The sequence below is a fragment of the Limnohabitans sp. TEGF004 genome, from assembly GCF_027924965.1.
Lineage (GTDB): Bacteria > Pseudomonadota > Gammaproteobacteria > Burkholderiales > Burkholderiaceae_C > Limnohabitans.
Genome location: NZ_AP027056.1, coordinates 2312273 through 2368504, shown reverse-complemented (window position 1 = coordinate 2368504; position 56232 = coordinate 2312273). Strand labels below are relative to the sequence as shown.

The following is a 56232-nucleotide window of genomic DNA, read 5'->3' as shown; positions in this document are numbered from 1 at the left end:
ACCAGCCACATGCAGTGTGAGTGTGTGCGTCACCTGTGCATACGCATCTTCGGTCATGCCTGAAGATGACACGCCCAAGCAAAAAAAGCAGGCATCAATACCTTGCAGCTCGTGTGCGTGTGTGTCCAGTTGCATCAGATCGGCAAGGATCAGTTGCTGAAGTTTTGGGTGTGTTTGCGCCAGTGGTGTGCGTCCAGCGGTCACGACTTGGTGTACATCCTGGGCTGTCAGGCATTCACGCAAAACACCTTGTCCCACCATCCCGCTGGCGCCAAAAATCAATACTTTCATCACAGTTCCTTTTGATAGTTGCCCAAAATTAGGCTTTGTGCCGGAACGCTTCAGGCGCTTGCCCTGTCCACGTTTTGAATGCGCGAATGAAGCTCTTTTCATTCGAGAACCCCACCTCGTTGGCAATTTGCTTGAGCGGCTTGCGGGTGCGCAGCAGCAGTGTGCGTGCGCGTTGTTCACGCACGCTGTCTTTGAGTTCTTGCAAGCTCGCGCCTTCTTCCTGCAGTTGGCGGTGCAGGGTGCGGGCCGACATGTTCAGCCATGCCGCCAAGTCATCCGCGTTGCGGCTGTGCTCGGGGTGTTGGGCCAAGGCTTGGCGGACTTTCTCCACCAACAAACGGTCACGTCGATAAGGGCGAACGGTCAGCAGCAAGGCGCGTTCCAACATCTGTTGCAGGGCGGCTTCGTCGCGGCGCACGGGCAGTGCCAAGTAGCCCGCATCAAACTGCAAACAGTTGGCCGTCGCATGGAAGTGCGTAGGGCCATCAAACAACACGCGGTAGCTGTCGGCATGTGCGGGTGGTGCAAAGCCCAAGTGCGTGGCGGTGAGCGGGATGCGTGAATCGGTCAGCCAACAGGCCACACCCAGCGCATTGCGCAGCACCGAGACCACGCAAAACTCACGGAACACACCGAGGTCCCGCACCTCATCCAGTTGCAAAGTGGCCACGCCGTTGCGCTCGGTCAAGCTCAGGCGAATGTCGTCGGTCAACAGTCCGTGGTGCCTGCACCAACGATTCAATGCCACGCCTAACGTGGGCGAGGTGAGCGAGGCGCGCACCAACATGCCATAGCTGCCCCACGGCAAGCGGCGGCTGAACCAACCTAGGCCTTCGTCATCCAGCTCTTGCATGGCGATGCCCGACATCAACTCCATCTGCATGGCGGTCACGCGGGCACTGTTTTTCTTGAGAAGTTTTGGCTCGATTTGTGCCTTCTTCAGTGCGTCGTCCACGCGCAAGTCGCGCTGTGCGTAAGCAGCGGTAATGGCTTGAATAAATGCGATCGGCGTTTCCGCGCGGCCCAGTGCAGGCGCAGTTTCGGAGGTGGGGTTAGGACTAACCATAAGAAGCCTCATTGTGGCAGGATTTGCAACCCATCTGACGCATGGCGTGGCCGCAAACGGCCTAAGCTTGGCCACAACGCCTTTCAAGGAAAAACACGATGACTGTTTTGCATTCCCAGCTCAACCCACGCTCCGCCGACTTTGCGGCCAATGCCGCTGCCATGCGCACCGTGGTAGACGACCTCAAAGCCCATCTCGAAAAAATTGCCGTCGGTGGCGGCGAGGCTGCACGTGCCAAACACACCGCACGCGGCAAGCTGCTGCCCCGCGACCGCGTGCAAATGCTGCTTGATCCCGGCACACCATTTTTAGAAGTGGCCCCACTCGCTGCGCTCAACATGTACAACAACGACGCACCGTGCGCTGGCTTGATCGTGGGCATCGGCCGCGTCAGCGGTGTGGACTGCATGATTGTGTGCAACGACGCCACCGTCAAAGGCGGCACGTATTACCCGCTCACGGTGAAGAAGCATTTGCGTGCGCAAGAAATTGCGCAGCAAAACAACTTGCCATGCATTTACTTGGTGGACTCGGGGGGCGCCAATTTGCCCAACCAAGACGAGGTGTTTCCTGACCGCGACCACTTTGGTCGCATCTTCTTTAACCAGGCCAATATGAGCGCCCAAGGGTTGGCGCAAATCGCGGTGGTGATGGGCAGCTGCACCGCAGGTGGCGCGTATGTGCCGGCCATGAGCGATGAAACCATCATTGTGAAAAACCAAGGCACCATCTTTTTGGGCGGGCCGCCTTTGGTGAAGGCAGCCACTGGTGAAGTGGTGACGGCCGAAGACCTAGGCGGTGGCGATGTGCACACCCGTCTGTCAGGTGTGGCCGATCACCTCGCGCAAAACGATGTGCATGCGCTGGCGCTGGCACGCCAATGCGTGAAAAGCCTCAACGCGCAAAAGCACCCCAACATTGCCACGCACGCGCCTGTGCCACCGAAGTACGACGCGCAAGAGTTGTATGGTGTCATCCCCACCGACACACGCAAGCCCTTTGACGTGCGCGAAATCATTGCGCGCATCGTGGACGCGTCAGAGTTTGACGAATTCAAAGCGCGTTTTGGAACGACATTGGTGTGCGGCTTTGCCCGCATCGAAGGCATGCCGGTGGGCATCATCGCCAACAACGGCATCTTGTTCAGCGAGTCGGCTTTGAAAGGCACGCACTTCATCGAGCTGTGTTGCCAGCGCAAAATCCCGCTCGTGTTCTTGCAAAACATCACCGGCTTCATGGTGGGCCGTAAGTACGAGAACGAGGGCATTGCACGCAACGGCGCGAAGATGGTCACGGCCGTGGCCACTGCGGCGGTCCCGAAATTCACCGTCATCATCGGTGGCAGTTTTGGCGCAGGCAACTACGGCATGTGTGGTCGTGCGTTCAGCCCGCGCTTTTTGTGGATGTGGCCAAACGCACGTATCTCCGTCATGGGCGGCGAGCAAGCGGCCAGCGTGTTGGCCACGGTCAAGCGTGATGGCATTGAAGGCAAAGGCGGCCAATGGAGCGCCGAAGAAGAGCAAGCCTTCAAAGACCCGATTCGCCAACAATACGAAGAGCAAGGCCACCCTTACTTCGCCACGGCACGCTTGTGGGACGACGGCGTGATTGACCCCGCAGACACCCGTCGCGTGTTGGCTTTGGGCTTGAGCGCGTCGTTGAATGCGCCCATCCCTGAGACCAAGTTTGGTTTGTTCCGCATGTGATGGGGGATTGATATGAGCGCGCTCACCATTACCAATCAAGGTGCGATTCGCACCATCACCCTCAGTCGCCCCGACGTACGCAACGCCTTCAACGACGAAGTGATTGCGGAGTTGAAAGCCGCATTCATCGACGCAGGTCATGCCGCCGATGTGCGCTGCGTAGTGCTAGCTGCAGAAGGTCCCGCGTTTTGCGCAGGTGCTGACCTGAACTGGATGCGCCGCATGGCCGACTACACGCGCGACGAAAACCTCGCCGACGCAGGCCAGCTCGCTGCCATGCTGCGTGCGATTTACGAATGCCCCAAGCCCACCATCGCCCGCGTGCAAGGCGATGTGTTTGCGGGTGGCGTGGGCTTGGTCGCTGCGTGCGACATGGCGGTGAGTGTGGACACTGCGACTTACTGCTTGAGCGAAGTGAAGCTAGGTCTCATTCCTGCCACCATCAGCCCATACGTGATTCGCGCGATGGGTGCGCGTGCGTCGCACCGCTACTTCTTAACAGCCGAGCGTTTCAGCGCGCCCGAAGCGCATCGCATTGACTTGGTGCACGAAGTGGTGGCTGCCGATGCACTGGACGCCAAAGTGGCCGAGCTGACCGGTGCCTTGGTTAGTGCCAGCCCCAACGCCGTGCGTGCCTGTAAACGCTTGGTGCAAGACGTGGCCGAGCGTGAGATTGACGACGCCTTGGTAGCGCACACCGTGGCGGGTATTGCCGACATCCGTTCAAGCGCGGAAGGCAAAGAGGGCGTGCAGTCGTTCTTGCAAAAGCGCAAACCCAATTGGCTACTTTGACGTGACCTACATCGCTTGACCCTTCGCAATTTCACGCCTTGCCTTGAATTTAGAAAGACACACCGTCATGTTTAAAAAAATCCTCATCGCCAACCGTGGCGAAATCGCCTGCCGTGTTGCCGCTACTGCCCGCCGCATGGGCATCAAAACCGTGGCTGTGTATTCGGATGCCGACGCACAAGCCAAACATGTGCAGGTGTGCGACGAAGCCGTGCACATCGGTGGCAGCGCCCCCAAAGACAGCTACTTGCGCTGGGAGCGCATCTTGCAAGCGGCCAAAGACACAGGCGCACAAGCGGTGCATCCAGGCTACGGCTTTTTGAGTGAGAACGAAGACTTCGCCAAAGCATGTGCCGCCGCAGGCCTTGTGTTCATTGGCCCACCAGCCTCTGCCATTTTGGCGATGGGCTTGAAAGCCGAATCCAAACAACTGATGGAAAAAGCAGGCGTGCCCTTGGTTCCCGGCTACCACGCAGCCGACCAAGACCCTGCGTTGCTGCAACGCGAAGCCGACGCAATAGGCTACCCCGCGCTCATCAAAGCCAGCGCAGGCGGTGGCGGCAAAGGCATGCGCGTGGTCAACAGCAGCGCCGAGTTTGCCGATGCATTGGCCAGTTGCAAACGCGAAGCCATCAACAGCTTTGGCGATGACGCGGTGTTGATCGAGAAATACGTGCAACGCCCGCGCCACATCGAAATTCAAGTGTTTGGCGATACACATGGCAACTGCGTGTATTTGTTTGAGCGCGATTGCTCTGTGCAGCGCCGCCACCAAAAGGTGTTGGAAGAAGCCCCAGCGCCCGGCATGACCGAAGCGCTGCGCAAACAAATGGGCGAGGCCGCTGTAGCCGCCGCCAAAGCAGTGAACTACGTGGGCGCAGGCACGGTGGAATTCATCGTGGAGCAAACGGCGTATGACAAGCCCGAGTCCATGAAGTTTTTCTTCATGGAGATGAACACGCGTTTGCAGGTAGAGCACCCCGTGACCGAAGCCATCACTGGTCTCGACTTGGTGGAGTGGCAGCTGCGCGTGGCCAGCGGCGAGCCGCTGCCTTTGCAGCAAAGCGATTTGCGTATTCATGGTCACGCCATCGAAGCACGCATTTGTGCTGAAAACCCTGACAACAATTTCTTGCCAGCCACAGGCACTTTGGCGGTGTACCGCAAGCCTGCGTGCAGCAGCTTTGAAATCCCGAGCACGAGTGGCGCAGGTGCCGCGATCCGCATTGACGACGGCGTGCGCGAAGGTGACAGCATCAGCCCGTTTTACGACTCGATGGTGGCCAAGCTCATCGTGCACGGCGACACGCGTGAGCAAGCGCTGGCGCGTTTGGACGAAGCCTTGTCGCAAACCCGCATTGTTGGCTTGACGACCAATGTGCAGTTCTTGCGCCACATCATCCGCACCGATTCATTCGCCACGGCCAAGCTCGACACCGCTTTGATTCAACGTGAAGAAAAAGCCTTGTTTACGCAAGAGCCTTTGGGCTTGGCACTCACCGCTGCTTCGGTGGTGGCCAACACGCTGCACCGCGAAGAAGCCTTGAAAGGTAACGACCCATTCAGCAGCCGTGATGGCTGGCGTGCTTACGGCGTGGCCACGCGGAACTTTGGTTTTGTGTTTCATGGCGATACACACAATGCGCTGCTGACCTACGCACATGACGGCAGCTTGCAGTTGCAAGTAAATGATGCGCAAGGCGACCTGACCTATCGCGCAGATGGCGATGCCTTGCACATCAGCTTTGCGGGACACACAGCCCGCGTGCAGGTGTTCCACGAAGCGCAAGGCCACGACGATGTGGCCCATGTGTTTGCGCCCCAAGGCGCCACACGCATCACAGTGGTCGACGCTTTGGCCCATGCCGGCGAAGCGCAAGAGGCCGGCGGCCGCTTGACAGCGCCCATGCCCGGCAAGGTGGTGTCGTTTGCGGTTGCCGCAGGTGACAAAGTCAAGGCCGGTCAGCCGTTGGCGGTCATGGAAGCGATGAAAATGGAGCACACCATCGCCGCACCTGCGGATGGTGAAGTGTTGGAGCTGCTCTATGCGCCGGGTGACCAAGTGGCCGAAGGCGAAGAGCTTTTGAAATTGAAGGTTTAACCATGTCCATGAATTTGCCACGTCGCGTCAAGCTGATTGATGTCGGTCCCCGCGACGGCCTGCAAAACGAAAAGCAACCCGTGCCCGCTGCCGTCAAGGTTGAGCTGGTGCATCGCTTGCAAGCGGCGGGGCTGAAAGAGATTGAAGTCACCAGTTTTGTGTCGCCCAAATGGGTGCCACAAATGGCGGACAACGCCGAGGTGATGGCGGGCATTCATCGCGATGCCGGTGTGCGCTACTCGGTGCTCACACCCAATTTGCAAGGCTTTGAGGCTGCGCTTAAAACCAAGCCCGATGAAATTGTGGTGTTTGGTGCCGCTAGCGAAGCCTTTAGCCAAAAGAACATCAACTGCTCGATTGCTGAAAGCATTGAGCGATTCGCGCCCGTGGTCAAAGCCGCACGCGACGCGGGCATCGCTGTGCGTGGCGCGATGAGTTGCACCGTGGGCTGCCCTTATGAGGGCGAGATTTCGCCTGAGCGCGTGGGCTACCTCGCGGGCCTTATGAAGGGCATAGGCATTCAGCGTGTGGACGTGGCGGACACCATCGGTGTGGGCACGCCGCGCAAGGTGCAAGCGGCATTAGAAGCCACGCTGAAACACTACGCGCTCAACGATGTGTCGGGCCATTTTCATGACACCTATGGCCAAGCGTTGGTCAACACGCTGGCAGCATTGCAAGTCGGTGTGTGGAATTTCCAATCGTCAGTGGCGGGTCTCGGTGGATGCCCTTATGCCAAAGGCGCCACGGGTAATGTGGCCACCGAAGATGTGGTCTACATGATGCACGGCATGGGCATTGAGACGGGCATTGATTTGGACAAGCTGATTGACGCTGGCGTGTTCATTAGCGAGGCCTTGGGGCGCAAGCCCAATTCCCTCGTCTCACGCGCGGTTTTGAACAAACGCGCGGCTTGAGAGGCGACGTTCGCTGACAATGCTCCCATGTGTGGAAGCGAACTCACCCCCAAACCTCAAGGCCTCACGCCGGCTGACTTGCGCTTGAGCGCGCAGGCTAAGCGCGTGCTGCAAAGCACCGAGGCGCCGCCATCTCCCTGTATCTCTATTTGCCGCATGTCGGATGACACCACCTTCTGCCAGGGTTGTTGGCGCACGCTAGATGAAATTGGTGGATGGGCACAACGCGCGGCCGATGATAAGCGCGTGGTATGGCAGCTTATTGGAGAGCGTTTGGCTGCACATGCGGCTTCGTAATTCGTGCTCCGTCATGTCCCCTTGCGTGACGAGGCCTTGAACATCTAAAGACGTCTGCCATGAAAACCATCACCTGCTACCTCGATTTCATTTCGCCCTATGCCTACCTCGCGTTTGAGGCTTTGCCCAAAAGCCTGATGGGCGTGAGCCATCGCATGGTTTACAAGCCGGTGTTGTTTGCAGCGATGCTCAAACACAACGGACAACTTGGACCCGCTGAAATTCCAGGTAAGCGTGAGTGGACGTATCGCCAAGTGCTGTGGCAAGCCAAGCAACTCGCCGTGGCGATGGACATGCCTCAATCGCACCCATTCAATCCGTTGTCCTTGTTGCGTTTGGCTGTGGCCTGCAGCTCTGATGGCGAGTCCAACCGCTATGTGTGCGAAACCATCTTCAAACACGTGTGGCAGGGCGGTGCACCTGCCGATGATGCTCAGCGCTTGCAGGCCTTGACGCAACAACTCGGACCTCAACGCTCAGTCGACGCGCCAGAGGTGAAAGAGCAGCTCAAAGCCAACACCGAAGAGGCCATCGCGCGTGGCGTGTTTGGCGTGCCTACTTTCTGTGTCGATGACAAAGTGTTCTGGGGCTTGGATGCCTTGCCTATGATGCGGGCCTACCTTGATGGAGATCAATGGTTTGACCACGCCTGGGATGCCGCTGCAAGCATCCAGCAAGGCGTCAAGCGTTGAATCAGGGCATTGCCCTGACAATGCCTTATGCCCAACGCTTTTAATTTCTCTGCCTCCCCGTTTGACTGCTTAACGCCTGACCAACAGCGCTTGGTGCGCGACAGTGTGGACGTGGTCTATCACCCCGAAGGGGACGTGATTCTGGAGGTGGGCACCGCGCCCACGCACCTGTTTGTCATCATCAAAGGCTTTGTCACGCAGTACGACGGCGACGAAGTCATCACCACGTACGGGCCCGACGACACCTTTGATGGTCGCGGTTTGGTGGCGGGTAAAACCAGCGACAAATTTGTGGCGCAAGAAGAGGTGGTGGCCTATCAGTTGGCACGCAAAACCGTGACCGATTTGATTGCCAGCAACGCCACCTTTGGTGCCTTGCTGTTTTCGGACCTGAGCAACAAACTCACCGCGCTGTCGCAACGACAAAGCCAACACGAGTTGCAGTCACTCACGCTGTCGCGGGTGGACGAAGCCTTTGTGCGCCCGGCGCATTTCGTGGAAATGGATGCTGATGTGGTGTCGGTGGTGAAGGTGATGCAAGCGAAGCGCACCAAGTGTGTATTGGTCCGTGACCGCAGTGTCACGCCAGATCGCGTGGGCGTGTTTACCGCTTCGACCTTGCAGCGCGCCATCTTGAACGGTACGCCGCTAGAGCAGCAAAAAATAGGTGACCTCGCCAACTTCCAAATCATTGCCGTGCGTCCGTCTGACCAAGTGGGCGATGCCTTGGCCCTGTTGCAACGTCACCGTGTGCACCGCTTGGTCGTGATGGACGACCATGTCGTGGGCGTGTTGGAGGCCTTGGATTTGTTCAGCTTCTTGTCCAACCACTCCCACCTCATCACGGTGCAGGTCGAAGCGGCCACCGACATCGACGGCTTGGCGCAAGCGGCCACGCAGATCACCCGCATGGTCACCACGCTGTACCGCAGTGGCACACGTGTGAGTTTGATTGCGCGTTTGGTGCAAGATCTGAACGCGCGTTTGTTTGAGCGTGCGTGGCAACTGATTGCGCCCGCAGATTTGGTCGCCAACAGTTGTTTGTTTGTGATGGGCAGCGAAGGGCGCGGCGAGCAGCTGCTCAAGACCGATCAAGACAACGGCCTGATCTTGCGCGATGGCTACACGCCACCCGACAACCTCGATGCGATTTGCCAAGACTTCTCCAATGCTTTGACGGCTTTTGGTTATCCCGAGTGTCCGGGTCACATCATGGTGAACAACCCCATGTGGCGCAAGACTGCCTATGACTTTGGGCAGATGGTGAAGCAGTGGTTGCTCATGCCCGATGCCAACAGCTTGATGAATTTGGCCATCTTCTTAGATGCTCATGCCGTGTGTGGCGATGTGCACCTGTTGCAAGATGCGCAGCTCGTGTTGCAACGTTTGGCCACAGATAACGATGCCATGTTGGCGCGCTTTGCCGCATCGATTGACGCCTTTGGCAATAGCCAAGGCTGGTGGAACCGTTTGCTAGGGCTGGATGACCAACAAGGTTTGCACCTCAAGAAAGAGGGCATCTTTCCGTTGGTGCACGGCGTGCGCAGCTTGGCCTTGGCCGAGCATTTGCAAGAGACCAGCACCACGGCGCGCATCGAAACCTTGGTGGCGCGCAACGTCATCACTCCGGCGCTGGGTGCTGACCTCACGCAGAGCTTGCATTTCTTGATGGGCCTGAAGCTCAAAGCTGGCGTGACTGAAATGGAAACACAACGCGAGGTGTCGGGCTTGGTCAACGTCGGCAAACTCTCGACCTTGGAGCGCGATTTGCTCAAAGACGCGTTGGGTGTGGTGAAGCATTTCAAAGCCTTGTTGCGCAGCCGATTCAAACTTGACACCCTGTGATGATTTCGTTTCTTTCTCCTTTGCAGTGGTGGCGCTCACTCAAGCGCGAGTGGTTGATTTATCACCTCGGTTTGCCTGAGTTTCGTTTCATGTTTGACGCCCCACCGCCCAATGAGTGGGTGTCGTTGGACTGCGAAACCACGGGCTTGAACGTCAGCTCGGATGAAATTATTTCGATTGGCGCGGTGCGCATCGTGGGCAACAAAATCATGACCAGCGAACGCTTTGAAGTGTTGGTGCGTCCCGAGCGCGGCGTATCTGCTGACAGCGTGCGCATTCATCGTTTGCGAGGCCAAGATGTGGCCCAAGGTTTGCCCGCAGATGAAGCCATGAAGCAGCTCATGCGCTTTATTGGTAGCCGTCCTTTGGTGGGCTACTTTTTAGAGTTTGATGTGGCCATGCTCAACCGAGCCATTTGGCCGCTCTTGGGTCAGGGCTTGCCACAGCACAAGATCGAAGTCTCGGCGATGTACTACGACCACAAGTTTCGCCAGATGCTGCCTTATGAGCAGCAGACCAACCCCAACATCGATTTGCGGTTTGCTACGTTGATGTCGGATTTGGATTTGCCTGTGCGTGAGGCGCACGATGCTTTGAATGACGCTGTGATGGCTGCCATGGCGTTCATTAAGTTGCGTCAACTGCGGGGCGGTTGATTTGTTGTCTTCCCTTCGTTGGCGCGCGAGGTGAGGTAGGCGACACGGCTTACATCGCTGCGCGACGAATGGCGCCGTATTCGCCTACCCCACCTCACACGCCTAAGCCAAAGAAGCAAAGAGAATCGACATAAAAAAACCGAGCACGCATGCTCGGTTTTCGTAAGGCCTGAGCCCCGAAGGGCTCAGTTGCAGAAGGTCTTAGTGACCCGATGCACCAGAAGCGCCGTAGCCAGTTTCCGAACGCACTTGTTGTGCGGCGAACGCTGCGCGCTCTTTCTTGGCTTGTTCGCTGTTGTCCAAGATGGAGAACAACCAGATGCCCACGAAGCCAATGGTCATCGAGAACAAGGCAGGTGAGGCATAAGGGAACCATGCTGAACCCTTTGGGTTGCCCAGTGCGGCTTCCCACACAGAAGGCGACACCACGGTCAAAGCCACAGAAGAGATCAGACCTAAGAAGCCACCGATGACGGCGCCTTTGGTCGTGCAATCTTTCCACAGCACAGACATGAACAACACAGGGAAGTTAGCCGACGCGGCAATCGCGAAAGCCAAGGCCACCATGAAGGCGATGTTTTGCTTTTCAAACGCAATGCCCAACACCACAGCCACGACGCCGAGCGCCAAGGTGGTGATGCGAGACACGCGCAATTCAGACGCGCTGTCAGCGTTGCCCTTCTTGAACACCGTCGCGTACAAGTCGTGTGACACAGCAGATGCGCCAGACAAGGTCAAGCCAGCCACCACAGCCAAGATGGTTGCGAAGGCCACGGCAGAGATGAAGCCGAAGAACACGTCGCCGCCAACAGCCTTCGCCACCAGCACCGCCGCCATGTTGGCGCCACCGGCTTTGAGTTGTGCGTTCAATTCAGGGTTGGTGATCACCAAAGTGATGGCGCCGAAACCGATGATGAAAATCAACACGTAGAAGTAGCCAATCCATGTGGTTGCCCAGAACACAGATTTACGAGCTTCTTTGGCATCAGGCACCGTGAAGAAGCGCATCAAGATGTGTGGCAAACCAGCAGTACCGAACATCAAAGCCATACCGAAAGAAATGGCAGAGATCGGGTCCTTGATGAAGCCGCCTGGGCCCATGATGGACATGCCAACTTTGGCGGCATCAGTTGCATTGGCTTTGTCCAACGCAGCAGAGGCAGCAGCAGCGGCTTCAGGTGTGGCAGCGGCAGCTGCAGAGGCGGTGGCCGCTGCAATGGCAGCTTCCTTGGCAACGCCAGCCAAAGCTGTTTTCACTTCAACGCCTTTGGCAAACAAAGCTTCAGGGCTGAAACCGAATTGCGCCAAGACCATGAAGGCCATGAAGGTCACACCGGCGAGCAGCATGATGGCTTTGATAATTTGCACCCATGTTGTGGCAGTCATGCCGCCGAACAACACGTACACCATCATCAATGCACCGACCAACACCACGGCGATCCAGTAGTCCAAACCGAACAACAGTTTGATCAATGAGCCCGCGCCCACCATTTGAGCGATCAAATAGAAAGCCACCACCACCAACGTGCCAGAGGCAGCAAAGGCGCGGATCGGGGTTTGAGCGAAGCGGTAGCCTGCCACGTCGGCAAACGTGAATTTGCCCAAGTTGCGCAGACGCTCGGCCATCAAGAAGGTGATCACAGGCCAGCCGACCAGAAAGCCGATGGAGTAGATCAAGCCGTCATAGCCCGATGCCATCACAGCAGCGGAAATGCCGAGGAACGAAGCGGCCGACATGTAGTCGCCCGCAATCGCCAAGCCGTTTTGGAAGCCCGTGATGCCGCCACCCGCTGTGTAGAAGTCAGCAGCAGATTTGGTTTTGGCAGCAGCCCATTTCGTGATGCCCAACGTGGCAATGACGAATGCGCCGAACATGACGATGGCAGTCCAGTTGGTGGCTTGCTTGGTGGTTTCACCCAGGTCAGCACCTGCTGCGAAGGCTGAGCCTGCCGCCAGCGCCAGACAAGCGCCTAAGAGTGTGGAGATTTTTTTCATTTGGTTGCGTCCTCCAAGATTTCCTTGGTCAACGTGTCGTATTCGCTGTTCGCGCGGTTCACATAGATGCCGGTGATCACGATGGTGAAAATGATCACGCCCATGCCCAATGGAATACCTACAGTGGTTACGCCTGCACCGATAGGTTGTGCGAGGAAAGGTTTGTTAAATGCAATCAATGCGATGTAGCCGTAGTACACGACCAACATCAACACGGCGAGGAACCAACCGAAGCCACCACGCTTGGCGCGCAGTTCTTTGTATTTCGGGTGGTTCTGGATCTTGTCGACCACTGGATCACTCATTGTTATCTTCCATTTGGGTTATAAAAAAACGCAAGAAGGATGCTTCCTTCGTTGACTTAGCCATTGTGTAGAAATGGACTGACCAAGCCCTTACGTGTCGTATGGATAAATGGGTGGCGACAGAGGAGAACACCTAAAGATAAATAATTTTTGTCGGTGTAAACCCTTACGCTATTTGGCGAGCAATTTTCGCTTTTAGGGCATGTTTTGGATTCGTATTTCGCATGTAGAAAAAACCGCAGAGGGTTTTTACTTGATTCGGCAATTTCTGCGTTTTTTGATCAGTGTGTGTCAGTGTTGATGCGTCAGAAATTGGTCAGTTTGCCCGCAGATAGTTGCCGCCACAGCCGCGCCTCAGGGGCTGCAATCAAAAGTCTAAGGAGACAAAAAATATGGCAACACTAGACGTCAATCGCCCGATGTCAGCTGAAGAAAAGAAGGTGATCTTCGCTTCTTCATTAGGTACCGTTTTCGAGTGGTACGACTTCTACCTTTACGGTTCACTCGCTGCAATTATTGCGAAGCAATTCTTCAGCGGCTTGGATGAAGGTTCTGCGTTCATCTTCGCTTTGTTGGCTTTTGCTGCCGGCTTCATCGTGCGTCCTTTCGGCGCGATTTTCTTCGGCCGGTTGGGCGACATGATCGGCCGCAAGTACACCTTCTTGGTGACCATTCTGATCATGGGCTTGTCCACGTTCATCGTGGGTATCTTGCCTAACTACGCCAGCATTGGTGTGGCTGCTCCTGTGATCCTGATCTGCTTGCGTTTGCTGCAAGGTCTGGCTTTGGGCGGCGAGTACGGCGGCGCTGCTACATACGTTGCTGAGCACGCACCTCACGACAAGCGCGGTGCTTACACCTCTTGGATTCAAACCACTGCGACCTTGGGCTTGTTCCTGTCGTTGATGGTGATCTTGGGTACACGTACTGCCATCGGCGAAGAAGCATTTGCTGAGTGGGGCTGGCGTGTGCCGTTCATCGTGTCTATCGCTTTGTTGGCCGTGTCGGTCTACATCCGTTTGTCGATGAACGAGTCACCTGCTTTCGTGAAAATGAAGGCAGAAGGCAAAACATCTAAGGCGCCACTGACCGAATCTTTCGGCCAATGGAAAAACCTGAAGATCGTGATCTTGGCCCTCATCGGTTTGACTGCAGGTCAAGCGGTGGTGTGGTACTCGGGTCAGTTCTACGCCTTGTTCTTCTTGACACAAGCGTTGAAAGTGGACGGCGCAACGGCCAACATCTTGGTGGCTGTGTCGTTGTTGATCGGTACGCCTTTCTTCATCATCTTCGGCTCGTTGTCTGACAAGATTGGCCGCAAGCCCATCATCATGTTGGGTTGCTTGTTGGCTGTGTTGACTTACTTCCCCGTGTTCGAAGCACTGACCAAGGCTGCTAACCCAGACTTGTACGCTGCACAACAAAAGAACAAAGTGGTTGTGACCGCTGATGCTGCTGAGTGTTCATTCCAGTTCAACCCCACAGGTACTGTGAAGTTCACCAGCTCTTGCGACATCGCGAAGCAAGTGTTGGCTGCTAGCTCTGTGAGCTACGAAAACGCCGCAGGTGCTGCCGGTACGCCAGCCACCATCAAGATTGGCGAAGTCGAAATCCCTAGCTACAGCTCTAAAGGCTTGCCAGCTGACGAAGCCAAGGCTAAGTCTGCTGAGTTCCGCAAAGCAGTTGCTGAGGCTTTGAAAGCTGCCGGCTACCCAGCCAAAGCTGATCCAGCCAAAGTGGACAAAGTCAAGATCACCATCATCCTCACTTACTTGGTGATTTTGGTGACCATGGTTTACGGTCCTATCGCTGCGATGTTGGTGGAAATGTTCCCAACACGTATCCGTTACACCTCTATGTCTCTGCCTTATCACATCGGTAACGGCTGGTTCGGCGGCTTGCTGCCCACCACCGCTTTCGCGATCGTGGCGCAGACCGGCAATATGTACAACGGCTTGTGGTACCCAATCATCATCGCTGGTATGACCTTCGTCATCGGCATGATCTTTGTGAAAGAAACCAAAGACGTCGACATCTACGCTGACGACTAAGCCAATGTAAGCAACCTAGGGAGACCTAGGTGCTACATTCAAGCCCTCCCTAGTGGAGGGCTTTTTACTGATTTCGGAGATTTGATATGTTGAAAATTTTTGTGGGTTTCGTCATCTTCGCGGCACTGGCCATGTTCGTCATTTTCAAAGGTGGCGACAGCTTGGACATGGGCGGAGAGAAGCACGGCGAGGAGGCGATCCATGCGCCTGCTGAAGCTGCATCTGTCGCGGCCTCTGGCGCGTCTGCCGACGCTTCTGCTGCCAAGTAATTTTTCGTTACTTTGCTCAGTCAAAACGCCACGGCTGGTCCGTGGCGTTTTGCTTGGTGTTGACCTGTGGGGCACTCAAAGATTGATGGATTGAATGCTTAAGACTGGCAATGCCCCGATGCAGAGCAGGACCCGTGTGAATCCCTAGAATATTGGCCACACTTCAAAAGGTCCCGCCATGACAGGCACCATCCGCATTCGTGGCGCACGCCAACACAACCTCAAAAACTTAGACCTCGACATTCGCACCGGCGAGCTCACGGTGGTTACCGGCCCCAGTGGTTCGGGCAAGTCAAGTTTGGTGTTTGACACCTTGTACGCCGAAGGCCAGCGTCGCTATGTGGAAACCTTCAGCGCTTACGCGCGTCAGTTTTTAGACCGCATGGACCGCCCCGCCGTCGATAAGGTGGAAGGCGTGCCCCCCGCGATTGCGATTGATCAGACCAACCCCGTGCGCAGCTCGCGCTCCACCGTGGGCACGATGACCGAGCTGAACGACCACTTGAAGTTGCTCATCGCACGTGCCGGTAGTTTGTTTGACCGCCAAACCGCACAGCCCGTGCAGCACGACACGCCGCAAACCATTTATGCCGAGCTGCAACGCCGCTGCGCAGCACAACCGCAAGACCCGCGCCTCATCATGACCTTCCCAGTGGAGTTGCCCGCCAACACCACAGCGGCCGAGGTGGAGCAGTGGCTCAGTGCGAGCGGCTTTACCCGTATTCACGCTGAGCGCGAAGTGGCCACTCCCACTGGCCCACGCAAATTGCTAGATGTGGTGGCCGACCGCTTCAAGCTGGGTAACACCGAACAAGCCCGTGTGGTGGAAGCGATTGAGCTGGCCATCAAACGCGGCGGTGGCCGATTGAATGTGTATTGGTCCTTGGACGCAGAAGCCACACCTGAACTTTGGCGCTTCTCCACGGGCTTGCATTGCCCTGACAGCGATCTGCGCTACAGCGACCCCATCCCCTCAATGTTTTCGTTCAACTCTGCCGTGGGTGCCTGCGAAACCTGCCGAGGTTTTGGCCGCGTCATTGGCGTGGACTACGGGCTGGTGATACCCAATGACAAGCTCACCTTGCGCGCAGGCGCGATCAAAACCATCCAAACCCCAGCATGGGTGGAGACGCAAGAAGACCTCATGCGCCACGCCGAAGCCGAGGGCATTCCGCGTGATACGCCTTGGTACAAGCTGAGCCAAGAACACAAAGACTGGGTGATTCACGGCTCGCCTTTGTGGAAAGGCAAGTGGAACCACCAGTGGTATGGCGTCAAACGCTTCTTTGAATACTTGGAGAGCAAGTCGTACAAGATGCACATCCGCGTGCTGTTATCTAAGTACCGCAGTTACACGCCGTGTGGAACTTGCGCGGGCGCACGTTTGAAAACCGACAGCTTGCTATGGCGCATCGGTACCAAAGAGCATGCCGACGCCGTGCTGCCCCCCGCCAAACGCTTCATGCCGCAAGGCGTGCAATGGACACGCGCGCAACTCGAAGCCATGCCCGGTTTGTGTCTGCATGACTTGATGCTCTTGCCCATCGACAAGTTGCACCAATTTTTCAATGCCACTCAGGTGGATGTGGCAGGCGCAGACGCGCAAGCCTTGCACTTGCTGATGGACGAAATTCGCACGCGCTTGAAATACCTTAGTGATGTGGGCATTGGCTACCTCACGCTTGACCGCCAAAGCCGCACGCTCAGTGGCGGCGAGGTGCAACGCATCAACCTCACCACGGCGTTAGGCACCTCGTTGGTCAACACCTTGTTTGTGCTGGACGAGCCCAGCATCGGCCTGCACCCACGCGACATGAACCGCATCAACGAAGCCATGCTGCGCCTGCGCAATGCGGGCAACACGCTGGTAGTGGTGGAGCACGACCCTGCGGTGATGATGTGTGCTGATCGCATCATCGACATGGGTCCAGGCCCCGGCGTGAAGGGCGGGCAGATTGTGTTTGACGGCACAACCGAAGCCCTGAAATCAGCCGACACACTCACGGGCGCGTACTTGGGCGCACGCAAAACCATTGGCCTTGGTCTCAAGCGTTTGGTCACTGACAACACACCGCGTTTGATTCTTGAAGGTGCACGCGAGCACAACCTGCAAAACCTCAGCATCGAATTTCCGCTGCAACGCTTGGTGTGTATCACCGGCGTCAGCGGCTCGGGCAAGTCCACGCTTATTCAAGACGTGCTCACGCCCGCCTTGTTGCGTCACTATGGCCGTGCCACAGAAACACCTGGCGCACACGACCGTTTGCTAGGTGCAGACTACTTGAGCGATGTGGTGTTTGTGGACCAGTCGCCCATCGGTAAAACCGCGCGTTCCAACCCTGCCAGCTACGTGGGTGCATGGGACGCAGTGCGCGAAATCTTCGCTGTAGCACCCTTATCTAAACAGCGCGGCTACACAGCCTCCAAGTTCAGTTTCAACAGCGGCGATGGCCGTTGCCCCACCTGCGGTGGCTCAGGTTTCGAGCACGTAGAAATGCAGTTCTTAAGCGATGTCTACCTAAGATGCCAAGACTGCAATGGTCAACGCTACAGACCCGAAATCCTAGAAGTCCGCATTGAGCGCGAAATTCGTGGCGTGGCTGCGGGGGTGACGGCGCAGCGACATTCTGAGCGAAGCGAAGAGGAGCAAGACGTTGCCCCCGCAGTCACGACACGAATCACCCTCAACGTGGCAGATGTGTTGGAGCTCACAGTCGGTGAAGCGCTGGAGATTTTTGCGGGAGATCGTGAGGTCGTGCGTACGTTGCAACCGATCGTCGATGTGGGATTGGACTACGTGAAGCTGGGGCAGCCAGTGCCCACACTCAGCGGCGGAGAAGCGCAACGATTGAAGCTAGCCGGCTTCTTGGCCGAGGCCGCCAAAGCCAAAACATCGAGCCGCCAATCGCTCGCTAAAAAAGGCGTGCTGTTCTTGTTCGACGAACCTACTACCGGCCTGCACTTTGACGACATCGCCAAACTCATGCGCGCCATGCGCCGCTTGTTGGAAGACGGTAACTCGCTCATCGTCATTGAACACAACCTCGACGTCATCCGTGCCAGCGATTGGCTCATTGACCTCGGCCCCGAAGGCGGTGACGCCGGTGGCTTGTTGGTGGCCGAAGGCACGCCCGAAGTGGTACGTTTGCATCCCACATCGCACACAGGCAAGGCCTTGCGCGATTACGCAGCGTCGATGGGCGTGGTGTACGAAATTGATGGCGAGAAGGCCTCTGCTGGTCTGCTAGCCGCTGAAGACACGGCAAGGTTTGCAAAGGCTGCGCGTGGTGTTTCAATTGCCGATGGCGCGATTCAAATCATCAACGCCAAAGAACACAACCTCAAAAACCTGAGCGTGAATATTCCACGCGGCAAGTTCAACGTCATTACGGGCGTTTCTGGCTCGGGCAAGTCCACGCTCGCGTTTGATATCTTGTTTAACGAAGGCCAGCGGCGCTATTTAGAAAGCCTCAACGCCTACGCACGCAGCATCGTGCAGCCCGCAGGTCGCCCTGAAGTGGATGCGGTGTACGGCATTCCGCCTACGGTGGCGATTGAGCAGCGCTTGAGCCGCGGTGGCCGCAAGTCCACCGTGGGCACGACCACCGAGGTGTGGCACTTCTTGCGGTTGTTGTACGTGAAGCTCGGCACACAGCATTGCACGCACGATGGTGCGGCGGTGCAGCCGCAAACGGCCGAGCGCATTGCGGCGCAGCTGATGCGTGAGTTCAAAGGCCAACACATTGGTTTGATGAGCCCCTTGGTGATGAACCGCAAAGGCGTTTACACCGAACTGGCCGATTGGGCGCGTCCGCGCGGCTACACGCACTTGCGTGTGGATGGCCATTTCTTGCCAACTAACGGCTTTCCACGTTTGGACCGGTTCAAAGAGCACACCATCGAGTTGCCAGTGGCCAGTCTTGAGGTGTCTGCGCAAAACGAAACAGCGTTGCGCCTGGCACTGACCATCGCACTTGAGCACGGCAAAGGCGTGGTGCATGTGCTGAGCCAGCTCGACGGCTTGCGCGAAGCTATGGAGGCGGGCACAGACACCAACAGCATTGGCCGTTTGGATGTTTACTCCACCAAGCGCGCCTGCCCCGTGTGCGACACCTCGTATGCCGAGTTGGACCCGCGCTTGTTCTCTTACAACAGCAAACACGGTTGGTGCCCCGACTGCGTGGGCACAGGCGTGAAGCTCAACAAAGACCAACGCAAAGTGTTGGACGACTCGGTACGCGACGACAAAGACAAAGGCCGCGAGCAAACCTTTGCTGAGCCCGATGTCGACGATTTGGTCGATGTAGCGTGTCCGACATGCGAAGGCACACGCCTCAACGCCACGGCTCGCGCCGTGAAGTTTGCAGGCGTAGGCATCACCGACATTGCACGTTTGAGCGTGACCGAGATTCGCAAGTGGGTCGAGAAGCTAGCCATGACGGGGCGTGATGGCGACATTGCCCGCGACCTGTTGCCAGAAATCAAGAGCCGATTGGAATTCTTAGAGCAAGTCGGTTTGAACTACCTCACGCTAGACCGTGGCGCACCCACGCTCAGCGGCGGCGAGGCACAACGCATTCGTTTGGCTGCGCAGCTGGGCAGCAACTTGCAAGGCGTTTGCTATGTGTTGGATGAGCCCACGATTGGCTTGCACGCGCGTGACAACCAAATTTTGTTGAACGCACTGCATTTGCTCAGCGACAAAGGCAACACGCTGGTGGTGGTGGAGCACGACGAAGACACCATTCGCCGTGCGGACCACATCATTGACATTGGGCCTAGCGCGGGTAAGCGGGGCGGGCGATTGATGGGTGAGGGTTCTGTGAAGAACATCACCGATCAAGCGGAGTCGCAAACGGGGCGTTACTTGTTGCATGCGATGCGGCATCCGTTGCAGGCGCGTCGTGCAGTGGCTGGCGCCGAGTTGAATTGGCTGTCGCTTGAGGGAGCATCGCTGCATAACTTGAACGATGTGAGCGTGGAAATTCCGCTCAAGCGTTTGGTGGCTGTGACTGGTGTGTCGGGTTCGGGGAAGTCCACGATTGCACGCGACGTGTTATTGCACAACGTGGCAGCAGCCGTGGCGCAGCGTTCTACACAGGCGGGGCGCAAGTTGGATGAAGAAGGTAAGCATCCTGCTTGGTTGGGATGCACAGGGCTCGACGGCTACCAAACCATCGACCGCGTGTTGGAAGTGGATCAAACGCCGATTGGCAAAACGCCGCGTTCATGCCCAGCGACCTACATTGGTTTTTGGGACACGATTCGCAAGCTGTTTGCCGAAACACTCGAGGCCAAAGCACGCGGTTACGGCGCTGGGCGCTTTAGCTTTAACACCGGTGAAGGGCGCTGCCATACCTGCGAAGGCCAAGGCCTGCGCACGATTGAGATGAGCTTTTTACCCGATGTAAAAGTGCCGTGCGAAACCTGTCGTGGCGCTCGCTTCAACCCCGAGACCTTGGCCGTGAGTTGGCGCGGCAAAAGCATTGGCGATGTGTTGCAAATGGAAGTGGACGAGGCGGTGGAATTCTTCGCCACCATGCCCAATATCGCGCACCCTTTGCAACTGCTCAAAGATGTGGGCTTGGGTTACCTCACGCTAGGTCAGCCGTCACCTACGCTCAGCGGCGGTGAAGCGCAGCGCATCAAGCTGGTGACGGAGCTGAGCAAAGTGCGTGACGACGTGACACGCCGAGGCAACAAAGCGCCGCACACGCTGTATGTGTTGGACGAGCCCACGGTGGGCCTGCACATGGCCGACGTGGATAAGCTCATTCGTGTGCTGCACCGTTTGGTGGATGGCGGTCACAGTGTGGTGGTGATTGAGCACGACCTCGACGTGATTGCCGAAGCCGACTGGATCATTGACCTTGGGCCTGAGGGCGGTGATGGCGGCGGCTTGATCGTGGCGGCAGATACGCCAGAGGCGGTGGTGGCGTTGGGGACGCACACGGGGGTTGCTTTGAAGCCGGTGTTGGCTCGTACGTAACGATTTTTTGTTGCGCTACGTGTTGGGTTCGCCTTGTTTCGTTGGCGTGGCTGCGTGCTGCGGGATAAGCCTAGGCTCCTCTTCGCTTCGCTCAGAATGTCGCTACGGCTTATCCCGCAGCACTTGTTTGTGTGCGGATCACTTCGCTCCCGAATCTGATGCGTGCAACGCGAAGAGAGGCTCAGTGGTGTTGCCCGTAGCGACATTCTGAGCGCAGCGAAGAGGAGCCTAGGGCAATGCCACTGGGCCTCTCTTTACCCCGCAGTAGAAAGCGCAAGTCCAGCGTGCTCACGCAAAGGATGGAAATGAATCTTAGGAAAGCGTTCCTGCGCCAACCGCACGTCATAGGGTGACGTACACAAATACGCCAAAGTGTTGGCCGCATCCAAAGCCATGCGCTGTGGATACGCATAGTTGAACTCACGCAGCTCAGCCGGAGTGTCCGCAGTAATCCAACGCGCGCCGGTGTACTGGCAGCTCTCTAGCTTCACATCGCAGTCGTATTCAGCCTTCAAGCGGTGCTGCACCACTTCAAACTGCAACTGGCCCACAGCGCCCAGCAACATTGCGCCACCTGCTTCGGGTTTAAATACCTGAATCGCACCCTCTTCGCCCAACTGGTCCAAGCCCTGTTGCAGTTGCTTGGTGCGTAATGGATTTTTCAAAATCACCGTCATGAACAACTCAGGTGCGAAGAAAGGCAAGCCTGTGAATTGCAAAGCGGGTCCGTCCGTGATGGTGTCACCCAGTTGCACACCACCGTGGGTGGTGAAGCCGATGATGTCGCCGGCATACGCTTCTTCCACCGCTTCGCGGCGTTGCGACATGAAGGTCACCACGCTGGTGGGGCGCAGTTCTTTGGCGGTGCGTTGCACTTTGAGCTTCATGCCGGGGGTGAACTTGCCTGAGGCCACGCGCACAAAGGCAATGCGGTCGCGGTGGTTGGCGTCCATGTTGGCTTGCACCTTGAACACCACGCCTGCGAAGCCTTCGTCTTCCGGTTGAATGGTTTTTTCAATGGCTTGCTTGTTGACGACAAGGTGGCTCAAACGAGGGCGGGGGGAGGGCGCGAGGTCGACCAAAGCGTCGAGCACTTCCATCACACCAAAGTTGTTCACGCCCGAGCCAAAGAACACGGGGGTTTGTTTGCCCGCCAAGAAGGCTTCTTTGTCGAACTTGGGCGATGCGCCGGTGGCCAGTTCCATGCTTTCCATGGCGGCGGCCCATTCCAATCCAAAACGCTCAGCCAGCTTGGCTTGCTCGGTGAGTGGGTGTGTTTCAAAGTCTTGCGGCAAGCGCTCAGAGCCTGAATCAAACACGGTCATGGCTTGCGTGCGCAAGTTGATGATGCCGCCGAACAACTTGCCTTGGCCCACAGGCCATGTCATGGGCACGCAGGGCATGCCGAGTTCGCGCTCCACTTCGTCGAGGATGTCGAGTGGGTCGCGCACTTCGCGGTCCATCTTGTTCACGAAGGTGATGATGGGCGTGTCGCGTTGACGGCACACCTCAATCAAGCGGCGGGTTTGCGCTTCCACACCGTTGGCCGCGTCAATCACCATCAATGCCGAGTCCACGGCAGTCAGCACGCGGTAGGTGTCTTCCGAGAAGTCTTTGTGGCCGGGGGTGTCGAGCAAGTTGATGACGTGCTCGCGATAGAGCATCTGCATCACCGACGAGGCGACCGAAATGCCGCGCTGCTTTTCAATCTCCATCCAATCGGACGTGGCGTGGCGGCTGGCTTTGCGGCCTTTGACGGCGCCCGCGATTTGAATCGCGCCCGAGAACAGCAACAGCTTTTCGGTCAGCGTGGTTTTACCCGCGTCGGGGTGAGAAATGATGGCAAAGGTGCGGCGACGGCGCACTTCGTTCAGGAAAGAGCTCATGGGGTCACTATAAAAAGGGAGTGCCTAAAAACGGCAAATCAAGGCGGGGATCATAGCGCTGGGGCCGTGGCGAAGCAGGGGTTTTAGAAGTTCGTTTAAAATCTTGCCTATCCGAGGAGCGCTGCAGCCTGTCGGCCCGCAAGGGGCTATTTCACAGGTGAGGCTCGGACTGCCAACCGCGCTCACCCACTAGTCGACGTGAGGTGAGCTCCTCGAAGATTCTTTCGGACTCCCAGATGACGCCAACCGCGCGTTGCTAGTGGCTTTGCCAACTATTGGAGTCTCACAAATGAACGCTGTTCTTAAAACCAACGCCGCCGCCGATTACATCGTGGCCGACATGTCTTTGGCCGCTTGGGGCCGCAAAGAAATCAAAATCGCCGAAACCGAAATGCCCGGTTTGATGGCCATCCGCGAAGAGTTCGCCAAAGCGCAACCTTTGAAAGGTGCTCGCGTGACCGGTTCTTTGCACATGACCATTCAAACGGCTGTGTTGATCGAAACCTTGAAGTCTTTGGGCGCTGACGTGCGTTGGGCTTCTTGCAACATCTTCTCAACCCAAGACCACGCTGCTGCTGCGATTGCCGAAGCTGGCATTCCTGTGTTCGCCACCAAAGGCGAAACCTTGGCTGAGTACTGGGATTACACCCACCGCATTTTTGAATTTGGCGCCGCTGGCTCGCAAGGCGAAGGCCCCAACATGATCTTGGACGACGGCGGCGATGCCACGTTGTTGATGCACTTGGGCAAGCGCGCTGAAACCGACGCTTCGTTGATTGCCAACCCCACCAGCGAAGAAGAAACATGTTTGTTCAACGCCATCAAAGCTAAATTGGCCGTGGACCCCACTTGGTACAGCCGCAAAGGTGCGCACATCATCGGCGTGACCGAAGAGACCACCACCGGCGTGTTGCGCCTGAACGAAATGGCCGCAAAAGGCAGCTTGATGTTCCGCGCCATCAACGTGAACGATTCGGTGACCAAGAGCAAGTTCGACAACCTGTACGGCTGCCGCGAATCCTTGGTGGACTCCATCAAGCGCGCCACCGACGTGATGATCGCTGGCAAAGTGGCTTGCGTGGCCGGTTACGGCGACGTGGGCAAAGGTTCTGCCCAAGCCCTGCGTGCCCTGAGCGCCCAAGTTTGGGTGACCGAGATCGACCCGATCAACGCCCTGCAAGCTGCTATGGAAGGCTACAAAGTGGTCACCATGGAATACGCTGCTGACAAGTGCGACATTTTCGTGTCGGCCACCGGGAACAAAAACGTGATCCGCTACGAGCACATGGCCGCCATGAAAGACGAAGCCATCGTTTGCAACATCGGTCACTTTGACAACGAAATCGACGTCGCGTCGCTGGAAAAGCTGGAGTGGGACGAGATCAAGCCGCAGGTCGACCACATCAAGTTCCCTGATGGCAAAAAGATCACCCTGCTGGCCAAAGGCCGCTTGGTGAACCTGGGCTGCGCCACCGGCCACCCCAGCTTTGTGATGAGCTCAAGCTTTGCGAACCAAACGATCGCTCAGATCGAGTTGTTCACCAAGCAAGACGAATACGAAGTGGGCAAGGTCTACGTGCTGCCTAAGCACCTCGACGAAAAAGTGGCGCGTTTGCACCTCAAGAAAGTCGGCGCCATGCTGACCGAGTTGAGCGACGAGCAAGCGGCTTACATCGGCGTGTCTAAGAACGGCCCTTACAAAGCCGACACTTACCGCTACTAAGCACTCGCATTTCATTGATGCGAGCCGACCAGCTACTCCTCGAACGTGGTTTAGCCGCTTCGCGCTCTCAAGCGCAGCGGCTGATTGCTGCGGGCGTGGAGTGGCGGTTAGGCACCAAGCCGTGGCAACGCGTGACCAAGAACGGTGACGAGTTGCCGCTGCCCAGCGAGCTACGTTTGCTGGACACGGCAGAGGCGCGCTATGTGTCTCGCGGCGGTTTGAAGTTGGAAGGTGCGCTGCTCAGCAGCGGCCTGTCTGCCCAAGGTTTGCGATGCCTTGATGTGGGGCAAAGCACGGGGGGCTTCACTGATTGCTTGTTGCAGCAAGGTGCTGCACAAGTGGTGGGCTTGGATGTGGGGTATGGCCAGTTGCACCCGCGCTTGCGCGACGATGCGCGTGTGGTGTGTGTAGAACGCATCAACGCACGCGAGCTAGAGATCAACGATGCGCGTGTGCCAGACGGCGCACTTGGTTTTGATTTGGTGGTGGGTGATTTGTCTTTTATTTCGCTCACCCTTGTATTACCCGCGTTGCTGCCCTTGTTGAAAAAAGGCGGCGCGCTGCTGATGTTGGTCAAGCCGCAATTTGAATTGCAGCCCAGCGACATTGGCAAAGGCGGCTTGGTCAAAGACGAAGCCAGCTATGTGCAGGTCGAGGCGCGATTGCGCGAGGCCTGTGCTGCTTTGAATTTAGATGTGTTGGGCTATTGGCCCAGCGCCATTGCCGGTGGCGATGGCAATAAAGAATTTTGGATTGGTGCGCGTCGTGCGTGATGCGCCAACAAGTGAGACGGATATGAACGCGAATAACAGCTTGAGCATTGAGTTTTTTCCTCCTAAGACACCTGAAGGTGCAGAGAAGTTGCGCGCGGTGCGTCAGGCGCTGTACCCCCTCAAGCCGCAGTTTTGTTCGGTCACGTATGGTGCAGGTGGTTCTACGCAAGCCGGCACGATTTCTACCTTGAAAGAAATTTTGAGCGAAGGTATGGCTGCTGCATCGCACTTTTCGTGCATCGGTGCCACGCGCGACAGCGTGCGCCAACAACTGGCCGAGTTCAAAGCCATGGGCGTGAAGCGCTTGGTTGCCTTGCGTGGTGACTTGCCCAGCGGCTATGGTGTCGGTGGTGAGTTTCATTACGCCAGCGATTTGGTGGCCTTCATCCGCGCAGAAACGGGTGACGACTTCGGCATTGAAGTGGCCGCCTACCCAGAGATTCACCCACAAGCCAAATCGGCCGAGGCAGATTTGCAAGCTTTTGCCACCAAGGTGAAGGCGGGTGCTGATTCAGCGATTACCCAATACTTTTACAACAGCGATGCGTATTTCCGTTTTGTGGAAGATGCCGACAAGTTGGGCGTGCACATTCCTATCGTGCCGGGCATCATGCCCATCAGCAGCTCGTCTCAACTGCTGCGCTTCTCTGATGCGTGTGGCGCAGAAATCCCACGTTGGATCCGTTTGCGCTTGCAAGGTTACGGCGACGACATTGCGTCTATCAAAGCTTTTGGCTTGGAAGTCGTCACAGATTTGTGTGACCAGTTGCGTGCAGGCGGTGCGCCTGGGCTGCATTTCTACAGCATGAACCAAAGTGCAACGACTTTGGCCATTTGCAAAAATTTGGGTTTGAGCGCTTAACAAGCCCCAAGCCCCAAACGACAAGGCCTCGCATCGCGAGGCCTTTTTCATGTTCGCGAGGTTGGCCGCTTAGCCACCCGACTCCACAGCCCAGCCACGACCTGGGCCGCGTGCCAAGGTTTCTTCGATGACAGGCAATGCTTCGTTCAACAAAGGCTTGAGCGCGAAAGGTGGGTTGACGATGAACATGCCGCTGGCACTCAAGCCCGTGTCGTTGCCGCCGGTTTGGCGGCCAATCGCCAAGGTGGCGTGTAGCCATGGCTTTTTGACTTGGCTGCACAGGCCTTTGAGCTTGCGCGGCAAGTCGTGCGCTTCAGGGCGCGGCACGATGGGGTACCACACGATGTAGGTGCCGGTTGCAAAACGCTTCAAGCTGTCTTGAATGCAATCGAGCACGCGGTAGTAGTCGTTTTTGATTTCGTAGCTAGGGTCAATCAGCACGCAGGTGCGGCGTGAGCCAGCGCTTGAAACAGGCGGTGGCAACAAGGCCTTGAGCGACTCAAAACCATCTGCACGCATGACGCTGACGGTGCGACCTGCTTCTAGCTGCTGCACGTTGCCCACCAGCGATTTGTGGTCGGTGGGGTGCAATTCAAACAGCTTCAGGCGGTCACGCGCTTCGTGGCGCAACAGCTTGTGAATGATGAACGGCGAGCCAGGGTAAATCTTGCTGCTGCCTTTGGCGTTGAAGCCGGCCACCATTTCAAGATAGTCGGTCAAGGCGGCGGGGCCTTTGAGGTTGAGCAGCTTCAGCACGCCTTCGGCGGCTTCGCCGCTTTTCTCGGCATAGTCGCCGTCTAGGCGGTACAGGCCAGCGCCTGCGTGCGTGTCCACAAACTGAATGCCTGCGTCTTTTTGCATCAAATGCTTCAAAGTGGCAATCAAAGTGAGGTGTTTGAGGACGTCGGCGTGGTTTCCGGCGTGAAAAGCGTGGCGATAACTGAACATGGGCCGGATGGTAACCCGCCAAACCGCCTTGTTTTGGCCAGATTTGCGCTAAGCACTTGATTTTGCTTATAATCTTTGGCTCTGCAGCGTTTGAGTGGTCCCGCGGCAGAGGCTTCGAAAGAAGCACTTCCCACCTAAGAGGTTCTCAACAGAAGAACGCCGACCGTGGAAAAGGACCCTACAAACCAACTCTCCTTTTAGGATTTAACTATGTCTACATTCAGCGCAAAACCCGCTGACGTGGTGCATGAGTGGTTTGTGATTGACGCCACCGATAAGGTGCTCGGACGAGTAGCCAGCGAAGTTGCTCTCCGTTTACGCGGCAAACACAAAGCCATTTACACACCCCACGTCGATACAGGTGACTTCATCGTCATCATCAACGCATCCAAACTCAAGGTCACTGGTACCAAGTCTTTGGATAAGGTGTACTACCGTCACTCTGGTTATCCAGGCGGTATCACAGCTACAAACTTCCGTGACATGCAAGCCAAGCACCCTGGCCGCGCATTCGAGAAGGCCGTCAAAGGCATGTTGCCTAAAGGCCCACTCGGCTACGCCATGATCAAAAAGCTCAAGGTGTATGGCGGTGCTGAGCACCCACACACCGCACAACAGCCTAAAGTGCTGGACATCTAAGGAGCTGAAATGATTGGTGAATGGAACAACGGCACCGGCCGTCGCAAATCAAGCGTCGCTCGCGTGTTTCTGAAAAAAGGCTCCGGCAAAATCACGATCAACGGTAAAGACATCGCCGCATATTTCGGCCGTCAAACCTCGATCATGATTTCGAAGCAACCCTTGATGCTGACCAACAACGGCGAAGCGTTTGACATTCAAGTCAACGTGCACGGCGGTGGTGAGTCTGGCCAAGCTGGTGCAGTGCGTCACGGTATTACCCGCGCTTTGATCGACTACGACGCAGCTTTGAAGCCCGTCCTGTCACAAGCCGGTTACGTGACTCGCGATGCTCGTGAAGTCGAACGTAAAAAGGTTGGCTTGCACTCTGCTCGTCGCCGCAAGCAGTTCAGCAAGCGTTAATCCGCTTTCTGTTTTGCCAAAAGCCGCATGGGTTCTCCCTTGCGGCTTTTTTATTGGCGCTATCAAGTCCGTGTAGATGGGGCAATGCCCACATCGGCAATAGCGTTTCTCGGGCCTTGTGCAGTGCTATACCCGAGTAAAGCGATATACTTTTAGGCATTGATTCAGGAGTCCTTACATGAGCGCAGTTGCCGAAAACGTCCAAACAGAAATGCCATCCCCATTCGTCTTCACCGACAGCGCGGCGGCCAAAGTGGCCGACCTGATTGCGGAAGAAGGCAACCCTGAATTGAAGTTGCGCGTGTTCGTGCAAGGCGGCGGCTGTTCAGGTTTTCAATACGGTTTCACGTTCGATGAAATCGTGAACGAAGATGACACCACCATCAACAAAAACGGCGTGTCTTTGCTGGTTGATGCGATGAGCTACCAATACTTGGTGGGCGCAGAGATTGACTACAAAGAAGACTTGCAGGGCGCTCAGTTCGTCATCAAGAACCCGAACGCGACATCCACTTGCGGCTGCGGTTCGTCGTTCTCAGCTTGATCGACCGACGCTTAAAGCTCAGGCTTTAAAAATTCCACCCAGTATGCGGGCGCCTTGAGCGCCCGTTACTTTTGGTAGGTTGCCCGGCAGGCCCAGTACGGTTTGGCGAGCCAGCCAGGCAAAGGCGGCTGCTTCGACTTGCAAAGGCGGCATGCCGCGTTCAGCGGATGACAACACGCGCACCTTGGGTAAGCCCGCCTGCAAGCGTTGCATCAGCAACCCATTCAACGCGCCACCACCACACACGATGAGCTCAGATGCATCTGCTGCATGGCGCAGCACATCATTCACGCAAGTGCGTGCGGTGAACTCGGTGAGGGTGGCTTGCACATCGGCAGCGTTGGCGTTAGCAAAGCCGCTCAACTGCTGCGCTAACCAAGTGGGGTGGAACAAATCGCGCCCCGTGCTTTTGGGGGGTGCTTGGTGCAAAAAAGGCTCGGCCAGCATGGCTTGCAACAAAGGTTCAATCACGTTGCCGCTAGCGCCCCATGCGCCGTTGTTGTCAAAGGCATAGCCGGTGTGCGCTTGGCACCAGTGGTCGAGCAGCGCGTTACCAGGGCCGCAGTCAAAACCCAGCACATCGCCATTCGCGTGCAGCACGCTGAGGTTGGCAATGCCGCCAATGTTGAGCACGCCCACGGTGTGGTCAGGTTGGCAAAAGATGCCTTGGTGAAACACGGGCACCAGCGGCGCCCCTTGGCCACCTGCAGCCACATCGCGACTGCGGAAATCGGCCACCACATCAATGCCGGTGAGCTCGGCCAGCAAAGCTGGATTGATGAGTTGCAGCGTGTAGCCCGTGCCATCAAACGCGCCTGGCTTGTGCCGCACAGTTTGGCCGTGGGCGCCGATAGCGCATACATCGCTGGCGCTTGTGTGTGTGACTGCCAGCAAGGCTTGCACGGTTTGCGCGTACACGCGCACCAGACCGTTGGCCGCTAAGGCGGCGCGGTGTAGTTCGTTGTCAGACGGGGTGTTGAGCGCGAGCAGTTCTTGTTTGAGTGTTGGCGCAAAAGGCATGGCGTGGTGTGCCAAGACGCGTGGCTGAGCGCCACTGAAATCTGCCAACACTCCGTCTACACCATCGAGCGAGGTGCCCGACATCAAGCCAATGAAAAGCTTCTGTGATGTTCCTGCCGTCGACATTTATTCGGCGCTGCTCACTTGGCTGGTGGCTGCAGCGGCGAGGTCAACTTTGGCGATGGCTGCGTGGCGCTTGAACTGCTCGCGTGCTGCGGCAGACACTTCCACCGCCACGCTTTGGCGAGCCATGGTGAGCGGGTCTTTGTGCTGACCGTTCACACGAAACTCAAAGTGCAAATGTGGACCCGTGGCCCAGCCGGTTGAACCGACCAAGCCGAGTGTTTGGCCTTGCATGACAGACTGGCCACGTTTGACGTTGATGCGACTCAAGTGCGCGTAAACGGTGGTTTGGCCGCTGGCGTGTTTGACCATCACCACATTGCCAAAGCCCCCCTGTGAGCCAGCTACGTCCACAATGCCTTGACCCACGCTGCGCACCGGCGTGCCGGTGGGCGCTGCATAGTCCACGCCCAAGTGGGCGCGCCAAGTTTGCAGAATAGGGTGAAAGCGCATTTTGAAGCCACTGGTCATGCGCGAGAAGGCGAGGGGTGATGCCAAGTAGGCGCGGCGCAGACTGATGCCGTCAGCGTTGTAGTAGCCGCCTTCTTTGGAGCCGGCTTCTTTGAACCAAAACGCTTGATGTGTTTTGCCGTTGTTCACAAACTCGGCCGAGATCACGCGGCCTGTGCGAAGCACTTCGCCATCGGCTTCGAGCGACTCATACACCACAGCAAATCGGTCACCCTTGCGCAGGGCGCGGTGAAAGTCGATGTCGCCCGCAAAGATGTCAGCCAACTGGCTGGCCACGCTGTCGGGGATGTTGGCATCATCCGTAGCCGCGAACAACGAGCTTTGAATCGTGCCGTTGCTCATGCGGGTGCTCACGTTCAAGCGTGCTGTCTCTTCGTGCTCTGTGAAACCGTTGGGGGTGCGCTCCATCACCCAGCGGGTGAAGCTCTCGCCATCGTCGTTGGCCCAGCGAGCGGTCAGGCGTGTGAGTTTGTGTTCGGTGTCACCCGTCACGCTGACAAGACGGCCTGCACGACCGATGAACTTTTGGCGCGGGGTGCGTGCATCACGTAGGTAAGCAGCGGCTTCTGGATCGCTCAGGCCCAAGCGCGAAAGCAGGCTGTCGGCTGAGTCGCTCGAGCGGGTGACGTCCGAGCGGAACAGTTGCAGTAATGGATCAGCCCACAAGCTGGGCAGCGACAAGGTATTGACGCTTTCCACCACTTGGCGCAAGGGAAGTTTGGAGGCGCCGTCATCCAAGTTGGCGACTGCAAATGCACCGCCACCGAGGACGGAGAGTGCGATGGCCACGCCCGCCAAAACGCGGCGGTGTTGTGTGTGAAGGCTGTTTTGTAGGCGCGTGACCCACAAAGAAAACGATGTCTGCAAGGTATTTCTCCAGCAGTAGGTAGAAGGCGGGGACGTCAGCCCAAAGCCTCAAGGTTTGGGCCTCTAAAATCAGGCTCAAACACCAAACCGTCAAGTATACCTTGGATGGTAAAAAATCCTTATGAATCAAGCATCTTTACAAACTCACCCCGTTGTTCACCCAGTGACTGACCGTGTCCTCGAAGCCTTGGCTGTCACCAAACGCGGCTGCGAAGAACTGATTCCAGAAGACGCCTGGGTAAAAAAGCTCGCGCGCTCAGAAGCCACGGGTCAGCCCTTGCGCATCAAATTGGGCCTAGACCCCACCGCGCCCGACATCCACATCGGCCACACCGTGGTGCTCAACAAAATGCGTCAGTTGCAAGACTTGGGGCATCAGGTCATATTTTTGATTGGCGACTTCACCAGTTTGATTGGTGACCCATCAGGACGTAACAGCACACGCCCACCGCTCACGCCTGAGCAAATCAAGGTTAACGCCGAGACGTATTACAAGCAAGCCTCATTGGTGCTCGACCCCGCCAAAACCGAAATTCGTTACAACAGCGAGTGGTGCATTCCGCTGGGCTCCATGGGCATGATTCAGTTGGCATCGAAGTACACCGTGGCGCGCATGATGGAGCGCAACGACTTTCATGACCGCTTCCACGCCAACACGCCCATCAGCGTGCACGAGTTTTTGTACCCGCTCATGCAGGGCTACGACTCGGTGGCTTTGAAGTCTGATTTGGAATTGGGTGGCACAGACCAAAAATTCAACCTGCTCATGGGCCGCCATTTGCAAGCTGAATACGGCCAAGAAGCGCAGTGCATCTTGACCATGCCGCTGCTTGAAGGCTTGGACGGCGTTGACAAAATGTCCAAGTCCAAGAACAACTACATCGGCATCAGCGAAGAACCCAACACCATGTTTGCCAAGGTGCTGTCCATCTCTGACGTGCTCATGTGGCGTTGGTACACCTTGCTGTCGTTCAAGTCGATGGCGGATATTGAAGCCTTGAAAAAAGAAATCGAAGGCGGTCGCAATCCCAAAGACGCCAAGGTGGCTTTGGCCAAAGAAATCACCGCACGTTTCCACGGTGCAGCTGCAGCCGAAGCCGCAGAGCAAGACTTTATCAACCGCAGCAAAGGCGGCGTGCCCGATGAAATTCCAGAGGTATCGCTCAGCGGCGCACCCATGGGCATTGGCGCCTTGCTCAAAGCCGCAGGCTTGGCGCCTTCCAGCAGCGAAGCCAACCGTTTGATTGACGGCGGTGGCGTGCGCGTGGACTCCAGTGTGGTCAGCGACAAAGGTTTGAAGTTGGATGCGGGTACGTTTGTGGTGCAAGTGGGCAAGCGCAAATTTGCGCGTGTCACCTTGGCATAACAGAGCGCCACTAGACTGCGTGCATGAACACCCACACCCTTGAAAAATGGCTCTCGCCCAAAGGTCTGCTTTGGGCTTCGGTTGTGGTGGCATGCATCACCATCGCACTCAAAACCTTGGCATGGCACCTCACCGATTCGGTGGGTTTGTTATCCGATGCGATGGAGTCGCTGGTCAACTTAGCCAGCGCGATATTTGGTTTGATGATGGTGACCGTCGCCGCTATGCCTGCGGATGAGGATCATCCGTATGGCCACCACAAAGCCGAATATTTTTCGTCTGGCTTTGAAGGAATTCTCATTGTGGTGGCTGCGCTGGGCATCATTTGGGCGGCCAGCCATCGCATATTTGACCCGCAGCCTTTGGAGCAAGTGGGCCTTGGTTTGGCCTTGTCGGTCGCCAGCTCGGTGCTGAATGGCTTGTTGGCTTGGGTCATGTTTCGTGCCGCTAAAACACATCGTTCTATCGCGCTAGAAGCGGATGCACGTCACTTGGTGACCGATGTGTGGACGTCGGTGGGCGTGGTATCGGGCATTGCATTGGTGAGCTACAGCGGTTGGTTGTGGCTCGATGCCGTGGTGGCGATAGGTGTGGCCATCAACATTCTCAAAGAAGGTTGGCATTTGATTTGGGGCGCATCGCAAGGCTTGATGGACGAAGCGGTTGAGCCCGAGGTGCAAGCACAGATACAAAAAGTGCTGGAAGACTTCTCTCTCGGTCACGAAGAGTCGTGGGCTCAGCATGTGCACGTGGTGCGGTTTGACCATGTGATCACGCGTAAAGCGGGGCAGCGTCGCTTTGTGGATATGCACATGCACATGCCTGCGGATTGGTCGCTCGGCTTAGCGGCCAACTTGCGCGGCAATGTAGAGCAAGCATTGATGAAAGCGGTGCCCGGTCTGCGCGCCACTATTCAGCTTCTCCCCAGTGATGTGGAAGCGCATTTCGACGATCCGAAAGACGGCGCATGAAAGTAGTGTTGCAACGCGTGAGTGAGGCGCGTGTGTTGGTGGATGGCCAAACAGTGGGTGAAATTACCCAAGGCTTGATGATGTTGCTGTGTGCCGAGAAAGGTGACACCGAAGCCGTCGGCCAAAAGATGCTCGACAAAATTCTGAAGCTGCGCGTGTTCTACGACGATGCAGGCAAGATGAACCGCAGCGTGGTGGATGTGAATGGCGGTTTGTTGGTGGTCAGCCAGTTCACCTTGGCGGCCGACACCAGCAGCGGCACGCGCCCCAGCTTCACCAGCGCAGCGCCCGCAGACGAGGGTCGTCGCTTGTATGACGCATTTGTGGCGCAAGCCAAAGTGCAACACCCCAACGTGCAAACAGGCATCTTTGGCGCGGATATGAAAGTTCATTTGGTCAACGACGGCCCCGTGACCATCCCAATCACGATAATCGGTGCATGACCGATACAAAAAATACCGCTACGACCTTTGCTTCCCTGAGCCTCGCGGCCTCTTCACTAGATAACTTGACGCAGCTGGGCTACACCCAGATGACTCCCATTCAAGCCGCGAGCTTGCCCCTCACCTTGGCGGGCCGCGACTTGATTGCCCAAGCCAGCACAGGCAGCGGAAAGACAGCCGCCTTTGGCATTCCCTTGGTTGAAAAACTCGATCCTGCGCAGTTTGACGCGCAAGCCATGATTCTTTGCCCCACGCGCGAATTAGCCGACCAAGTCACGCAAGAAATTCGCCGCTTGGCCCGCGCGGTGGGCAATATCAAAGTGGTCACGCTGTGTGGTGGTGTTGCGTTACGCGGCCAAACCGTGAGCCTAGAGCATGGTGCGCATGTGGTGGTGGGCACGCCCGGCCGCATCATGGACCATTTGGAGCGCGGCTCTCTCAGCTTGCAAGGCTTGAAGATGTTGGTGCTCGACGAAGCCGACCGCATGTTGGACATGGGTTTCTTTGATGACATCGCCAAGGTGGCGCGTCAGTGCCCCAAAGACCGCCAAACTTTGTTGTTCTCGGCTACTTATCCAGAAGGCATTGCCAAGCTCGCCTCCCAGTTCATGCGCGAACCGCAAACCGTGAAGGTGCAGGCACAACACGATGCGCAAAAAATCAAACAGATTTTTTTCGAGGTGAGCAACAACGAACGCTTGCATGCGGTGTCGCAACTGCTCAATCACTTCCGCCCTGAATCCACGCTGGCGTTTTGCAACACCAAACAGCAATGCCGCGATTTGGTGACCGTGCTGCAAGCCCAAGGCTTCAGCGCCCTGGCCTTGTTTGGTGAGCTAGAGCAACGCGAACGCGACCAAGTGCTGGTGCAGTTTGCCAACCGCAGTTGCTCGGTGTTGGTGGCTACCGATGTGGCGGCGCGTGGCTTGGATGTGGCCAATTTAGAAGCCGTCATCAACGTGGACGTGACGCCCGATCCCGAGGTGCACATTCACCGCATTGGCCGCACAGGTCGCGGCGATGCCGAAGGCTTGGCCTTGTCACTTGCCAGCATGGACGAGATGGGCAATGTGGGCAAGATTGAACAGTTGCAAAACCGCGAGTCCACCTGGGCGCCACTTAACAGCCTTACGCCTGCCGCCGGCGGCATCTTGCAGCCGCCGATGGCAACGCTGCAAATTGTGGGCGGCCGCAAAGAGAAGATTCGTGCCGGTGATGTGTTGGGCGCACTCACGGGTGATGCAGGCTTCACCAAAGAGCAGGTGGGCAAGATCAATGTGAACGAGTTTTCCACCTACGTGGCGGTGGAGCGGAGCATTGCGCGTGAAGCCGTCAAGCGTTTGAGTGCGGGGCGCGTCAAAGGCAAGACGGTAAAAGTGCGTTTGTTGGAAGACGCCTTGGGTCGTTAATCTTGAGCTCTGTATCAGTAAGGGCAGGGCAGGCCGAGGCTTGCCATGATGAACATCTCTAACGTTTCCATCTCGATGGCATCTTTTTCAGAGGTTTCGTGGTCATAGCCTTGGGCATGCAACGCGCCATGAATCAGCAAATGTGCGTAGTGCTCTTGCAGTGACTTGCCTTGCTCTTTGGCCTCAGTTGCCACCACGGGTGCACACAGCACGAGGTCGGCCATCACCATTGGGGCTTGGGCGTAATCAAACGTCAGCACATTGGTGGCGTAGTTTTTCTTGCGGTAGCTGCTGTTGAGTGCTTGGCCTTCTTCAGCGTCGACGATGCGCACCGTCATTTCGGCGTCATGGGCCAAGGCGCTGCGAATACAGCGGTTCACAAACGCGCGAGGTAATGCAGCGCGGTGGCGCGCGGCGTAGGGCACGTCGCCAAATTGCAGGGTCAGGTCTAAGGTGGGCAGTGCCATATTTTTAAGATTGTTTCCGTGAAGGGGCGCCGGTGGTGGCTGTGCGTTGTGCGTCATAAGCGTCAACGATGCGGGCCACGAGTGGGTGGCGCACCACATCGGCGCTGGTGAATCGGGTGACCGAGATACCTTTGACGCGTTTCAACACGCGCTCGGCATCAATCAAACCACTGAGCTGGCCCTTGGGCAAGTCAATCTGGCTCACGTCACCCGTGACCACCGCTTTGGCGCCAAAGCCAATGCGGGTGAGGAACATCTTCATTTGTTCGGGCGTGGTGTTTTGCGCTTCGTCCAAGATGACAAAGGCGTTGTTGAGCGTGCGGCCACGCATGAAGGCGAGGGGCGCAATTTCAATGGCATTGCGTTCAAACGCTTTTTGCACGCGGTCGTAACCCATCAGGTCATACAAGGCGTCGTACAGGGGGCGCAAATACGGATCGACTTTTTGGCCCAAGTCACCGGGCAAGAACCCGAGTTTTTCGCCTGCCTCGACAGCGGGACGCGTCAACACAATGCGTTGCACCGCGCTGCGCTCTAGCGCATCCACAGCACAGGCCACGGCCAGATAGGTTTTGCCAGTGCCCGCAGGGCCAATGCCAAAGCTGATGTCGTGCGCTGCAATGTTGTCAAGGTAGGCGGCTTGTGTGGGCGTGCGTGGACGCAAGTCCGTGCGGCGGGTTTGAAGTGTGGGAATGTCTTCCTCTTCCATCGCGCTGTCACCCGCCAGCATGAGTTGCACTTGTTCGGGGGGGATCGCTTTGGCCGCGCGCTCGTACAAGGCTTGCAGCACTTCCATGGCGCGGGTGGCTTTGGCTTTGTGGCCGTCCACTTTGAACTGCTCGTGACGGTGGGCGATCTTCACGTCTAGCGCGAGTTCGATGGTGCGCAAGTGTTCGTCGGTGGGGCCGCACAAATGCGACAGACGGGTGTTGTTATGCGGGGTGAAGGTGTGGCGAAGAATCAAGTCGATAATCTCTCAAAAGGTACCCCAATGATAGGCAAGTTAACAGGCATCCTCAGCGAGAAAAATCCACCGCAAGTTTTGGTGGACTGCAATGGCGTGGGCTACGAAGTCGATGTGCCCATGAGCACGTTTTACAACCTGCCCGCCAATGGCGAAAAAGTGTCCTTGCTCACACACTTCGTGGTGCGCGAAGATGCACAAATTTTGTTTGGCTTTGGCACGGTGTCTGAACGCGCCACGTTTCGCTTGCTCATCAAAATCTCAGGCGTGGGTCCGCGCATGGCCCTTGGCATTTTGAGTGGCTTGAGTGCAGACGAGTTGGCGCGTGCTGTGTCTGACCAAGATGCAGGTCGTCTCACCAAGGTGCCGGGCATTGGCAAGAAAACGGCAGAGCGTTTGTTGCTCGAACTCAAAGGCAAGCTCGGCGCAGACCTTGGCCCCCATTTGTTTTCCACGCCCGACCACCAAAGCGACATCTTGCAAGCCTTGCTGGCGCTGGGCTACAACGACAAAGAAGCCGCTGCCGCACTCAAGGCATTGCCCGCCGATGTGGGCGTGAGTGACGGCATCAAGCTGGCGCTGAAATCTTTGGCCAAATAAACCATGAGCATTCAAACCGACGATTTCGCCCCATCGCCCGTGCCTTCGCGCATGGTGTCTGCTGCGCCTGTATCGCCCAACGAAGAAGCGATTGAGCGCGCGCTACGCCCCAAACTGCTGCAAGAGTATGTGGGCCAGATGAAGGTGCGTGAGCAGCTCGAGATTTTCATTGGCGCAGCCAAGAAGCGCAACGAAGCGCTCGACCATGTGCTGCTGTTTGGTCCACCCGGTTTAGGCAAGACGACGCTGAGCCACATCATTGCGCAAGAGCTGGGTGTGAACCTGCGCTCTACCAGTGGCCCCGTGTTGGAGAAGCCCAAAGACTTGGCCGCGTTGCTGACTGGCTTAGAGAAAAACGATGTGCTGTTCATCGACGAGATTCACCGCTTGTCGCCCGTGGTGGAAGAGATTTTGTATCCCGCGCTAGAGGACTACCAAATCGACATCATGATTGGTGAAGGCCCAGCGGCCCGCAGCATCAAGCTCGACTTGCAGCCTTTCACTTTGGTGGGGGCCACCACCCGTGCGGGCATGTTGACCAACCCCCTGCGTGACCGCTTTGGCATTGTGTCGCGCTTGGAGTTTTACACCGCCGAAGAGCTGCAACGCATCGTGGTGCGCAGCGCGGGTTTGCTGGACACGCCGATGGATGTGGAAGGTGGTTTTGAGATTGCGCGTCGCTCACGCGGCACGCCACGCATTGCCAACCGCTTGCTGCGCCGTGTGCGCGACTATGCAGATGTGAAGGGCACAGGCCGCATCACCGAAGACATCGCCAAAAAAGCATTGGCCATGTTGGACGTGGACCCGCAAGGCTTTGACTTGATGGACCGCAAATTGTTGGAGGCGGTGATTCACCGCTTTGATGGCGGCCCCGTGGGCCTCGACAACATTGCCGCCAGCATTGGTGAAGAGCGCGACACGATTGAAGACGTGATTGAGCCGTATTTGATTCAGCAAGGTTTCTTGCAACGCACGCCACGTGGCCGCATGGCCACTTTGGCGGCGTACCGCCACTTGGGTGTCACGCCGCCCAAGGCGATTGGCGACGTCACCACAGATTAAGTGGTGGTTTCGTCGCGAGGCGCGCCATGTGCTTCATCAAAGTGCGACACATCACCCCAGCCCACCAGGCTCAAGCCCTGAGGCGTCCATAGCAATCGGTTGATGGCCGCATTGCCTAAGTGCCATGTGCGTGGCGCTTCTACCGATTGGTTGGTGGCCAAGCGATACAACGCATCCATTACGCCGCCGTGCGCGACCAACACAATTTGTTCGCCAAGGTGTTGACTTGCCAGTTCATTCACGCAGTGGCTAATTCGCTCGCGCAAGACCGTCAGAGACTCGCCGCCCGACGGCGCCCAATGTGGGTCACGTCCACGCCAAAGTTTGCATTCTTCTGCGTGTTGGGTCTCGATTTCGGCCCATGTTTTGCCTTGCAAATGGCCAAAGTGGCGCTCGCGCAATTGCAAATGCGGTGTCACTTGCGCAGGTGTGTGGGTGCGTGCAGCCAGTCGGGCGGGGGCATTTGCAATGGCTTGCGCTGTTTCAAATGCACGGCGCAAGTCGCTGCTGTAAATGGCATGAATAGGTTCTTCTGCCAAGGCATGGCCCACGCGCTCGGCTTGCCAGCGACCTGTTTCGTTCAGGTCAATGTTGAGGTGGCCTTGAATGCGGGTGTCAACATTCCACAGGGTTTCCCCGTGGCGGATGGCGAGAATTCGGGTGGCTTGCATAGGGGCTTAGTTTAAGGATTCAAAAATCGTGCAAAATAGCACGATCGTTCTTTTCTAGAGTTTCATTCAAAAGTTCCGCATGAACGCCACACGAAAAACTGCAGCCAGCGAAAGCAAGGCGTTGCAAAAAGGCCAGCAAACCAAAGCTGCCATTGTCGACGCGGCTTTGGGTTTGGCGACGCAAATCGGCCTTGAAGGTTTGAGCATTGGCGCGTTAGCCGAGGTGGCGCGCATGAGCAAGTCGGGCGTGTTTGCCCACTTTGGCTCGCGTGAAGAGTTGCAAATTTCGGTGGTGCGTGAATACCACTTGCGCTTTGAAGCTGAAGTGTTTTTGCCCATCTTGCAAGTCGAGCGCGGCTTACCACGTTTGCGCCAGTTGTTTGCCAACTGGACCAAGCGCACATCGGCCGAGATTGACTCGGGTTGCCTCTACATCAGTGGCGCGGCAGAGTTTGATGATCGTCCCGGCCCTGTGCGCGACGCTCTGGCCAGCTCGGTCAAAACTTGGCTCGCTGCGGTGCACCGCACGGTGATGCAAGCGCGCGAAGAGGGCCACTTGGCCGCTGATATGGATGCAGAGCAAATGGTGTTCGAACTGCACGGCCTCATCTTGGCGCTGCAATACGAAGCCCGATTTTTACGTTCGTCCAAATCGTTGGCACGCACCCTCAAAGGTTTTGAAAACATCTTGCAGCGTTACGGTGCAAGCAATGCCACATCCGTCAGTCAAACAAGCGCCAAGCGCACTAGCCCATCCAAAAAGTAAGGAGACAAAACCATGCCCAGCTACACCCCACCTCTGCGCGATATGCAATTTGTGCTGCACGAAGTGCTGCACGTCACGGATGATTTGAAGCAAATGCCCAAACATGCCGACATGGATGCCGATACGATTACGGCGGTATTGGAAGAGGGCGGTAAGTTTGCATCTGAGGTGATCTTCCCGCTCAACCAAATCGGTGACGAACAAGGATGCACGCTCAACCGCGACACGCATGAAGTGAAAACGCCTGATGGTTTCAAGGCCGCTTATGACCAATACGTGCAAGGCGGCTGGCCAGCGTTGAGTGCTGACCCGGAGTACGGCGGTCAAGGTTTGCCCATCGTGGTGAACCAGTGCTTTTACGAAATGCTCAACAGCGCCAACCAAGCGTGGACCATGTACCCCGGCCTCACGCACGGCGCTTACGAGGCCTTGCACGCGCACGGCACTGACGCACAAAAAGCGCTGTATTTGCCCAAGCTCACCAGTGGCGAGTGGACAGGCACCATGTGTTTGACCGAGCCGCATTGCGGTACCGACCTGGGTCTCTTGCGTACCAAGGCCGAGCCACAAGCCGATGGCAGCTATCGCATCACGGGCAACAAGATTTTCATCAGTGCCGGTGAGCACGACATGGTGAGCAACATCGTGCACTTGGTGTTGGCACGTTTGCCTGATGCGCCTGCGGGCAGCAAAGGCATCAGCTTGTTTGTGGTGCCTAAGTTCCACGTCAAAGCCGATGGCAGCCTTGGCGAGCGCAACGGCATCTATTGCGGTGGCTTAGAGCACAAGATGGGTATCCACGGCAACGCCACAGCACAGATGGTGTTGGACGGCGCGGTGGGCACGATGGTGGGCCAGCCCAACAAAGGTTTGGCCGCGATGTTTGTGATGATGAATGCCGCACGCATCGGTGTGGGCATGCAGTCCTTGGGCTTGACCGAGGTGGCCTATCAAAACGCAGTGGCCTATGCCAAAGACCGCATCCAGTCGCGCAGCCTCACGGGCGCCAAAGACCCGAGCAAACCAGCCGACAGCATTCTGGTGCACCCAGATGTGCGCAAGATGCTGCTCACAGCCCGGGCCTACGCCGAAGGTGGCCGTGCGTTGGCGTTGCACTGCGCCTTGCTCATTGACCGTGAGTTGAATCACCCTGACGAAGCGGTGCGTGCAGAGTCGGCCGAGCAAGTGGCCTTGCTCACGCCCATCGTGAAAGCCTTCATCACCGACAACGCGTGGACTGCCACCTCGTCGTGCATGCAAGTGTTTGGTGGCCATGGCTTTATTCGCGAATGGGGCATGGAGCAATACGTGCGTGATGCCCGCATCAACATGATTTACGAAGGCACTAACACCATTCAAAGCTTGGACTTGTTGGGCCGCAAGGTGCTGGGTAATCAAGGTGCTTCTCTTAAGAAGTTTGGCAAGCTGATTGCCGAACTGGTGGCAGAGGCGCAAGGCGATGACGACATGGCCGAGTTCGTCAATCCATTGGCCAAATTGGGCCAGCAGATGACACAGTTCACTGGCGAGATTGGCTACAAAGCCATGGAAAACGCCGACGAAGTGGGCGCTGCTGCTGTGGACTACCTGCGTGTGGCAGGCCATTTGGTGTTTGGCTACTTCTGGGCTCGCATGGCCAAAGTAGCGCTGCAAAAAATTGCCGAAGGCAACCGCGACCCGTTCTACCAAGCCAAGCTGCAAACCGCACGCTTTTACTTTGCCAAGCTGTTCCCAGAAACCGCGTCGCTCATGCTCACCGCCCGTGCCGGCTCGGCTGTGCTGATGGAGACAGAGGCAGTGTTTGCCTGAGTTGTATCGTCATTTAATTCGAGTAAATTCAAACCATGACACACACATACTTTTTCAAAACCCTAGTGGGCTTGGCCCTGTTGGCTGCTGGTAGCAGCTTTGCCCAAATGACGCCCGTGGGCACTTGGCATTCGATCGATGACAAAACGGGTGAGGCCAAAGCTGAAATCCAAATCGTCGACAAAGACGGCGCACTCAGTGGCCGCGTGGTCAAGTCACTGCGCAACGACCCCAACGCCAAGAAAATCTGCGACGACTGCAAAGACGATCGCAAGGGCCAAGCCATCATCGGCATGGAAATCATCCGTGGTGTGAAGCCTGATGCTTCGGCTGACAACCTGTGGGCCAATGGCGGCAAAATTTTGGATCCCGAAAACGGCAAGGAATACACCGTCAAACTGGTGCCATTAGAAGGTGGCAAAAAGCTGCAAGTGCGCGGCTACATTGGTCCGTTCTATCGCACCCAAGTTTGGCTGCGTGCCCAGTAACTAGGAAAACTATGTCCGAAATTTTGAGCCACATCGATGCAGGTGTGATGACGCTGACGTTCAACCGCGTCGATAAAAAGAACTCACTCACTGCTGCGATGTACACCGCTTTGGCCGATGCGGTGGAGCAAGCCGAGCGCAACCCCGAGGTGCGCGTGTTGGTGTTCCAAGGCCATGAGGCTGTCTTTTGCGCAGGCAACGACATTGCCGACTTTTTGCACAACCCACCGTCATCGCAAGATGCGCCCGTGTTTCGTTTGTTGAGAAACATCGCGGCATTTCCAAAGCCTGTGTTGGCTGCTGTGGCCGGCCCCGCTGTGGGTATTGGCACCACGCTGTTGTTCCATTGCGATTTGGTGTACGCCGGTGACAACGCGGCATTTGCCATGCCGTTTGTCAATCTGGGTGTGTGCCCTGAAGCTGCATCGAGTTTGCTCGCACCACAAATGATGGGCTACCACCGCGCCGCCGAAGCGCTGCTGTTGGGTGAGCCGTTCATGGCTGAAGCCGCTTTGGAAATTGGCTTGGTCAACCGCGTTTTGCCACCCACTGAGGTCAACAGCTATGTACAAGTGCAGGCTCGTAAATTGGCCGCTAAGCCTTTGTCGTCATTGCTCGAAACCAAGCGTTTGATGAAAGCAGGTCAAGCCGCATTGGTGCAAAAACAAATGAATGAAGAAGCCGCTTCCTTTGGTCGTATGCTGACAGAGCCTGCTGCCAAAGAAGCGTTTGGTGCCTTCATGGAAAAACGCAAGCCTGATTTCTCGAAGCTTTGATTTTTTGAACGAAAGACCGCCGATGTCGTCAACGATTGCCAACACGGGCGTGGCCAGTGCTGTGATGTTTGAACCCGAATACTTGAACAGCTTTCGCGACATCTACGAAGAGAAGATTGTTTTCAACAAGTTGCTCGGCTTGAAGATCGTCAGCGTGACCCCCGACGAAGTGGTGGCCCGCATCGACATGCGCCCCGATCTGGTGGGGCACTATGCCTACAACCGCATCCATGGCGGCGTGATCAGTGCGGTGCTCGATGCAATCGGCAGTGCCGCCGTCATGGCGTGCTTGGCGGCCAAGCACATGAAAGAACCACCTGCAGAACGCTTGGAGCGATTTGCCAAGCTGGGCACGATTGATTTACGGGTGGACTACTTGCGCCCTGGTATTGGTGAGCACTTCACCATCCATGCCCATGCTTTGCGTGTGGGCACACGTGTAGGTACCTCGCGCATGGAATTTCGCGGGCCTGATGGCACGCTGATGTCCACCGGCACTGGCGCCTACATCGTTTCCTAAGCTCAGTCTTTCGGAATCACGCGGGGCTTGCCCGTCTCATCGATGGCCACGTAGGTGAGGGTGGCTTCGGTCACTTTCATGTATTCACCTTGTGCGCTGAAACGCTCGGCAAACACTTCTACCTTCACATTGATCGAGGTGTTGCCGATGCGCACCACGCGCGAGAAAAAGCTCAAGATGTCGCCCACCTTCACAGGGTGCTTAAAGATGAACTCATTCACCGCCACCGTGGCAAAACGGCCTCGCGCATAGCGTGCGGGTAGAACAGCGCCCGCCAAGTCGACTTGAGCCATGACCCAGCCACCAAAAATGTCGCCGTTCTGATTGCAGTCAGCTGGCATAGGGATGACTTTGAGCACCAGTTCTTGGTCGGTGGGCAAGGGAACAGCGTGTGGGTTAGCAGAGGTAGACATAGGCACAATCGAAGAATTACTTTTTGGCATTGTGCAACATGCGTCATCACGCCCATTCTTCTGCGCCCACACCTATTGGGCAGCCACCTAAACAACGGCCCGACAGCGAAACCATCAAACGCCTTTTCCCCTATTTGTGGCAATACAAATGGCGGGTGCTCGCGGCCTTGAGCTTCATGATTGGCGCCAAGGTGGCCAACGTGAGCGTGCCTTTGTTGCTCAAGGAGTTGATTGACGCCATGTCGTTCAAGCCGAATGACCCGCTGGCGGTCATCGTCGTGCCTGTGTCCTTGCTGGTGGTGTACGGCGCGCTGCGTTTGTCGGTGTCTGGGTTCACCGAGTTGCGCGAGTTGGTATTTGCCAAAGCCACGCAAGGTGCGGCACGTCAAATTGCGCTGGAAACTTTTCAACATTTGCATGGTTTGAGCTTGCGCTTTCACTTGGAGCGTCAAACCGGTGGCATGACGCGTGACATTGAGCGTGGTGTACGCGGTATTGAGTCGCTCATCTCCTATTCGCTTTACAGCGTCGTGCCCACCCTGATTGAAGTGGCTTTGGTGCTGAGCATCTTGGCGGTGAAGTTTGATGTGTGGTTTGCAGGCATCACGCTGGCTGCGCTGGCGCTGTACATCGTGTTCACTATTCAAGTGACCGAATGGCGCACGCAGTACCGTCGCCAAGCCAACGAGTCTGATTCAGCAGCGCACACCAAAGCGGTGGACTCGTTGCTCAACTACGAGACGGTCAAGTATTTCAACAACGAAGCCTTCGAGGCTGCGCGCTACGACAAAAGCCTAGAGGCCTTGCGGCGTGCACGCCTGAAAGCGCAAACCTCGTTGTCGTTGCTCAACACCGGTCAGCAGCTCATCATCGCCGTGGCCTTGGTGGGCATGTTGTGGCGTGCCACACAAGGCGTGGTCGATGGCCGCATGACCTTGGGCGACTTGGTGATGATCAACGCCTTCATGATTCAGCTCTACATTCCGCTGAACTTCTTGGGCGTGCTGTACCGAGAGATCAAACAAAGTCTGACCGACTTGGATCGCATGTTCACATTGCTGGAAAAAGAACGCGAAGTAGCAGATACGCCCAATGCGCCTGCTTTGCATTTGAGCGGTTCGCCTACGGTGAAGTTTGAATCCGTGGTGTTCGCGTATGAGTCCACCCGACCCATCTTGCATGGCATCAGCTTCGAGATTCCTGCGGGTAAAACTGTGGCGGTGGTTGGGCCTTCGGGCTCTGGCAAGTCCACGCTTGCGCGTTTGCTGTTTCGCTTTTACGACGTGGGCTCTGGGGCGATCACCATTGACGGCCAAGATATTCGCCAAGTCACGCAGGGCAGTGTGCGCCGCGCCATGGGCATCGTGCCGCAAGATACGGTGCTGTTCAACGACACCGTGCGCTACAACATCGCTTATGGCCGCACGGATGCGACCGAGGCCGAGGTGGAGCAAGCGGCACGCGCAGCGCATATCCATGATTTCATTTCTGCAACCCCCAAGGGCTACGACACGATGGTGGGTGAGCGTGGTTTGAAGTTGTCGGGCGGTGAGAAGCAGCGTGTGGCAATTGCACGTACCTTGCTAAAAAATCCACCGATTGTGATTTTTGACGAAGCCACTTCGGCGTTGGACAGTGCCAATGAGCGGGCGATTCAGGCAGAGCTGCAAAGCGCGGCGCAGAACAAAACCACCTTGGTGATTGCGCACCGTTTGTCGACCGTGGTGGATGCGCATGAGATTTTGGTGCTCGATGCGGGGCGCATTGTGGAGCGAGGTGCTCACGCGCAGCTGTTGGCTATGAATGGGCGGTATGCGCAGATGTGGGCGTTGCAGCAGTCTTCAGAAACTTGATGTTTTTATTCGTTCGATTGCGGCGAAGCTCGGTACAAACGAAAAGGGCCTCTCGTTAAAAACGAGAAGCCCTTGAATAGAAGCGAAGAAGCGTTTACTTCACGCCAGCAGCAGCCTTCAATGCCGCAGCCTTGTCGGTACGTTCCCATGTGAATTCTGGCTCTTCACGACCAAAGTGACCGTAAGCCGCTGTCTTGGCGTAGATTGGACGCAGCAAGTCGAGCATTTGAATGATGCCTTTGGGGCGCAAGTCAAAGTGCTCAGCCACCAGTGCTGACAACTTGTCGTCAGAGATCACGCCAGTACCTGCGGTGTTCACCGTGATGTTCATGGGGCGTGCCACGCCAATGGCGTATGCCACTTGCACTTGGCACTGTGTCGCCAAGCCAGCAGCCACAATGTTTTTAGCTACGTAGCGTGCAGCGTATGCGGCAGAGCGGTCCACTTTGGATGGGTCTTTGCCTGAGAACGCGCCACCGCCGTGAGGGCATGCGCCGCCGTAGGTGTCCACAATGATTTTTCGGCCAGTCAAACCGCAGTCGCCTTGTGGGCCACCAATGACGAATCGACCTGTGGGGTTGATCAAAAACTTGGTGTCTTGCAACCACTCTTTGGGCAACACGGGCTTGATCAGCTCTTCGATGATGGCTTCGTTGAAGCTAGCTTTCATCTTGGTGGCTGACTCGCTTTGGTCAGGGCTGTGTTGGGTGGACAACACCACGGTGTCAATGCTGTGAGGCTTGCCGTCCACGTAGCGCATGGTCACTTGGCTCTTGGCGTCAGGACGCAAGAAAGGTAAGCGGCCGTCTTTGCGCAGCTGAGCTTGGCGCTCGACCAAACGGTGGGCGTAGTAGATGGGGGCGGGCATCAGCTCTGGCGTTTCGCTGCAAGCGTAGCCAAACATCAGGCCTTGGTCGCCTGCGCCGATGTTGAGGTGGTCGTCAGACGCGTGGTCCACACCTTGGGCGATGTCGTTGGATTGTTTGTCGTAGCAAACCATCACAGCGCAACCTTTGTAGTCGATGCCGTAATCGGTGTTGTCATAGCCGATGCGCTTGATGGTGTCACGTGCGACTTGGATGTAGTCCACGTGCGCGTTGGTGGTGATCTCGCCAGCCAACACAACCAAGCCAGTGTTGGTTAGGGTCTCGGCAGCCACGCGTGAGAGGGGGTCTTGCTCGAAAATCGCGTCCAAAATCGCATCAGAGATTTGGTCTGCCACTTTGTCTGGGTGGCCTTCTGAAACGGATTCAGACGTGAAGAGGTAATTGCTTGACATAAAAAAAGCTCCTTGTTTTCAATGGGTTGTTCGGCGTTGCCGACCCTGAAAACTTGGAGCCTAGCGAACGCTTTAGCAGTGGTTTGGGCCTAGCCCTCACTCTCACACGGTGGTGTGTCGTCGCCCTGCAAGTTGTTCTGTAACTCAGCGACAATCAGAATTCTAGTGGATTTATCAAAGTCATCAAAAAGTTCATGTCTCTCACCACCCGCATTTTTCACTTCCTCGCCCGCTTGCCTCTGCCTTTGATGCAGCGCTTGGGCGCTGTGCTGGGTTGGTTGGTGTGGTGGTTGTCGCCTGGCTACAGACGCAATTTCAAAGCCAATGTGCATGCGGCTGGTGTGGCGTGGCGCGATGCCCGTCCTGCGGTTGCGGCCATTGGTGCAATGGTGGCTGAGCTGCCTTGGGTGTGGATGCGCCCGCATGAAACAAAGCTCGATGGCTTGATGAAGTGGGATGGCGCTGAGCACTTTGAAGCCGCTATGCAAGCCGGCAAGGGCGCGATCATCATGTCGCCACATTTGGGCTCTTGGGAAATTGGCGCACAAGCGATTGCCGAAAAATTTGGGCCAACTTATGGGCCCATGGTGGCGCTGTTTCGCCCTGCACGCAAAGCGTGGCTAGAGCCCTTGGTCGCCAATGCCCGCACACGCCCGTATTTAGATTCCGCGCCCACATCCCTGGCGGGTGTGCGCACCCTCATTCGCGCATTGCGCAACGGTGGCTACACGGCCATCTTGCCCGACCAAGTGCCGCCCTTGGGGCAAGGTGTGTGGGCGCCATTCTTTGGTCGCGATGTGTACACCATGACCTTGCTCGCGAAGTTGGCGCAACAAACCGGTGCGCAGGTCATCATGACGTGGTGTGAGCGCTTGCCGGCAGGTCAAGGTTTTTGCATGCACATGCGGCCCTTTGACGCGCCCGAAATGAAAGACACCAACGTATCGCCCGAGGTGGCTGCAGCGGCGGTCAACCGAGGCGTGGAAAGTATGGTTTTGGATGCACCCGGTCAATACCTCTGGGGTTACGCGCGTGACAAACAACCGCGCGCAGAAGGCTAAACCATGTTCAGCAATTTCGGTTTGTGGGTGTTGCGTGGCTTGGGCTATTTGCCTTTGTCGTGGTTGCGCGCCCTAGGTGAGGGCTTGGGCGCTTTGCTGATGGTGGTGATCCCATCGCGCCGCCGTGTGGTGCAAACCAATTTGCGTGTTTGCTTTCCACATTTGAGCGATGCCGAACATGATGCATTGACCCGTCAAACCTTTGTGTATTTCGCGCAAGCGTGGCTTGACCGCAGTTGGCTGTGGCACCGTAGTGCGGCTTGCATCCAATCGCGCGTGCAGCTGTCGGGTGAGGTGGCTGCGTTATCCGACGCAACGCCGACCGTGTTGTTTGCGCCGCACTTCATGGGTTTGGATGTGGGGTGGTCAGCACTCACCATGAGCCTGCCTTTGCGTTTCACGACCATCTTCACGCCGCAGTCGAATGCGGCGGTGGATGCGTGGGTCGCCAAGGGGCGTCAACGGTTTGGCAACGTGCGTTTGTTTCGTCGCGAGGATGGCGTCAAGCCCATCATCGCGGCCTTACGAAAAAACGAATTGCTGTACTTGCTGCCTGACATGAACTTTGGCCCAAGTGAGTCCATCTTTGTGCCGTTTTATGGCGAGCCAGCCGCGACCGTGCCGTCTTTGTCGCGCTTTGCCAAACTGGGGCGAGCCCGAGTGATGCCCGTCATCACGCGCATGACGGATACAGGCTACGAGGTTGTGGTGTATTCGGCTTGGAATGACTTTCCCACAGACGACGCCGAGGCCGACACGGACACGATGAACCAACGCTTGGAGGTGTTTATCAACACCATGCCCGCTCAATATTTTTGGGTGCACAAGCGCTTCAAAACACGCCCACCAGGCGCGCCAGAGCTTTACTAATCCAGCTTCTTGATGCGCTTTACGCGTTAAGGTAAAGCGCCCAGTTGAATTAAGGGTGCATCCACTTGTACAAAGTGGCCGCCACTTCATCCACACCTTGTTTCTTCAGTGCCGAGAACAAGCGAACTTCACCACCACCCGCTTGCAGCTTGGTGATTTGCAGAGCCTTCGCACCATCAGTTTTGTTGAGCTTGTCAGCCTTGGTGAGCAGCACCAAAAACTTCATGCCCTCTGCCACGCGCGGGCGAATCACATCTAACAAAATTTCGTCCAGCTCCGTCAGGCCGTGACGTGGGTCACACATCAGCACCACTGCGCGCAGGTTGGGACGGGTGAGCAAATAGTTGGCCATTACTTGTTGCCAACGAATCTTGTCTTGCTTGGGCACGGCCGCGTAGCCGTAGCCGGGCAAGTCAGCCAGCACGGCATCGGTTTTGCCTTGGCGGCCCATGGCGAATAAGTTGATGTGCTGGGTGCGGCCTGGTGTTTTGGAAGCGTAGGCCAAGCGTTTTTGTTGGGTCAGCACGTTGATGCAGGTGGATTTACCCGCATTGGAGCGGCCGACAAAGGCAATTTCGGGCAGGTCGTAGGTGGGCAGGTGGTGCAACTGGGCCGCGGTGGTCAAAAACCGTGCGGTGTGCAGCCAGCCCATGGCGTATTTGGCTTGATCGGCAGGGCTTAAGAGCTCGAATGCAGCTTTGGCAGCAGCGCGTTCGGCTTCGCGTTGGGCTTCAAATTCGGCGTTCAGGACCGCGATTTCAGGCACCTCAGGCGTGTCATTTTGGGCGGGGGTGTCGTGTGGGTCTGGCTGGTTCATGAGGCATTGTAGAATCACCGCAGTTTTTCGACGTCTTTGAGACCCATTAACCAAAGAACACCTATGAAGCTGATTGCCTCTTTGTTGATTGCTGCCGCCTTGGTAGCCCCCGCCCTTTCCAATGCCGCCGAGCCTGCAGCCCCTGCAGCCAAGGCTGATTTGGCCAAAGGTGAAGCAACCTACACCGCTGTTTGCGCGTCTTGCCACGGTGCAGATGGCAACGCCGGTTCGCCTGCCTACCCTAAGCTGGCACAACAGCACCCAGATTACTTGGTCAAACAATTGCAAGAGTTCAAATCTGGCAAGCGTGCCAACGCCATCATGAGCGGCATGGCTGCTGGCTTGTCTGAAGCCGACATGAAAAACGTTTCAGCTTGGTTGGCCTCGAAAGAAGCCAAGCCTAACTTTGCCAAAGAAAAAGACTTGGTTGTTTTGGGTGAGCGCATTTACCGCGGCGGCGTGGCTGACCGTCAAATTGCCGCTTGTGCTGGTTGCCACAGCCCAACAGGTGCTGGCATCCCATCACAGTACCCACGCTTGAGCGGTCAGCACGCTGACTACACCATGGCGCAATTGAATTCCTTCCGTGAGCACGGAAACAAAGGCGTGGGTCAAAACGTTGGCCGTGGCAACAGCGCTCAAATGAGCGGTGTGGCTGCCAAGTTGAATGACCGCGAAATCAAAGCTGTGGCTGACTACATCGCTGGTTTGCGTTAATTCAGAGTTTCAACTCTCACTAAAAAAGCTGGCCGAGTGCCAGCTTTTTTGTTTCTGGTCTTAAGGTCTTTCTGTGCGTGGCATGAGGCTCGATGGGCGATGCCTCACAATGCAAAAACTTTTGGATTCAAGGGGGCTTCGTGCGTTTCAATCAATTATCGAAAAGCAGTGACTCTGGTTTTGTGCACACGCTGAGCAGCGACATCACACCGCAAGCGGTGTATGCGCAGCGACGCGATTGGCTCAAACAAATGGCAGCAGGCGCAGCAGGGCTGTCAATGGCTGCATGGGCTTGGCGTGAGGCGCTGGCCCAAACCCCCAGCGACGTGGTGATACGCCCAGGCAAGCTGGCCCCGTTGACGGGCGCTGTGAGCCGCGTGAGTGGTGCCAACACCATGGAAAAAATCACCACCTACGCCGATGCCAGCAGCTACAACAACTTTTACGAATTCGGCACGGACAAATCTGACCCCGCCAAATACGCTCACACCTTGCAAACCAAACCGTGGACGGTGGAGGTCGAAGGGCTCGTTAAAAAACCGGGCCGTTTCGACCTAGACGCCTTGCTCAAACTCAGTCCCATGGAAGAGCGCATTTACCGCTTGCGCTGCGTGGAAGGTTGGTCCATGGTCATTCCGTGGCTGGGCTACTCGCTGGCCGAACTCATCAAACGTGTGGAGCCTTTGGGCAGCGCCAAGTATGTGGAGTTCATCACCCAAGCCGACCCCAAAACCATGCCTGGCGTGCGCTCGCGGGTGCTCGATTGGCCGTATGTCGAAGGCCTGCGCATGGACGAGGCCATGCACCCGCTCACGCTCTTGAGCTTTGGCATGTACGGCGAAGTGCTGCCCAATCAAAATGGCGCGCCTGTGCGCTTGGTGGTGCCTTGGAAATATGGTTTCAAAAGCGCCAAGAGTTTGGTGAAGATTCGCTTTGTGGAGAAGCAGCCCGTTAATTCATGGGGCCGCTCAGCGCCGCAAGAGTATGGTTTTTATTCCAACGTCAATCCGAACGTGAGCCATCCGCGCTGGAGCCAAGCCACCGAGCGTCGCATAGGCGAAGACGGTTTGTTTGCCAAAAAGCGCAAGACCTTGATGTTCAACGGTTACGAAGCCCAAGTGGGCCAGCTTTATGCGGGCATGGACCTGAGTAAACTGTATTGATGTGAAGACCGCTTTGCGAAAAGCCCTGCAACACCGCAGCGCCAAGCCAGTGCTGTGGTCGCTTTGTCTTTTGCCATTTGCGTGGCTGGTGTGGGGCACTGTCAACGATGCGTTGGGTGCCAACCCTGCCGAGTATTTGATACGCGCCACGGGTGACTGGACGCTGCGCTTGTTGTGCGTGACGTTAGCGGTGACGCCATTGCGTGTGATGTTGGGTTTGCCTGAGTTGGCAAAGCTGCGGCGCATGTTGGGTTTGTTCACCTACTTTTACGCGGTGTTGCATGTGCTTTGTTACAGCTGGCTCGACATGGGGTTTGAGTGGGGTGATATTGCCGCAGACATCGCCAAGCGCCCGTTCATCTTGGTGGGGTTCAGTGCTTTTGTGTTGCTCACGCCGTTGGCATTGACCTCGTTCAATCGCGCGATTCGATGGTTAGGTGCCAAGCGTTGGCAGTGGTTGCACCGTTTGGTGTACGCCGTAGCGGTATTGGCTGTGCTGCACTTTTTTTGGATGCGGGCGGGGAAGAGCAACTTTGCAGAGGTGTTTGTTTATGCCTCTGTGATCTTGGTGTTGCTTGCTTGGAGGGTTGTCCACTCTTCTTTGTGGCGCCATTTGTTTAGTTCGGGTGGTTTCACTCGCTGATCGTCGGGGCGGAGCGAAAGAACCGCCACGAAAGCAAACGCAAAAACTTAGCGAACCAACGACTCACAAGCCATCTGGTCCGCCACCGTCTCACGACGACGAATCACATGCGCTTGGGTGCCTTCTACCAAAATTTCAGCCGCACGCCCACGTGTGTTGTAGTTGCTAGACATCGCCACGCAATAAGCACCGGTGGACAACACGGCCAACAAATCACCCGACTGCACGGTCAGTTGACGGTCACGACCCAGCCAATCACCGCTCTCGCACACAGGACCCACCACGTCATACGTCACTGCTTGACCCGATCGTGCAGACACAGGCACGATTTGGTGGAAGGCTTCGTACATCGCAGGGCGAGGCAGGTCGTTCATTGCGGCGTCGACGATGCAAAAGTTTTTTTGCTCGCCTGGCTTCAGGTACAACACTTCAGTCAAACACACGCCCGCGTTGCCCACGAGCGAGCGACCGGGTTCAATCATCAGTTGGCGTTGGCCGTAGCCACGTGCGTCGAGTTTGGCCAGCAGTTGCGCCCACAGTTCATCTGCAGCAGGCGGCGTGTCACCGTTGTAGTTGATGCCTAAACCGCCGCCAAAGTCGATGTGGTGAATGGCAATGCCTGCCGCTTCGATGGCTTGCACGAGGTCCAGCACGCGATCCATCGCGTCAAGATAAGGCGTGGACTCTGTGATTTGCGAGCCAATGTGGCAGTCAATGCCTGTCACTTGCAATCCGGGCAAACTCGCAGCGCGTTGGTAAGTGGCCAAGGCGCGTTCGTGCGCCACGCCAAACTTGTTGCCTTTGAGGCCAGTGGAAATATAGGGGTGGGTTTTGGCGTCTACGTTGGGGTTGACGCGAATGCTGATGGGCGCACGCTTGCCCATGCTTTGTGCCACCTCGCTCAACACTTCCAACTCGGCTTCGCTCTCCACGTTGAAGCAGGCAATACCCGCTTCCAAAGCCTTGCGCATTTCGGCACGTGTTTTTCCCACGCCTGAAAAGATCACTTTAGACACATCACCGCCTGCCGCGATGACGCGGTCCAGCTCTCCACCCGACACGATGTCAAAACCGCAGCCTGCTTGTGCAAACACTTGCAACACCGCGAGGGATGAGTTGGCTTTCATGGCGTAGCAAATACGCGCGTTGCGGCCTGCAAAGCCGCGTTGGTAGGCGGCGAGGGCGCTGAGCATGGCAGCTTTGGAATACACAAACAGAGGTGTGCCGTGTGCGTGTGCGAGGTCGGCGAGTTTGACGCCTTCCAAATACAAATCGTTATGTTGAGTGGCCACAAAAGGCGCACCGGCAAGCGTGGTGTGTGTCATCAGACGGCTCTTGAAAAATTAATGGCCAGCCGCAGAGGCTGCGCTGGCAGGAGATGAGGCAGCGGGTGCTGTGGCGGGGGGGCTTGGCAATTGGCGACGTACGATCTCGGGCAATGTGGCGCGTTGTTTGAACTCTGGATCGTTGGGCATGTACAGCGCGCCTTTTTGACCGCAGGCTGTCAACGCCAGCAAAGCGCACAGCAAAGAGGCCACACCCGCACCAAGGCTTGCGCCCCTGACTAAAATCTTTTGTTCAATACCCATGGCACAAATTGTAATGACCGATCTCGAATTCTTAGACCGCGCAGAACTTCTGCTCAAAGCCGTTGAATTGGCCTGTGACTGCATCAACGACGACGGTGATGCCGACATCGACAACCAGCGCGTGGGCGGCATGATCACCCTCACGTTTGAGAATAAAAGCCAAATCATCATCAACCTTCAAAAGCCCCTGCACGAGGTGTGGTTGGCAGCTCGCTCCGGCGGCTACCACTTCAGGTTTGATGGCGCGCAATGGGCCGATACCAAAGGCCAAGGCGAATTCTTTGATCGCCTCAGTCAAGACGCAAGTGCCCAAACAGGGCTGGCGCTCACCTTTCACGCTTAACTTCAGTCGTTCACAAAACGACAAGGGCGCTATGAGCGCCCTTGTCGTTAGTTCTTGAACAAATCGAGAATCTTTTTCTTCTCGTCGTTCGCTGGCAGCTGTTCGCTGCTGTTGCCTGAGCGGCTGTCCATCCCAAGGCTGCCCACGCCAGCGCCTCGGCTGAATTCGGTATAGGCCCAGTCGCCGCCTTCATGGCTCAAGCCTGAAGGGGGCGTAGGTTCAGAAACGGGCACGTTTTGCAAAGCGTGCTGCATGTAGCTGATCCACACGGGCAAGCTCAATCCACCACCGGTTTCGCGGTCACCCAATTTGCGTGGGGTGTCGTAACCAATCCAAGTCACGGCGGTGAGGGTGGGGTGATAGCCCGCAAACCACGCATCCATCGAATCGTTGGTGGTACCGGTTTTGCCGTAAATGTCGTTGCGCTTCAACGTGGCTTGGGCGCGTGCGGCCGTGCCTGAGCGTGTGACTTCTTGCAGCAAGCTGGTCATCACAAAGGCGTTGCGTGCATCAATGGCGCGGGCCGATTCATCCGGCGGTGTTGGGGTGAACTCAGACAACACCTTGCCCATTTGGTCCGTCACCTTGGTGATGAGGAAGGGGTTCACGCGGTAGCCGCCGTTGGCAAACACCGAATAGCCCGCCGCCATTTGCATGGGCGTGACCGAGCCAGCGCCCAGCGCCATGGTCAAGTAGGGAGGGTGCTTTTCTGCGTCAAAGCCAAACTGTGCAATCCAGTCTTGCGCGTTTTGCGCGCCCACGGCTTGCAGCACGCGAATCGAAATCATGTTTTTCGATTTGGCCAAGCCTTTGCGCAAAGTCATGGGGCCTTCAAACGTGCCATCGTAGTTTTTGGGTTCCCACGGTTGGCCACCTGTGACGCTGGCATCGAAGAACAAGGGTGCATCGTTCACCACGGTCATGGGCGTGAAGCCTTTTTCCAGTGCGGCAGAGTAAATGAACGGTTTGAAACTCGAGCCAGGCTGACGCCACGCTTGGGTCACGTGGTTGAACTTGTTCTTGTTGAAGTCAAAGCCACCCACCAGTGCGTGAATGGCGCCATCGCGTGGGTCAATCGACACAAACGCGCCTTCCACTTCCGGCAGTTGGGTAATTTCCCAGCCGCCTTTGGCGGTCTTGGTGATGCGCACCAGCGCGCCTGGGCGCAGCTTGATGTTGGGCGCAGCTTTGTCAGACAAGCCCGATTGCACGGGTTGCAAACCTTCGCCCGTGATTTCCAGCACCTCGCTGTTTTGACGGACCACGCGCACTTTCTTCGGCGTCGCTTCCAGCACCACAGCGGCCAACAAATCGCCCTTGTCGCCTTGTTCGATCAAAGCGTCGTCAATCGCGTCTTCCAGCTCTGCCGCCTTCTCTGGCAGGTTGATGAAACGCTCAGGGCCGCGGTAGTGTTGGCGGCGTTCAAAGTCCATGATGCCGCGACGCAGCGCAAAGTAGGCCGCTTGTTGGTCGCTGGCGCGGATGGTGGTGTACACGTTCAAGCCGCGGGTGTAGATGTCGGGGCCGTATTGCGCAAACATCAGCTGGCGCGCCATTTCGGCCACGTAGTCGGCGTGGGTGTTGAGGCTGCTCATGGCCGTGCGAATCTTCAACTCTTCTTGCTTGGCTGCCACCGCTTGTTCTTTGGTGATGAAGCCGTTTTCTTCCATGCGCTCAATGATGTAGAGCTGGCGCGCGCGTGCACGCTTGGGGTTGACGATGGGGTTGTACGCCGACGGTGCTTTGGGCAAGCCCGCCAACATAGCGGCTTCGGCAATGCTGATGTTTTTCAGCGGCTTGCCAAAGTAGGCTTCAGACGCAGCGGCAAAGCCGTAAGCACGGTTACCCAAATAAATTTGGTTCAAATAGATTTCAAAAATCTGGTCTTTGCTGAGCATGTGCTCGAGCTTGCTGGTCAGCAAGATTTCATAAATCTTGC

The 56232-nt window shown here is 56.7% G+C and carries 52 protein-coding genes and 1 riboswitch (2 of these 53 only partly in view); of the genes, 35 read left to right on the top strand and 17 right to left on the bottom strand.

The window, feature by feature from the left end:
* On the bottom strand, positions 1-291 hold the beginning of the coding sequence (locus LINBF2_RS11630) for an NAD-dependent epimerase/dehydratase family protein (RefSeq protein WP_281889063.1). It extends 384 nt beyond the left edge of the window; only the first 291 of its 675 coding nucleotides appear in the window; it begins with the start codon at positions 289-291; the stop codon falls past the left edge of the window.
* Between the two features lie 28 nt (positions 292-319).
* On the bottom strand, positions 320-1357 hold the full coding sequence (locus LINBF2_RS11625; RefSeq protein WP_281889061.1) for an AraC family transcriptional regulator: 1038 nt from the start codon (positions 1355-1357) through the stop codon (positions 320-322).
* Between the two features lie 98 nt (positions 1358-1455).
* On the opposite strand from LINBF2_RS11625, the gene LINBF2_RS11620 reads away from it, so the two are divergent.
* The 8 genes from LINBF2_RS11620 to LINBF2_RS11585 all read left to right on the top strand — a co-directional run bounded on the left by LINBF2_RS11620 (position 1456) and on the right by LINBF2_RS11585 (position 10363).
* On the top strand, positions 1456-3063 hold the full coding sequence (locus tag LINBF2_RS11620) for a carboxyl transferase domain-containing protein (protein ID WP_281889059.1): 1608 nt from the start codon (positions 1456-1458) through the stop codon (positions 3061-3063).
* A 12-nt stretch (positions 3064-3075) separates the two neighbouring features.
* Positions 3076-3855, top strand: a complete 780-nt coding sequence (locus LINBF2_RS11615; protein WP_281889057.1) for an enoyl-CoA hydratase/isomerase family protein — start codon at positions 3076-3078, stop codon at positions 3853-3855.
* Between the two features lie 67 nt (positions 3856-3922).
* Positions 3923-5956, top strand: a complete 2034-nt coding sequence (locus LINBF2_RS11610) for an acetyl/propionyl/methylcrotonyl-CoA carboxylase subunit alpha (protein WP_281889055.1) — start codon at positions 3923-3925, stop codon at positions 5954-5956.
* 8 nt (positions 5957-5964) lie between these two features.
* On the top strand, positions 5965-6873 hold the full coding sequence (locus LINBF2_RS11605; protein WP_281891333.1) for a hydroxymethylglutaryl-CoA lyase: 909 nt from the start codon (positions 5965-5967) through the stop codon (positions 6871-6873).
* Between the two features lie 27 nt (positions 6874-6900).
* The gene (locus LINBF2_RS11600; RefSeq protein WP_281889053.1) at positions 6901-7170 is read left to right on the top strand and encodes a DUF1289 domain-containing protein; all 270 of its coding nucleotides are present in this window, start codon (positions 6901-6903) and stop codon (positions 7168-7170) included.
* Positions 7171-7229: 59 nt separating this feature from the next.
* Positions 7230-7862, top strand: coding sequence for a 2-hydroxychromene-2-carboxylate isomerase (locus tag LINBF2_RS11595; RefSeq protein WP_281889051.1), 633 nt, complete (start codon positions 7230-7232; stop codon positions 7860-7862).
* Positions 7863-7889: 27 nt separating this feature from the next.
* Positions 7890-9707: a DUF294 nucleotidyltransferase-like domain-containing protein gene (locus LINBF2_RS11590; protein WP_281889049.1), complete on the top strand. Its 1818-nt coding sequence runs from the start codon at positions 7890-7892 to the stop codon at positions 9705-9707.
* A complete protein-coding gene (locus LINBF2_RS11585; protein ID WP_281889047.1) occupies positions 9707-10363 on the top strand; it encodes a 3'-5' exonuclease in 657 nt (218 codons plus the stop codon). Before LINBF2_RS11590 ends, LINBF2_RS11585 begins: the two co-directional genes overlap by 1 nt.
* A gap of 201 nt (positions 10364-10564) precedes the next feature.
* On the opposite strand, the gene LINBF2_RS11580 is transcribed toward LINBF2_RS11585, so the two are convergent.
* Together LINBF2_RS11580 and LINBF2_RS11575 are read right to left on the bottom strand one after the other, a co-directional pair.
* A complete protein-coding gene (locus LINBF2_RS11580) occupies positions 10565-12358 on the bottom strand; it encodes a cation acetate symporter (protein WP_104797064.1) in 1794 nt (597 codons plus the stop codon).
* Positions 12355-12663, bottom strand: coding sequence for a DUF485 domain-containing protein (locus LINBF2_RS11575; RefSeq protein ID WP_104797063.1), 309 nt, complete (start codon positions 12661-12663; stop codon positions 12355-12357). Before LINBF2_RS11575 ends, LINBF2_RS11580 begins: the two co-directional genes overlap by 4 nt.
* A 392-nt stretch (positions 12664-13055) precedes the next feature.
* Between LINBF2_RS11575 and LINBF2_RS11570 the strand changes: the two genes are divergently transcribed.
* The 3 genes from LINBF2_RS11570 (at position 13056) to LINBF2_RS11560 (ending at position 20972) form a co-directional block, all read left to right on the top strand.
* Entirely contained in the window at positions 13056-14714 is a 1659-nt protein-coding gene (locus tag LINBF2_RS11570; RefSeq protein WP_281889044.1) for an MFS transporter, read from the top strand.
* Positions 14715-14800: 86 nt separating this feature from the next.
* On the top strand, positions 14801-14983 hold the full coding sequence (locus LINBF2_RS11565; RefSeq protein WP_281889042.1) for a hypothetical protein: 183 nt from the start codon (positions 14801-14803) through the stop codon (positions 14981-14983).
* Positions 14984-15161: 178 nt separating this feature from the next.
* The gene (locus tag LINBF2_RS11560; protein WP_281889040.1) at positions 15162-20972 is read left to right on the top strand and encodes an excinuclease ABC subunit UvrA; all 5811 of its coding nucleotides are present in this window, start codon (positions 15162-15164) and stop codon (positions 20970-20972) included.
* Positions 20973-21226: 254 nt separating this feature from the next.
* Here LINBF2_RS11560 and LINBF2_RS11555 read toward each other — a convergent pair whose 3' ends face one another.
* Positions 21227-22858, bottom strand: coding sequence for a peptide chain release factor 3 (locus tag LINBF2_RS11555; protein WP_281889037.1), 1632 nt, complete (start codon positions 22856-22858; stop codon positions 21227-21229).
* A gap of 107 nt (positions 22859-22965) precedes the next feature.
* A riboswitch (S-adenosyl-L-homocysteine riboswitch) is annotated at positions 22966-23049 on the top strand.
* A 98-nt stretch (positions 23050-23147) separates the two neighbouring features.
* Between LINBF2_RS11555 and ahcY the strand changes: the two genes are divergently transcribed.
* The 3 genes from ahcY to metF are packed head-to-tail and all read left to right on the top strand — an operon-like array spanning position 23148 to position 26216.
* Positions 23148-24581 carry an adenosylhomocysteinase gene (ahcY, locus tag LINBF2_RS11550; RefSeq protein ID WP_281889036.1) on the top strand — a complete coding sequence of 478 codons (1434 nt, stop codon included), beginning with the start codon at positions 23148-23150 and terminating at the stop codon, positions 24579-24581.
* 17 nt (positions 24582-24598) lie between these two features.
* Positions 24599-25354 (top strand): TlyA family RNA methyltransferase, encoded by a 756-nt coding sequence (locus LINBF2_RS11545; RefSeq protein ID WP_281889034.1) that lies wholly within the window; start codon positions 24599-24601, stop codon positions 25352-25354.
* Positions 25355-25376: 22 nt separating this feature from the next.
* Positions 25377-26216: a methylenetetrahydrofolate reductase [NAD(P)H] gene (metF, locus tag LINBF2_RS11540; RefSeq protein ID WP_281889032.1), complete on the top strand. Its 840-nt coding sequence runs from the start codon at positions 25377-25379 to the stop codon at positions 26214-26216.
* A gap of 69 nt (positions 26217-26285) precedes the next feature.
* Here the strand turns inward: metF and rlmJ are convergent, their stop codons facing one another.
* Entirely contained in the window at positions 26286-27164 is an 879-nt protein-coding gene (gene rlmJ / locus LINBF2_RS11535) for a 23S rRNA (adenine(2030)-N(6))-methyltransferase RlmJ (RefSeq protein WP_104797056.1), read from the bottom strand.
* A 210-nt stretch (positions 27165-27374) separates the two neighbouring features.
* On the opposite strand from rlmJ, the gene rplM reads away from it, so the two are divergent.
* From rplM to erpA, 3 genes are all read left to right on the top strand, one after another.
* A complete protein-coding gene (gene rplM / locus LINBF2_RS11530; protein ID WP_100131731.1) occupies positions 27375-27803 on the top strand; it encodes a 50S ribosomal protein L13 in 429 nt (142 codons plus the stop codon).
* Between the two features lie 9 nt (positions 27804-27812).
* A complete protein-coding gene (gene rpsI / locus LINBF2_RS11525; protein ID WP_104797055.1) occupies positions 27813-28205 on the top strand; it encodes a 30S ribosomal protein S9 in 393 nt (130 codons plus the stop codon).
* Between the two features lie 178 nt (positions 28206-28383).
* Positions 28384-28749: an iron-sulfur cluster insertion protein ErpA gene (gene erpA / locus LINBF2_RS11520; protein ID WP_104797054.1), complete on the top strand. Its 366-nt coding sequence runs from the start codon at positions 28384-28386 to the stop codon at positions 28747-28749.
* 18 nt (positions 28750-28767) lie between these two features.
* Here erpA and LINBF2_RS11515 read toward each other — a convergent pair whose 3' ends face one another.
* Both LINBF2_RS11515 and LINBF2_RS11510 read right to left on the bottom strand, forming a co-directional pair.
* On the bottom strand, positions 28768-29895 hold the full coding sequence (locus tag LINBF2_RS11515; RefSeq protein ID WP_281889026.1) for an anhydro-N-acetylmuramic acid kinase: 1128 nt from the start codon (positions 29893-29895) through the stop codon (positions 28768-28770).
* Complete coding sequence (locus LINBF2_RS11510; RefSeq protein ID WP_281889024.1) at positions 29896-31230, bottom strand: M23 family metallopeptidase; 1335 nt, start codon at positions 31228-31230, stop codon at positions 29896-29898. It abuts the gene before it with no gap.
* 121 nt (positions 31231-31351) lie between these two features.
* Between LINBF2_RS11510 and tyrS the strand changes: the two genes are divergently transcribed.
* The 4 genes from tyrS to dbpA are packed head-to-tail and all read left to right on the top strand — an operon-like array spanning position 31352 to position 35419.
* Positions 31352-32596, top strand: a complete 1245-nt coding sequence (tyrS, locus tag LINBF2_RS11505; protein WP_281889022.1) for a tyrosine--tRNA ligase — start codon at positions 31352-31354, stop codon at positions 32594-32596.
* 23 nt (positions 32597-32619) lie between these two features.
* Complete coding sequence (locus tag LINBF2_RS11500) at positions 32620-33567, top strand: cation diffusion facilitator family transporter (protein WP_281889020.1); 948 nt, start codon at positions 32620-32622, stop codon at positions 33565-33567.
* A complete protein-coding gene (gene dtd, locus LINBF2_RS11495) occupies positions 33564-34010 on the top strand; it encodes a D-aminoacyl-tRNA deacylase (protein ID WP_281889019.1) in 447 nt (148 codons plus the stop codon). Before LINBF2_RS11500 ends, dtd begins: the two co-directional genes overlap by 4 nt.
* Positions 34007-35419: an ATP-dependent RNA helicase DbpA gene (gene dbpA, locus LINBF2_RS11490; protein ID WP_281889016.1), complete on the top strand. Its 1413-nt coding sequence runs from the start codon at positions 34007-34009 to the stop codon at positions 35417-35419. The genes dtd and dbpA overlap by 4 nt, the downstream gene beginning before the upstream one ends.
* Before the next feature lie 14 nt (positions 35420-35433).
* On the opposite strand, the gene ybeY is transcribed toward dbpA, so the two are convergent.
* Both ybeY and LINBF2_RS11480 read right to left on the bottom strand, forming a co-directional pair.
* Positions 35434-35886 (bottom strand): rRNA maturation RNase YbeY, encoded by a 453-nt coding sequence (gene ybeY, locus LINBF2_RS11485; protein ID WP_281889014.1) that lies wholly within the window; start codon positions 35884-35886, stop codon positions 35434-35436.
* Between the two features lie 4 nt (positions 35887-35890).
* Positions 35891-36850, bottom strand: a complete 960-nt coding sequence (locus LINBF2_RS11480; RefSeq protein WP_281889012.1) for a PhoH family protein — start codon at positions 36848-36850, stop codon at positions 35891-35893.
* 27 nt (positions 36851-36877) lie between these two features.
* On the opposite strand from LINBF2_RS11480, the gene ruvA reads away from it, so the two are divergent.
* Complete coding sequence (gene ruvA / locus LINBF2_RS11475; RefSeq protein WP_281889011.1) at positions 36878-37450, top strand: Holliday junction branch migration protein RuvA; 573 nt, start codon at positions 36878-36880, stop codon at positions 37448-37450.
* 3 nt (positions 37451-37453) lie between these two features.
* Positions 37454-38515, top strand: a complete 1062-nt coding sequence (ruvB, locus tag LINBF2_RS11470) for a Holliday junction branch migration DNA helicase RuvB (protein WP_281889009.1) — start codon at positions 37454-37456, stop codon at positions 38513-38515.
* Here ruvB and LINBF2_RS11465 read toward each other — a convergent pair.
* Positions 38512-39186, bottom strand: a complete 675-nt coding sequence (locus LINBF2_RS11465) for a histidine phosphatase family protein (protein ID WP_281889007.1) — start codon at positions 39184-39186, stop codon at positions 38512-38514. The two genes, ruvB and LINBF2_RS11465, sit on opposite strands and share 4 nt — an antisense overlap.
* A 79-nt stretch (positions 39187-39265) precedes the next feature.
* Between LINBF2_RS11465 and LINBF2_RS11460 the strand changes: the two genes are divergently transcribed.
* Genes LINBF2_RS11460 through LINBF2_RS11440 form a run of 5 tightly spaced genes read left to right on the top strand, consistent with a single transcriptional unit; the run spans position 39266 to position 43545 of the window.
* Entirely contained in the window at positions 39266-39952 is a 687-nt protein-coding gene (locus tag LINBF2_RS11460) for a TetR/AcrR family transcriptional regulator (RefSeq protein WP_281889005.1), read from the top strand.
* A gap of 12 nt (positions 39953-39964) precedes the next feature.
* A complete protein-coding gene (locus tag LINBF2_RS11455; RefSeq protein WP_104797041.1) occupies positions 39965-41761 on the top strand; it encodes an acyl-CoA dehydrogenase C-terminal domain-containing protein in 1797 nt (598 codons plus the stop codon).
* Between the two features lie 35 nt (positions 41762-41796).
* Positions 41797-42249, top strand: coding sequence for a DUF2147 domain-containing protein (locus LINBF2_RS11450; protein ID WP_281889003.1), 453 nt, complete (start codon positions 41797-41799; stop codon positions 42247-42249).
* Positions 42250-42260: 11 nt separating this feature from the next.
* Positions 42261-43025, top strand: coding sequence for an enoyl-CoA hydratase (locus LINBF2_RS11445; RefSeq protein ID WP_281889001.1), 765 nt, complete (start codon positions 42261-42263; stop codon positions 43023-43025).
* A 22-nt stretch (positions 43026-43047) separates the two neighbouring features.
* Positions 43048-43545, top strand: coding sequence for a thioesterase family protein (locus LINBF2_RS11440; RefSeq protein ID WP_104797038.1), 498 nt, complete (start codon positions 43048-43050; stop codon positions 43543-43545).
* Between the two features lie 2 nt (positions 43546-43547).
* Here the strand turns inward: LINBF2_RS11440 and LINBF2_RS11435 are convergent, their stop codons facing one another.
* Positions 43548-43958, bottom strand: a complete 411-nt coding sequence (locus tag LINBF2_RS11435) for an acyl-CoA thioesterase (protein ID WP_281888998.1) — start codon at positions 43956-43958, stop codon at positions 43548-43550.
* Between the two features lie 38 nt (positions 43959-43996).
* On the opposite strand from LINBF2_RS11435, the gene LINBF2_RS11430 reads away from it, so the two are divergent.
* Positions 43997-45811, top strand: a complete 1815-nt coding sequence (locus tag LINBF2_RS11430; RefSeq protein ID WP_281888996.1) for an ABC transporter ATP-binding protein/permease — start codon at positions 43997-43999, stop codon at positions 45809-45811.
* A gap of 94 nt (positions 45812-45905) precedes the next feature.
* On the opposite strand, the gene metK is transcribed toward LINBF2_RS11430, so the two are convergent.
* Positions 45906-47090, bottom strand: coding sequence for a methionine adenosyltransferase (metK, locus tag LINBF2_RS11425; RefSeq protein WP_281888994.1), 1185 nt, complete (start codon positions 47088-47090; stop codon positions 45906-45908).
* 194 nt (positions 47091-47284) lie between these two features.
* Between metK and LINBF2_RS11420 the strand changes: the two genes are divergently transcribed.
* A complete protein-coding gene (locus LINBF2_RS11420) occupies positions 47285-48151 on the top strand; it encodes a lysophospholipid acyltransferase family protein (protein ID WP_281888992.1) in 867 nt (288 codons plus the stop codon).
* Positions 48152-48154: 3 nt separating this feature from the next.
* On the top strand, positions 48155-49021 hold the full coding sequence (locus tag LINBF2_RS11415) for a lysophospholipid acyltransferase family protein (protein ID WP_281888990.1): 867 nt from the start codon (positions 48155-48157) through the stop codon (positions 49019-49021).
* A 49-nt stretch (positions 49022-49070) separates the two neighbouring features.
* Here the strand turns inward: LINBF2_RS11415 and yihA are convergent, their stop codons facing one another.
* Positions 49071-49673 carry a ribosome biogenesis GTP-binding protein YihA/YsxC gene (gene yihA / locus LINBF2_RS11410; RefSeq protein WP_104797171.1) on the bottom strand — a complete coding sequence of 201 codons (603 nt, stop codon included), beginning with the start codon at positions 49671-49673 and terminating at the stop codon, positions 49071-49073.
* A 228-nt stretch (positions 49674-49901) separates the two neighbouring features.
* Here yihA and LINBF2_RS11405 point away from each other — a divergent pair, with 228 nt between their 5' ends.
* From LINBF2_RS11405 to LINBF2_RS11395, 3 genes are all read left to right on the top strand, one after another.
* Complete coding sequence (locus LINBF2_RS11405) at positions 49902-50555, top strand: c-type cytochrome (RefSeq protein WP_281888989.1); 654 nt, start codon at positions 49902-49904, stop codon at positions 50553-50555.
* A 140-nt stretch (positions 50556-50695) separates the two neighbouring features.
* Positions 50696-51718, top strand: coding sequence for a protein-methionine-sulfoxide reductase catalytic subunit MsrP (gene msrP, locus LINBF2_RS11400; RefSeq protein ID WP_281888987.1), 1023 nt, complete (start codon positions 50696-50698; stop codon positions 51716-51718).
* A gap of 13 nt (positions 51719-51731) precedes the next feature.
* Entirely contained in the window at positions 51732-52361 is a 630-nt protein-coding gene (locus tag LINBF2_RS11395; RefSeq protein ID WP_281891332.1) for a protein-methionine-sulfoxide reductase heme-binding subunit MsrQ, read from the top strand.
* 47 nt (positions 52362-52408) lie between these two features.
* On the opposite strand, the gene lysA is transcribed toward LINBF2_RS11395, so the two are convergent.
* Both lysA and LINBF2_RS11385 read right to left on the bottom strand, forming a co-directional pair.
* Positions 52409-53686 carry a diaminopimelate decarboxylase gene (gene lysA, locus LINBF2_RS11390; protein WP_281888985.1) on the bottom strand — a complete coding sequence of 426 codons (1278 nt, stop codon included), beginning with the start codon at positions 53684-53686 and terminating at the stop codon, positions 52409-52411.
* 18 nt (positions 53687-53704) lie between these two features.
* On the bottom strand, positions 53705-53950 hold the full coding sequence (locus tag LINBF2_RS11385) for a lipoprotein (protein ID WP_281888983.1): 246 nt from the start codon (positions 53948-53950) through the stop codon (positions 53705-53707).
* Between the two features lie 13 nt (positions 53951-53963).
* Between LINBF2_RS11385 and cyaY the strand changes: the two genes are divergently transcribed.
* Positions 53964-54293, top strand: a complete 330-nt coding sequence (gene cyaY / locus LINBF2_RS11380; RefSeq protein ID WP_281888981.1) for an iron donor protein CyaY — start codon at positions 53964-53966, stop codon at positions 54291-54293.
* A gap of 47 nt (positions 54294-54340) precedes the next feature.
* Here cyaY and LINBF2_RS11375 read toward each other — a convergent pair whose 3' ends face one another.
* Positions 54341-56232: the 3' portion of a penicillin-binding protein 1A gene (locus LINBF2_RS11375; RefSeq protein ID WP_236657730.1), read on the bottom strand. It continues 418 nt past the right edge of the window; only the last 1892 of its 2310 coding nucleotides appear in the window; its start codon lies off the right edge, out of view; it ends in the stop codon at positions 54341-54343.

Bases quoted from the DNA above. Each gene is read 5' to 3' on its own strand.
- LINBF2_RS11465 (WP_281889007.1), bottom strand. From the start codon at position 39,186: ATGCAAGCCACCCGAATTCTCGCCATCCGCCACGGGGAAACCCTGTGG.
- LINBF2_RS11500 (WP_281889020.1), top strand. From the start codon at position 32,620: ATGAACACCCACACCCTTGAAAAATGGCTCTCGCCCAAAGGTCTGCTT.
- LINBF2_RS11555 (WP_281889037.1), bottom strand. From the start codon at position 22,858: ATGAGCTCTTTCCTGAACGAAGTGCGCCGTCGCCGCACCTTTGCCATC.
- LINBF2_RS11600 (WP_281889053.1), top strand. From the start codon at position 6,901: ATGTGTGGAAGCGAACTCACCCCCAAACCTCAAGGCCTCACGCCGGCT.
- LINBF2_RS11415 (WP_281888990.1), top strand. From the start codon at position 48,155: ATGTTCAGCAATTTCGGTTTGTGGGTGTTGCGTGGCTTGGGCTATTTG.
- erpA (WP_104797054.1), top strand. From the start codon at position 28,384: ATGAGCGCAGTTGCCGAAAACGTCCAAACAGAAATGCCATCCCCATTC.
- rpsI (WP_104797055.1), top strand. From the start codon at position 27,813: ATGATTGGTGAATGGAACAACGGCACCGGCCGTCGCAAATCAAGCGTC.
- metK (WP_281888994.1), bottom strand. From the start codon at position 47,090: ATGTCAAGCAATTACCTCTTCACGTCTGAATCCGTTTCAGAAGGCCAC.
- LINBF2_RS11580 (WP_104797064.1), bottom strand. From the start codon at position 12,358: ATGAAAAAAATCTCCACACTCTTAGGCGCTTGTCTGGCGCTGGCGGCA.
- LINBF2_RS11565 (WP_281889042.1), top strand. From the start codon at position 14,801: ATGTTGAAAATTTTTGTGGGTTTCGTCATCTTCGCGGCACTGGCCATG.
- dbpA (WP_281889016.1), top strand. From the start codon at position 34,007: ATGACCGATACAAAAAATACCGCTACGACCTTTGCTTCCCTGAGCCTC.
- LINBF2_RS11445 (WP_281889001.1), top strand. From the start codon at position 42,261: ATGTCCGAAATTTTGAGCCACATCGATGCAGGTGTGATGACGCTGACG.
- LINBF2_RS11610 (WP_281889055.1), top strand. From the start codon at position 3,923: ATGTTTAAAAAAATCCTCATCGCCAACCGTGGCGAAATCGCCTGCCGT.
- ruvB (WP_281889009.1), top strand. From the start codon at position 37,454: ATGAGCATTCAAACCGACGATTTCGCCCCATCGCCCGTGCCTTCGCGC.
- LINBF2_RS11590 (WP_281889049.1), top strand. From the start codon at position 7,890: ATGCCCAACGCTTTTAATTTCTCTGCCTCCCCGTTTGACTGCTTAACG.
- LINBF2_RS11625 (WP_281889061.1), bottom strand. From the start codon at position 1,357: ATGGTTAGTCCTAACCCCACCTCCGAAACTGCGCCTGCACTGGGCCGC.
- ruvA (WP_281889011.1), top strand. From the start codon at position 36,878: ATGATAGGCAAGTTAACAGGCATCCTCAGCGAGAAAAATCCACCGCAA.
- LINBF2_RS11615 (WP_281889057.1), top strand. From the start codon at position 3,076: ATGAGCGCGCTCACCATTACCAATCAAGGTGCGATTCGCACCATCACC.
- LINBF2_RS11515 (WP_281889026.1), bottom strand. From the start codon at position 29,895: ATGTCGACGGCAGGAACATCACAGAAGCTTTTCATTGGCTTGATGTCG.
- LINBF2_RS11435 (WP_281888998.1), bottom strand. From the start codon at position 43,958: ATGTCTACCTCTGCTAACCCACACGCTGTTCCCTTGCCCACCGACCAA.
- dtd (WP_281889019.1), top strand. From the start codon at position 33,564: ATGAAAGTAGTGTTGCAACGCGTGAGTGAGGCGCGTGTGTTGGTGGAT.
- lysA (WP_281888985.1), bottom strand. From the start codon at position 53,686: ATGACACACACCACGCTTGCCGGTGCGCCTTTTGTGGCCACTCAACAT.
- metF (WP_281889032.1), top strand. From the start codon at position 25,377: ATGAACGCGAATAACAGCTTGAGCATTGAGTTTTTTCCTCCTAAGACA.
- ahcY (WP_281889036.1), top strand. From the start codon at position 23,148: ATGAACGCTGTTCTTAAAACCAACGCCGCCGCCGATTACATCGTGGCC.
- ybeY (WP_281889014.1), bottom strand. From the start codon at position 35,886: ATGGCACTGCCCACCTTAGACCTGACCCTGCAATTTGGCGACGTGCCC.
- LINBF2_RS11405 (WP_281888989.1), top strand. From the start codon at position 49,902: ATGAAGCTGATTGCCTCTTTGTTGATTGCTGCCGCCTTGGTAGCCCCC.
- LINBF2_RS11560 (WP_281889040.1), top strand. From the start codon at position 15,162: ATGACAGGCACCATCCGCATTCGTGGCGCACGCCAACACAACCTCAAA.
- yihA (WP_104797171.1), bottom strand. From the start codon at position 49,673: ATGGGCTGGCTGCACACCGCACGGTTTTTGACCACCGCGGCCCAGTTG.
- rlmJ (WP_104797056.1), bottom strand. From the start codon at position 27,164: ATGTTCAGTTATCGCCACGCTTTTCACGCCGGAAACCACGCCGACGTC.
- LINBF2_RS11420 (WP_281888992.1), top strand. From the start codon at position 47,285: ATGTCTCTCACCACCCGCATTTTTCACTTCCTCGCCCGCTTGCCTCTG.
- LINBF2_RS11430 (WP_281888996.1), top strand. From the start codon at position 43,997: ATGCGTCATCACGCCCATTCTTCTGCGCCCACACCTATTGGGCAGCCA.
- cyaY (WP_281888981.1), top strand. From the start codon at position 53,964: ATGACCGATCTCGAATTCTTAGACCGCGCAGAACTTCTGCTCAAAGCC.
- LINBF2_RS11620 (WP_281889059.1), top strand. From the start codon at position 1,456: ATGACTGTTTTGCATTCCCAGCTCAACCCACGCTCCGCCGACTTTGCG.
- LINBF2_RS11545 (WP_281889034.1), top strand. From the start codon at position 24,599: ATGCGAGCCGACCAGCTACTCCTCGAACGTGGTTTAGCCGCTTCGCGC.
- LINBF2_RS11460 (WP_281889005.1), top strand. From the start codon at position 39,266: ATGAACGCCACACGAAAAACTGCAGCCAGCGAAAGCAAGGCGTTGCAA.
- LINBF2_RS11440 (WP_104797038.1), top strand. From the start codon at position 43,048: ATGTCGTCAACGATTGCCAACACGGGCGTGGCCAGTGCTGTGATGTTT.
- LINBF2_RS11455 (WP_104797041.1), top strand. From the start codon at position 39,965: ATGCCCAGCTACACCCCACCTCTGCGCGATATGCAATTTGTGCTGCAC.
- LINBF2_RS11605 (WP_281891333.1), top strand. From the start codon at position 5,965: ATGAATTTGCCACGTCGCGTCAAGCTGATTGATGTCGGTCCCCGCGAC.
- LINBF2_RS11575 (WP_104797063.1), bottom strand. From the start codon at position 12,663: ATGAGTGATCCAGTGGTCGACAAGATCCAGAACCACCCGAAATACAAA.
- LINBF2_RS11450 (WP_281889003.1), top strand. From the start codon at position 41,797: ATGACACACACATACTTTTTCAAAACCCTAGTGGGCTTGGCCCTGTTG.
- LINBF2_RS11595 (WP_281889051.1), top strand. From the start codon at position 7,230: ATGAAAACCATCACCTGCTACCTCGATTTCATTTCGCCCTATGCCTAC.
- LINBF2_RS11385 (WP_281888983.1), bottom strand. From the start codon at position 53,950: ATGGGTATTGAACAAAAGATTTTAGTCAGGGGCGCAAGCCTTGGTGCG.
- LINBF2_RS11570 (WP_281889044.1), top strand. From the start codon at position 13,056: ATGGCAACACTAGACGTCAATCGCCCGATGTCAGCTGAAGAAAAGAAG.
- rplM (WP_100131731.1), top strand. From the start codon at position 27,375: ATGTCTACATTCAGCGCAAAACCCGCTGACGTGGTGCATGAGTGGTTT.
- tyrS (WP_281889022.1), top strand. From the start codon at position 31,352: ATGAATCAAGCATCTTTACAAACTCACCCCGTTGTTCACCCAGTGACT.
- LINBF2_RS11585 (WP_281889047.1), top strand. From the start codon at position 9,707: ATGATTTCGTTTCTTTCTCCTTTGCAGTGGTGGCGCTCACTCAAGCGC.